This is a genomic window from Streptomyces sp. NPDC046261, from assembly GCF_040646235.1.
GTDB lineage: Bacteria > Actinomycetota > Actinomycetes > Streptomycetales > Streptomycetaceae > Streptomyces.
The window spans coordinates 283,687-341,357 of record NZ_JBEYZU010000005.1; the positions used below are offsets into that span (position 1 = coordinate 283,687).

Here is a 57,671-nt window from a genome sequence, read left to right on the forward strand (position 1 = left end):
CCAGCAGGACGCCGGTGAGCAGGGGCGGGAACAGCGACCCCGCCGCGAGGCGGGCGGTGGCGCGGCGCGGGGGCCGGCCGGGGCCGGCCCGGAGCTTGTGGGCGAGGCCGACCAGGAAGAGCACCAGGCCGGCCTGGGCGGTCAGTTTGAGCAGGTCGAAGACGGGGCCCGGCAGTACGGCGTCGAAGGCCCGCCTGCCGAGCAGGGCGATGGCGGCGGGCCCGGCCAGCAGGCCCGCCGCGATCTCCCCGATGACCTCCGGCTGGCGCAGCCACCGGGCGGCTCCCCTTCCCGCACACGCGATCAGCAGGACCGCGGTCAGGGCCGCCGCCCCGTGCACCAGGCGCGGCAGGAGGTGGAGTGCGTCCATGGCGAGGGGTCCTTTCCCGGCCTGCCGGCCCGGTCAGCGCATGCCGGTGAAGTAGTCGTAGGCCCTGGGGAGCACCTCGGTCAGGCGCTGGGTCTTCTCGCGGATCTGCTCGAATTCCCGGTGCGCGGCACCGCTGTCGGCGAGGGCGAGCGCGGGGGAGGGCTTGAGGTCGATTCCGCCCATGCCCAGGAGAATGCACATGTACGAGTACGGCGGCAGGCCGTGGTAGTAGGGGAAGACCGTCTCGGAGTCCGGGAGTTGCGTCTTCCATTTCTCGATGCGGGCGGCGAGCGCATCGGGGATCTTCCGGGTCTTGGTGTCGCGCCAGTACTGGGTGTCCGAGCGCTTCGCCGCGACGTAGTGCAGGACCAGGAATTCCCGGACGCCGTCCATGACATGGGAGATGGCGTCGTTGTAGAGATCGCGGTGGGTGGGATTCCAGTCCGCTCCGGGAAAGTTCTTGACGAGTTGCTCGATGGCGTGGTGGATGAAGAAGATGCCGGTCGACTCCAGGGGCTCCACGAATCCGCTGGAGAGGCCGATGGCCACGCAGTTCTTGACCCAGGAATTCTCGCTGCGGCCGATGCGCATCCGGATGTGATTGGCCTCGGCGTCCGCCGCGGCGGGGCCGACGAATTCCCGCAGGGTGCGCTCGGCGTCCTCGGGGGAGAGGTAGTCCCTGGCGTAGACGTAGCCGGTGCCGACCCGGCCCGTCAGGGGGATCGTCCAGATCCAGCCCGCGTCCTGGGCGGTGGCCGTGGTGCACGGCAGGATGCCGCGGCGCTCCATGTCCATCGGCACCTGGAGGGCGACCGCGCTGTCGTTGGGCAGAGTGTCCTGGTAGGAGAGGAACGGTACGTCCAGGGCCTTGTTCAGCAGCAGCCCGCGGAAGCCGGTGCAGTCGATGAACAGGTCGCCGGTGAGGTCGCCGTGCTCGGCGGTGCGCAGCGAGGCGATCCAGCCGCGCTCGTCAAGCCGCACGTCCCGCACGTCGTCGACGATGTGCTTGACGCCGCGCTCCACCGCGTACGTCGTCAGGTACTTGGCCAGCAGCGCGGCCTCGAACTGGTAGGCGTAGGGGAACTGCGTCTTGCCCTGGTGCTCGGACATCGTCAGGCCCTGCATCTCGTCCGCGCCCTCGTCGAAGGGCTGGTCGATGAGGGTGCCGTCGCGGTGCCGGGGGCTGAGGCCGGCGTCGATGACGGAGGCCATCACGAAGCAGTCCTTGTCGAACCGGTCCGTGGGCCGTTCCTTGAGCCACCAGTCCGTCAGCGGGAAGCCGTTGACCGACCGCATCTGCTCGAAGGGGTGGTAGAAGTAGTGGCCCCGCTCCCGCCAGTTCTCGAAGCGGACGGCCAGTTTGTACGTGGCGTTGCAGGCCGGCATCCAGTCCTTCTCCTTGAGCCCGAGGAACTCGAAGAAGTGCCGGATGTCGCTGAAGGTGGCCTCGCCGACGCCGACCGTGCTGATGTTGCCGGATTCGACGAGGGTGATGTCTATGCGGTCCCCGAACGCGGCCTTGAAATACGAGGCCGTCATCCATCCCGCTGTTCCGCCGCCCACGATCACAACTCTGTTGAGCACTGGTGACTCCTGTTCGGTCGTCCACGAGTTCCGGTACCGGAAAAGGCCGGATCGGCCGGGCACCGGTGGTTGCCACCCGAAGGGAAGGGTCGTTGTGGGGTGGCGCCACCGAACAACGACCCTAGGCCGGGCGGGAAGGGCCTACCAGGTCATTAAGGGACGGGCGAAAAACGCTGGTGGGACAGAACACCGCGGCCGTGGGGGCGTTCGGAGGACGGGTTGTCAGTATCGTGTCAGTGCGTGTCGGCAGCATTACCGCATGACACAGCAAGCACAGGTTCCGCCGTTCGCGGTGATTCCCGGCGCCCAGGTGCATCGCGTTCTGTCCGGCCATGAGAGGCGCACCACCGAACTGGTGGAAGCGACCTACCGCGTCCACGGCGAGGGCGACACGGTCAACCCGCCGTCGTACTTCCTGCGGTTCCCGGACCGCCCGGCCTCGCGCATCATCGCCCTGCCCGCCTCGCTCGGCGGCGCCACCCGGGTCGACGGGCTGAAGTGGATCTCCAGCTTCCCGCAGAACGTGGCCGCGGGCATTCCCCGGGCCTCCGCGGTCCTGATCCTCAACGACCACGACACGGGCTATCCGATCGCCTGCCTGGAGAGCTCCATCATCAGCGCGGCCCGCACCGCGGCCTCGGCCGCGCTGGCGGCCGACTGGCTCTCCCGCGGCCGCACCCGGCCCCGCCGGGTCGGCTTCTTCGGCACCGGGCTCATCGCCCGCCACATCCTCACCTATCTGCTCGGCACCGGCTGGGAGTTCGACGAGGTCGGCGTGCATGACGTGTCGGCCGAGTACGCCGCCGGCTTCCGCGCCTGTGCGACGGCCTCGGCGTCAGGGGCGCCGGTCACGGTGTACGACCGGGCCGAGGACCTCGTCCGCGCCAGCGACCTGGTGGTCTTCGCGACCACGGCGGCGGCTCCCCATGTGAGCGACGCCGGCTGGTTCGCGCACCGGCCGGTGGTCCTGAACGTCTCGCTGCGCGACCTGGCCCCCGAGGTCCTGCTCGCCTCGGCGAACGTCCTCGACGACGTCGAGCACTGCCTGAAGGCCGACACCTCCCCGCACCTGACCGAACGGCTCACCGGCGGACGGGACTTCATCGACGGCACCCTCCACGAGGTGATGACCGGGCAGGTGGAGATCCCGGCGGACCGGCCGGTGGTGTTCTCGCCCTTCGGCCTGGGGGTACTCGACCTGGCCGTCGGCAAGTTCGTCTACGACCAGGTGCGCGCCGCCGGTGAACTCGCCGTGGTGGAGGGCTTCTTCCACGAGGTGGACCGCTACGGGCCGTTGCCAGGCTAGGCCACCACCTGTACTCTTTTTCTTACACGTGATGGACGGGCCTATAAGCGGGCGCCGGACCGGAACCCCCGCCGGTCCGGCGCCGTTCCCCGCGGGCCTCATACCAATCGGCTGTGCCCGCTCGCCCCAGGTGGTATTTCCCCGGACGAGTGGGCTTTGGGCAGAGTTTGCCGGGACAGCTTGCTGGTATGGGGGTACTCGCTGTGGAGATCAACGTTCTCGGTTCACTGTTCCTGTCGCACGAAAACAAGCAGTACATGATGGCGTCGAAGCGGGCGAGCGTCGTCCTGTCGCTTCTCGCGCTGTCTCCCGGGGTGCCGATCGCCTTCGACCAGCTGGTGGACGAACTCTGGGCCGAGCAGCGCATGGTGAATCCCCGGAACGCTCTGCAGGCCAATATCGGCCGGTTGCGCAAGCTGTTGGAATCGGTCGCCGGGGAAAAGGGGAGCGATCTCCTCCGAACCGTCAACAGCGGATATCTCCTCGACGTTCCGGCGAACGCGGTGGACGCGCACCGCTTTCTCGCGCTCGCCGACACCGGCGCCGATCTCGTGCGCCGCGACCCGGCCGGGGCCATCGTCGCCCTGGAGGCGGCCCTCGGGCTGTGGCGCGGGCCGGCGCTGATGGACGCCTGCGACGGCCTGCGGTGCCGCATCCAGGCCGCCCACCTGGAGGAACGCCGGATCACCGCCTATGAGGACCTGACCGCGGCCAAGCTGGCCGTGGACGCCGCGCGCGTCTCGGTCTCCGAGCTCAGACAGCTGGCCGCCGAGCATTCCGAACGGGAGCGGCTGAGCGAGCTGTTGATGCTGGCGCTGTACCGCGACGGCCGGCAGACCGAGGCCCTGGAGGTCTTCCACGGCGCCCGCCGGCGCCTGGCCGGCGACCTCGGGCTGGAGCCCGGCCGCGCCCTGCACCGGGCCTACCAGGCGATACTGCAGCACGACGACACCCTCGGCGAGCCGCGCCGGGCCCTGGTCCCGGCCGGCCGGGCATCCTGATACACCGCCTTCCCAGGAGATTTCCGGATGTATCCGGAAAGCATCCTGAAGTTCGCCAATTCCCTTATGAATTCGCCGCAGCAGGGCTGTGGACGGACCCTGGGCCTCCTGTTAGCGTGTTGGTTCCCTCGGCCTTTTTGCGCCGGGGGAACATGCCAGGAAGCGCTGGTTGCGGGCGGGGGATGTGTGAACGTCGAGTTGCGGCATGCCAGAATCGTTACCGTCATAGATCGAGTAGGCAGTATTTCCAAGGCTGCAGCAGAGCTTCATCTCCCGCAATCGAGTCTCACCGCACAATTACGCAGAATAGAAAAAGCGGTCGGCGGTGATCTCTTCATACGCTCCCATTCGGGGGTCGTGCCCACGGCCCTGGGTGAGCGCCTGCTCCCCATGCTGGCCGAACTCGTCCACCACGCCGACATGGTGATCGCCGAAGCGGCCGCCTACGCGTCGGACGTATTCCGGTTCGGCAACGCCGAGTGGACGCCGCCGTCCCTGCACAGCGCGCTGCAGTCCGCGCTGCCCGTCGCGGAGGTGCAGACCGAGACCCTCAGCCCCTGTGCGGCCGTCGAGGCGGTGCGCCGGGGCGTGCTCAACGCGGCGCTGGTGCCCAGCATGGCGCTCGTCGCCCCCGCCGACGTCCCCGAACTCGCCCTGAGTTCCACGGTGATCGTCCGCGAGCCGATCTGGCTGGCGCTGGCCCCCGGCCACCCCCTGCTGGCACGTGACTGGGTGGACACCACCCACCTCGCGACGCTCAACTGGGTCTGCTACACCCGCGATCACTGGTTCCATCCCATCGAGAAGCACCTCTTCGCCAAGTTCGACCAGACCGACCCCGAGGTGCTGCATTACGTCGACGGTCACCACGAGGCCATGAACTGGGTGCGGGACGCGGCCGCGGCGGCGCTGACGACGCCCACCGGCGCCACCCGCGAGGTGTCCCTGGTGCCGATCTCCGGCACCGAGAGCACCGAGATGCTGCTGGTGTGGCGCAGCGACGCCGTCTCGCGGGAGAACCAGCGCCGGCTCGTGAGGGCGGTGCGCCGGTACTACTGCGAGTACGCCCGCACCATCGCCCGCTACTGGGCATGGATCGTCGCCCACCCCCAGGACTTCGCGGAGTTGCGGCACTTCCTGTCCGTGGCCGTCCCTTAGCGCCGGCCGGGCCGGCCTCAGAAGACGCGGACGGCGTCGGCCGGGCGGGCCCGCAGCGCGTACCGCGTCGGCAGCAGGGTGGCCGCCATGGTCAGGGTGCCCACGAACCCGATTACGGCGAGGTAGATCCACACCGGTCCGTGGGGCAGGTAGGAGCCGTCGAGGGCGAGGGTGAAGGGCGTCAGCGTGGCGAGCGCCACGCCGGTGCCCAGGATGACGCCGATGAGGGCGACCAGGAGCGACTCCACGGCCATCATGCCCATGATCTGGCCCGTGCCGGCGCCGACGAGGCGCTGCAGGGCGAACTCCCGGCGCCGCTCGGCGGCGGCGACGATCAAGGTGTTGACCAGGGAGATCACCGCGTAGCCGATGATGGTCCCGGCGAGCATGTAGTTCACCCAGGCGCCGACCCCGTCCCCGCCCGAGCCCTGCGAGGTCTGCAGATAGATCAGGGCGGTGGCCAGCCCCGTCGCCAGCATCACCGGGGTGACCGCGCCGGCCACCTGGACGCGGCGGGCGCGGGCGTTGTCCATGGCGAGCCGGCCCGCGAGACCGGCGGCGCGCAGCGGCCCGCGCAGGACGGCGGTGAGCACCCGGGTCAGGCCGGGGGCGATCAGGGCGACCCCGCCGGCCCACAGCATGGCCGAGGGGCCGGCGGTGCTGGCGGCGACGTCGGCGGGCATCACGGTCGCGGTGACGACGGCCAGCGCCGTGCCGCCGCCGAGGCACAGCAGGGCGAAGACCAGCCGCGGGGCGCTGAGCCAGCGGCCGGGCAGCAGGGATTCGGCCAGGGCGTCGGCGGGGCGGGTCAGCGCGGCGCGCCGCGAGGCGATGAAGGCGGCGGCCACCGCCGACAGCAGCGAGGTGCCGGCCGCGGCGGCCATGGGGATCCAGCCGGCGCGGTAGGCGGTGCCCGGTGCGATGACGCCGCTGCCGGCGATCTGCCCGAGCATCCAGCGCCCGGCGTAGTGGCCGGGCGGCAGGGCGAGGGCGAGCGCGCCGGCGGAGACCACCAGGGCTTCCCCCACGATCATGCGGCGGATCTGGCCGGGCAGGCACCCGATGGCGCGCAGCAGCGCCATCTCGCGCAGTCGCTGGTGGACGAGCACGGCGAGGGTGGAGCCCACCACGAACACCGCGACCATGACGGCGATCCCGCCGAAGACGGCGGACAGCGAGATCAGCCGGCCGGCGGTCTCCTCGCCCTCGGGGGAGGAGACCGGGGTGCGGATGCCGGTCTCCATCAGGCCACCGCAGGCCGTCAGGATCAGGGCGCCGAAGAACAGGGCGATGAAGGAGGCGAGGAAGCCGCCCATGCGGAACTTCAGGGTTTGCAGCGCGAGGCCGAACATCACAGCGCCCTTCCGGCATAGGGGGCGTCGAGGTCTCCCCAGGCGCCCAGGTGCGTCATGCGCTCGGCGATGGTGTCGGCGCCGGCGCCGCGCAGCTCGTCGACGATCCGGCCGTCGGCGAGGAAGACGACCCGGTCGGCGTGCGCGGCGGCCACGGGGTCGTGGGTGACGATGACGGCGGTCTGTCCGCCGCTGTGTACGCATCCGCGCAGCAGCCGCAGCACCTCCAGGGCCGTACGGGTGTCCAGCGCGCCGGTCGGCTCGTCGCCGAAGATCACCGCGGGCCGGGTGATCAGGGCGCGGGCGATCGCGACGCGCTGCTGCTGGCCGCCGGACAGCTCGCCGGGGCGGTGGCCGCTGCGCGAGCCGAGGCCCACCTGTTCCAGGACCCGCTCGACGCTGCCGCGTGCGGGCTTGCGCCCGGCCAGCCGCAGCGGCAGGGCGACGTTGTCGGCGACGGTGAGCGCGGGCAGCAGGTTGAAGGCCTGGAAGACGAAGCCGACGCGCTCCCGGCGGAGCCGGGTGAGCTTCTTCTCGTCGAGTCCGGTCAGCTCCAGGCCGTCCAGGGTGACCGAGCCCGAGGTGGGCCGGTCCAGCCCCGCGGCGCACTGCAGCAGTGTGGACTTGCCGGAGCCGGAGGGGCCCATCACGGCGGTGAAGGTGCCGCGGCGGAAGCCGATGGAGACGTCGTCGAGGGCGAGCACCCGGTTGTGCTCGTTGCCGTACGCCCGGCGGACGTCGCTCAGCCGGACGACGTCGTCCATGCCGTGCACGGTTGCGGTCATCATGCGTTCAGCTCCCTGAAGGCTGTCGGGGTACCCGGCGGGCACGGGCCGGGGCAGTGGGCCGGGTGCGGCGAGCAGCCGCTTCGCCTCCGCCGGCGGGTCGCGCCGCGCAGGCGGGTGCGAGGACGAGCGTGAGGGTGACCTGTCATGAGAAGCTGACAGGTGATAGGTGGGATGTCAAGTGGCCGGAAACAAGCGGGCCTTGGGCGGCCAGGCCGCACTGACGGGACGTCAGTCACCGGTCAGTTGCACGTCAGTTCCGCGTCAGCGGCGCCACGAATAATTCTGGCAATCCGCCGTACGCATTCACCTGGAGGCGAAATGCCCAGCACGGTCGTCATCACCGCCGAGCAGCGCGCCCAGATCAAGGAAATCGTCTGCGAGATTCTCGAGATCGAGGCCGCCGAGGTGACCGACACCAGCCTCTTCAAGGAGGACCACAACGCCGACTCGCTCGGGGCGATCGAAATCCTCTCCTCCCTGGAGCGCACCTTCGACATCGAGATCGACCAGGCCGAGCTGACCCGCATGGTCAACCTCGACGGCGTGGTCGCCGTCGTCCAGGAAAGCCTGGCCAAGTAACCCGTTGCCGAGCAGAGTTGACCGAGGGGAGGCTGTGGTGAGCAGCGAGAGGGCGGCACCGCGCCGGGTCGTCATCACGGGGCTGGGCGCGGTCACCAGCATCGGCACGGGCCCCGCGGAATTCCTCGCCGGGCTCCGCACCGGCCGCAGCGGCGTCAAGCCGATCACGTCGTTCGACACGACCGGCTACGCGCACGCCAACGGCTGCGAGATCGACGACTTCGACCCGGCCGAGTGGATCGGGCACATCGACCCGCACACCCTCGGCCGGGCCAGTCAGTTCTCCGTCGCCGCGGCCGGCATGGCCGTCTCCGACGCCGGAATGGAGCGGGCCGCACTGCGCCGGCGCCGGGTCCTGGTCGCCGTCGGCACCACCGACGGCGAATCACGCGACCTCGACGAACTGATGGGCAGGCAACTGGGTACCGGCCCCGAGGGGCTCGATCCCGTCGTGGCCCGCCGCACGCCCGCCGGCCAGCTCTCCGGCAGCATCGCGGCGGAACTGGCCCTCACCGACGTGCAGGCCGTCACCATCCCGACCGCCTGCGCCGCCGGCAACTACGCCATCGGCTCCGGCTTCGACGCCATCCGGGCCGGCGAGGTGGACATCGCCCTGGCCGGCGGCGCGGACGCGGTGTGCCGCAAGACCTTCACCGGCTTCTACCGGCTCGGCACCATCGCCCCCGAGGTCAGCCAGCCCTTCGACGTGGACCGCAAGGGCATCCTCACCGGCGAGGGCGCGGGCATCCTCTTCATGGAGAGCCTGGGCTCCGCCCTGGAGCGCGGCGCCCGGATCTACGCCGAGGTGCTCGGCTACGGACTGAACTGCGACGCCCACCACCCGGTGGCCCCCGACCAGGACAGCCTCGCCGCCTGCATGGAACTGGCCCACCGCAACGCCGGCGTGAAGCCCGAGGACATCGACTTCATCTCGGCGCACGGCACCGGCACCAAGGCCAACGACGTGACCGAGGCCGGGGCCATCCGCCAGGTGTTCCCCGAACCGCCGCCGACCGTGTCCATCAAGTCCATGCTCGGCCACACCATGGGCGCCGCCAGCGCCCTGGCCTCGGCCGCCTGCGCCCTGGCCATCACCGAGGGGTTCATCCCGCCCACCATCAACCACCGGCACACCGACCCGGAGTGCGGCCTGGACCCGGTGCCCAACCACGCCCGCCCCGCCGAGGTGCGCATCGTGCAGAACAACGCGCTGGCCTTCGCGGGCAACAACGCCGTGCTGATCCTCGGCGCCTGCCGGCCGCATGACTGAGGTCGTCGCGCGGCTGCGCCGGCCCGCGGACTCGGGCGATCCGGTACGCGTCCTGCTGCTGCACGGCCTGGGCGGCAGGGCCACGGTGTGGGACCCGTTCGCGCGACGGGCCGAGGGGCGCTACGAGCTGTGGGCCGCGGACCTGCCCTGGCGGGCGATGTCCGACAACCGCGGCTGGGCCGCGCACCCCGACCCGGCGCGCTACCTCGTCGACCTGGTGGGCGAGGAGTACGACGCGGTGGTGGCCCACTCCTACGCGGCGAACCTGCTGACCGAGGCCACCGCGGCCGGCCGGATCGCCCCCCGGCCGACCGTGGTGATCAGCCCCTTCCACCGCGCCAGCCCCCGCGACTTCGACTGGTCGGTGATCTCGTACTACCTCAACGACTTCCACCGCGTCTTCCAGGAGGCGCTGGAGGTCGGCGAGACCCGACGGTACGCGAAGGCGCACCGCGACTGGATGGCGCTCAGGCTGCGCGACCAGGTCGGGCCCTACGGCTGGGTGCGGTTCTTCGACACCTATCTGCGCTCGCCCTTCCTCGACCTGGGCGCCGTCCGCTCCCCCCTGCTCGTGCTGTCCGGGGAGAAGGACATCGCGGCCCGGCCCGAGGACGGCCGTGCCCTCGCCGCCGGCGTGCCGCGGGCCCGCTTCGAGACGGTCGCCGGCTGCGGCCACTTCCCGATGGTGGAGCGGCCCGGGCTCGTCACCCGACTGGTGTGCGACTTCCTGAGCGCCGCCCTGCCCCCCGCCGCCGTATCCCCTTCCTCCCGACTGGAGATGTCATGAGCACCAGCACCACCGCGCCGGACGGCACGACCCGGCTGGAGATCCGGCCCCGCTACGAGGGGTCGAACATCTGCACCTGGATCGGCTTCAAGCACGTCAACTACATGGTGGAGGAAGCGGTCTACGACCACCTGCGGCAGCGCGGGTTCCCGGCCGGCCGGCTGTACGAGCGCCATGGCCTGGGCGTCGACATCACCGACATCGACACCAAGATCAAGACCGCGTTCCACATCGACGACCTCGCCACCGCCACCGTGCGCCCGGCCCCCGCCAAGGGCGACGGACTGCGGTTCCTCGTCGAGATGACCGTCGAGCGCGGCGGCGAGACCGTCAAGGCGGTGGTCTCCAAGGTCGCCGTCCAGCTGCGGCTCGACCCGCGCGGCCACTTTGCGCAGGAGCCGCCCACCGAGCTCGCGGAGCACGTCGTCGACCGGCTGGGCGCCGGCGGCGAGCCGGTCCGCGTGGAGCCGGGCGCCGACCCGCTCGACCGGCTGACGGCCGGCCGGAACGCCTTCGGCTGGGCCTGGCGCATGCCGTACTTCTACTGCCACTTCACCGAGCGCGTGCAGATGTCGGGCTACCTGCGGCAGATGGAGGAGATCGTCGACCTCTTCCTCGAGGACCGGGGCGTGTCCATCAAGACCCTGCTGGACGAGCAGGACTGGATCCCCGTCGTCCCGCACTCCAGGATCACCATCCTGGACGAGGCCCGGATGGAGGAGACGCTCTACACCGTCTTCACCGTCGAGAACGTCTTCAAGCGCTTCACCTACACGGCGCGCATGGACTCCTACGTGCTGCGCGACGGCGTGCTCGTACCGACGGCCACCGGGCGCATCACCCACGGCTGGGCCGTGATCGAGAACCGCCGCGACTGGAGCCTGGTCGACTTCGACGACCGCCTGCTCGACGCCCTGAACGGCAAGGAAGGCAAGACCGCCGGCCGGGGGACGGCATGACCGCCGCCACCGTGCGGCAGGAGCGTCCCGCCGCCGGCCCCGGCGCCGCCGGCGAACTCGTCTTCTCCGCCTGGTCGGCCGTCTCCCCCTTCGGGGAGGGCGCGGACGCGTACGCGGCGGGCATACGGGACGCCACCAGCGCCGTCCTCGACCTCGACCTCGAGGCGTATCCCGGGCCCTACGACCGGGCCGCCCTGGTGCCCGGCTTCAGCGCCGCCGGGGCGCTGGGCAAGAAGGGCACCAGGACCATGGACCGCGTCACCGCGCTCGCCGTGTCCGTCTTCGGCCGGCTGCTGGAGAGCTGCGGGACCGGACTGCCGGCACGCACCGAGCGGACGGCCCTGGTGCTGGGCACCGGCTCGGGCAGCGTGCAGAGCATCATGGACTTCACCCGGGACTCGCTGACCGGGGACCGCCCCTATCTGGTCGACCCGGCCCGGTTCCCCAACACGGTCATGAACCGGGCGGCCGGCCAGAGCGCCATCTGGCACGGCATCAAGGGCCCCAACACCACGATCGCCGGCGGCCGGCTGACCGGCCTGCTCGCCCTCGCCTACGCCGCCCGGCTGCACCGGGGCGGCCACTGCGACCGGGTGCTGTGCGGCGCCGCCGAGGAGTACTCCGTCCAGCGGTCCTGGCTGGAGTGGCACGCGGCGGACGGCGGCCCGCGGCCGCCGCTCGGCGAGGGCGGCGCCGCCTGGCTGCTGGAGCCCGCCGAGGAGGCCCGCCGGGCCGGCCGCCCGCCGGCCGCCCGCCTGCTCGGCACCCGCTTCCGCGCCTACCACGAGCCGGACGACGCCGGCCCGGCGCTGACCGGGTGCGTGCGCGCGCTGCTCGAAGAGGCCGCGGTGCGCGGCGAGGACGTCCGCGTCGTGGCCCCCCTCGGCACCCAGGAGGAGGAGGAGGGCGCGGTGCTCGCCGCCCTGCCCGACGACGCGGACCCGAGGTGGATCCGCTGCCGTCCGCTGCTGGGCGACACCTCGGCCGCGGCGACCGCCTTCCAGCTGGCGGCCGTGCTGGCCGCCGCCGGCGACGGGCACCTGCCCGCCGGCACGGCGGCCCTGGTCACCGGCATCGACCCGGACGGCACGGTCGGCTGTGCCCTCCTGGGCGGATAGCGGGAGAGGAACGACCACGATGCTCACCACACCACTGGCCGTCGTCGGCGCCGGGCCCCGGCCCGCGCCCCCGGCGGAGAACGACGGCACACGGCTCGTCCGCGCGGCCGTCACCGTCGACGCGGAAGATCCCTTCCTCGCCGGCCACTACCCGGGCTTCCCGCTCGTACCGGGCTTCGGCCTGGTGCAGTACGTCCACGACCTGGTGACCGGCGCCGACGGCGCACCGCCGCGGGCGGCCGGGCACGTCGTGCTGAAGAAGGCCCGCTTCCTGAGCCCGGTACGGCCCGGCCAGCAGCTGCTCATCGAGGCCCGCGTCGAGCGGACCGGGGACGGCGTGCGCGTCGCCGCGGGCGTCAGCGCCGACGGGCGCCCCGCCGCCGAGCTCTCGCTCCACTACCCGCGGGAGCCCGCGTGAACGGCACGGCCCGCATCAAGGGCGCCATCCCGCACCGGCACCCGGCGCTCCTGGTCGACCGCGTCGCGGAGGCCGAGCCGGGCCGGCGCCTGGTCACCCACAAGGCGGTCACCCTCGCCGAGCCCGGCTACCGCGGCCTCGGCGACGAGGCGGCCGACGAGGCGTACGCCTACCCGCTGGGGCTGCTGCTGGAGTCCTGGGCCCAGTCGGCGGTGCTGCTGGCCTGCTGGGAGAAGCCCAACTCCGACGTCCTGGCCGGGAACGTGGTGCTGCTGGCCGGGGTGCGCGACGCCCGGGCGCTGGCCCCCGTGTACCCGGGCTCGGTCGTCGTGCACGAGGTGCGCGTGGTCCGCGACCTCGGCGACGCCGTCATCACCACCGGCGGCAGCACCGTCGACGGCCGGCCCGTCCTGGAGGTCGGGCAGCTCACCCTCGCCCTGCGCGGCGCGGAGGTGCTGGCGCCGGGGGCGCCCGCCGCCGCACCCGCACCCCCTACCGACGAGAGGTCATGATGTCCGCAGACGAACGGCGCGTCGCCCTGGTGACGGGAGGCTCCCGCGGCATCGGGCGCGGCGTGGTGACCCGGCTCGCCGCCGACGGCTACGACGTGGCTTTCTGCTACCGCTCCCACCAGGAGGCGGCCCGGGAGGTGGCCAAGGAGGCCGAGGCCGCCGGCGCCCGGGTGCTGGCCCGGCAGGTGGACGTGGCGAACCAGGCGGAGGCCGAGGGGTTCGTGCGCGCCGCCGAACGGGAACTGGGCCCCGTCCACGCGGTGGTCTCCTCGGCCGGCATCGTCCGCGACAACCCGCTGATCATGCTCAGCGAGCAGTCCTGGCAGGAGGTGCTGCGCGTCAACCTGGACGGCACGTACCACATCTGCCGCGCGGCCGTGTTCGCCATGATGAAGCGCCGGGCCGGCACGCTGGTGACCATGTCCTCGGTGGCCGGGGTCTACGGCAACGCCACCCAGACCAACTACTCGGCCTCCAAGGCCGGCATCATCGGCTTCGCCAAGGCCCTGGCCAAGGAGGTCGCCCCGCGCGGCATCCGCGTCAACACCGTCGCCCCCGGCTTCATCGAGACCGACATGACCTCGGCCCTGACGGGCGAGGCCGCCGACCGGCTGGCCGCGCGCATCCCGCTGGGCCGGTTCGGCCGCCCCGAGGAGGTCGCGGACCTGGTCTCCTTCCTGGTGTCGGAGCGCGCCTCGTACATCACCGGGCAGGTCTTCGGCGTCGACGGAGGGCTGGTGCTGTGACCGCGCGCGCGAAGACCCCGCGGTTCTACTTCTCCCTGCGCAGCCCGTACTCCTGGCTCGCCTACCGCGAACTCCTCGAACACCACCCGGACGTGGCCGCCGCCGTGGAGTGGCGGCCCTTCTTCGAGCCGGACGAGCGCAGCGAGCGCATGCTGACCGAGCACGGCGGCTCCTTCCCGTACGCGGTCATGTCCCGCGCCAAGCACCTGTACGTGCTCCAGGACGTCAGACGCCTCGCCGCGGAGCGGGGCATCACCATGGCCTGGCCCGTCGACCGCGACCCGGTGTGGGAGGTCCCGCACCTGGCCTACCTGGTGGCGCTGCGCGAGGGGCTCGGCCCGCGGTACATCGCGGCGGCCTACCGCGCCCGGTGGGAGGAGGGGCGCGACATCTGCGACCGCGCGGTCGTCGCGGAGATCGGGGCGGGGCTCGGCCTGGACCCCGCCGTGCTGGCGGGCGCGAGCGAGGACCCGCGGCTGCGCCGCGAGGGCCTGCGGCTGCTCCTGGACATCTGCGAGGACGGGGTGTTCGGCGTCCCCTTCTTCGTGCACGGCTTCAGCCGCTTCTGGGGGCTGGACCGGCTGCCCGGCTTCGTCGCGCACCTGCGGGCGCGGACGGCGCCCGAGGCGGCGCTGCCGCGGCCGGCCGTGTCCGTGGCCGGGCTCGGCCCCCGCGCCACCGACGACGGCCACGCCGGCGGCTGCGGCTGAGCGAGCGGACGGCGGCCGCGGCCCGCACCGGGCCGCGGCCGCCGCGCTCAGACCGCGGCGCGCAGGTCGTGGCGCGGGGAGAAGCGCGCGGGCCCGTACAGGGCGCCGTTGCAGGCGCGGGCCAGCGCGGACAGGCTGGAGACGGCCATCTCCGGGGGCAGCGCGCCGCCCTGATAGGCGATCGGGAGCTCGGTGCAGGCCGCCAGGACGGGCACCTCCCGCCTCAGCCACAGGCTCTGCACGGCCGCGCGGAACGTGCGGGCCGCCTCCTCGATCCGGTTGGCCTTCACCCGCATGGCACTGTCGTGGATCAGCTTCTGGGTCCCGCCGTCCGGGATGTGCAGACGGTAGCCGAGCGCCGCCGCGCGCTCCTGGTACAGGCCGCTGGCCAGGGTGCCGGTGGTCGCCGTGAGCCAGCCGCCCGCCGGGCTCAGCCGCATCGCCTCCGCGAGCGTCGCGTCGACGATGTCGACGAGGGGGACCGGCAGTTCGGCGACGGTGCGGCCGAGGAAGGCATGGGCGGTGTTGCAGGGGATCGCCAGCAGCCCGGCTCCCCAGCCCGCCAGCGTGAACAGGCCCTCCCGCACCCGCCGCGCGGGCTCGTCGTCCCCGCTCAGCAGGGCGTCCGTCCGGTCGGGAATGCCGGGCTCGGACAGCAGGACGATCCGTGGGTGCTGCTGGTCCTCGGTCGCCGGCGCGCCCGCCGCGAGCAGGCGGAGGAACTCCGCCGTCGCCGTGGGCCCCATGCCACCGAGCACACCGAGAGTCTTCTCAGGGGTCCGCGTCACCGCTGCGGCGGACGACGGTTTCGTGGCTGCCATGCGACGAACTGTGGCCGAACGCGCTGACAGTGGGCTGATGTGCGACTGACCGTGAGCGGCAGGGAGTTGACGTACCTGCGCCGACGCGGTGCGCCGGGTGCAGCCCCCAGCGGGACCCGGGGGTTTCCCCCATGGCCGGGCCCCCGGGGGTGCGATAGCTTGGTCGAGCGTTGGACCCCAAAGGGTTCTCAACCACCAACTTCCGGAGATTTAGGGGTAATTCATGCGCCAGCAGTTCCGTTTCCTCGGAGCCATCACGGTGGCTGGGATCGCTGCCGGCGGGCTCAGCGCGTGCGGTCTGGCAGCCTCGGAGAGCTTCTCGGACGACGACGTGCTGAAGGACAAGATCACCTCCGTCCGGCTCGACAGCCGCTCCGGCGGCATCACGCTGCGCGGCCAGGACGGCGCCGGCCAGGTCTCGCTCCAGCGCAAGGTCGACTACAAGGGCGACAAGCCCGGCGGGAAGACCTACCGCGTGGAGGACGGCGTCCTGGTCCTGGGCGGCTGCGGCAAGGACTGCTCGGTGAACTACACGGTCGACCTGCCGGCCGGGCTCCCGGTGACCGGCAAGACATCCAGCGGCCGGATCACCCTCTCCCGCGTCGGCGCGGTGACGGTCGGCACCAGCTCCGGCGCCGTCAACCTGGACGACGTCGCCGGCGCGGTCGACGTGCACACCACCAACGGCCGCATCACCGGCACCGGGCTCAAGGGCGACGGCATCAAGGCCCGGACCTCCAACGGCAAGATCAACCTCACCCCGGCCAAGGCACAGGACGTCCGGGCGAAGACCTCCAACGGCGCCATCACGCTCACCGTGCCCGACGGCCGGTACAAGGTGACGGCGAAGACCAACAACGGCAGCAAGGACATCGGCGTCTCCAACGACCCGAACGGCCAGTACCAGCTCGACCTGACGACGAGCAACGGCGCCATCACCGTCAAGTCCGCCTGACCGGGCGGCGTCCGGGGCCACTGCCCGCCCCGGACGCCCCCCACGGCGCTGCCGCGCCGCCCGTGGCCACCGCGCGTGGCGGGAGATCCCCGCCCCGCACGGTGGCCACGCCGCGTCACGCGGCGATCAGTGAGGTGTCAGCCGACTGTCAGCGGCCTTGGCGAGTCTTGAGTGGGTCCGACCCTGCACTCAAGGAGGCCCGGCGAAATGACCTCGCTAGAAGCGGTGTCGAGTTACCTGCCACCGACCGTACCCGTCGCACGGCTGCGGGAACCGCTGGGACTGACGGACCAGCAGGTGCGCAGGTTCACCCGGCTCTACGGACTGGACCGGATCTGCCAGGCGCCCGACCAGTCCGAGACCGACCTGCTGCTGGCCGCGGCGGGGAAGCTGGAAGCCCTCGCCGGGCAGGAGGACCGGGTGCGCTACGTCGTGCGCGCCAAGGGGCTGCGCACCACCGCCCCGTACCCCCTCAGCCCCCTCCAGCAGGTGCGCGAGGCGCTCGGCCTGCGCCGGGCGAAGGTGTTCTCGGTGGCCGACCACGGCTGTGCGACGGGCCTGCTCGCCATCGACGTGGCCGGCACCCTGCTGGCCGGCGACGACGACCCGCGGGCGCTGGCCCTCGTGCTCGCCGGCGACAAGACCTTCACCCCCTTCTCGCAGTGGGTCGAGGACGTCTCGATCATGGGGGAGGGCGTGACGGCCGTGCTGGTCGGCGCCGACGGCGCCCGCGACCGGGTGCTCGGCTACGACGCCCGCATCCACGGCCGCGAGGACGGCGTCATCGACCTCGGCCCGGAGGGCAAGCGGGAGGCGACGCGCATCTACCAGGACGCCATGGCCGAGGTCGTCGACGGCGCCCTGCGGGCCGCCGGACTCGGCGTCGCCGACCTCGACCTCGTCCTGCCGCACAACGTCAACCGGGTCTCCTGGACGGTGGCCGCCGACCGGCTCGGCATCGACAAGGACCGCATCTTCCTGGAGAACATCGCCCGGACCGGCCACTGCTTCTGCGCCGACCCCTTCATCAACTATCAGTCCGCACGCGAGCTCGGCATGCTCCGGCCCGGCGACCGCTATCTGATGACCTCCGCGGGGCTCGGCCAGTCGTTCGCGGCGATGGTCCTCGAGCACTGAGGGGAAACGGCACATGGGTGGCAACAGCCCCGACCACAATTCCGACCACCGCTCCGATCACAGTCCCGATCACAGCCCCGGCTTCACCGAGCGGCTGACGACCGCGCTGACCGGATCGCCCGCAACGCCCCTGGTCTTCCTCGGCAACTTCGAGGTGGAGCAGCAGTGGGCGCGCGGCGAGCACACGCTGCCGCGTGTCTCGGCGGCGTCCGCCAACGCCGTCGTCAACCGCATGGACGAGTTCACCCTGCTCCTGGCCGGCGGGTCGCACCACGTGGTGCTCAAGGCCCGGCCGGACGAGGAGTACCTCGGCTACCTCACCGCCCTGGGCCTGGACCTGCCCCGGATGCATGTCGTAAGCCACCAGGAGCCGCAGCGCACCGTCACCGAGGACGCGCTGGCCGACCCGGCGCTGCTGCGCACCCTGTCCGGCCTCGCCGCCGGGGGCGCCCAGCTCGCCGTGCACGGGGTCTCCGAGGTGGAGGAGCGCCTCGCGGCCGTGAGCGGGCTGCCGGTCGCGGGCCCGGACGCGGCCACGTGCAAGGCGGTCAACAGCAAGGTCTACAGCCGGCGCCTGGCCGACGAGGCCGGGCTGCGACAGCCCCGGGGATGGGCCTGCCAGACGCTCGCCGAGCTCGCCGACGCCTTCGAGGCGGCCGGCGCGAGCGAGGGCGGGCGGTACGTGGTGAAGGAGGCGTTCGGCGTCTCCGGCAAGGGCATCGCGATGCTCGAGAGCCCACGCCGCCGCGAGCGCGTCCACCATCTGATCGCCCGGCAGGCCGAGCGCTCCGGGCGGAGCGCCGTGGCCTTCGTCGTCGAGGAGTGGGTGGACAAGCGCGCCGACCTCAACTACCAGTTCACCGTCGGCCGCGACGGGACGGTGCGCTTCGACTTCGTCAAGGAACTGCTCACCGAGAACGGGGTCCACAAGGGACACAGGATGCCCGCCGACCTGACGCCCGCCCAGTCGACGACGCTCAGGAGCGCCGCGGAGGTCCTGGGCAAGCGCCTGGCCGCCGACGGCTACTTCGGCGTGGTCGGCGTGGACGCCATGGTGGACCCGGCGGGCGAGCTGTACCCGGTCGTGGAGATCAACGCCCGCAACAACATGTCCACCTACCAGGCACGCCTGCAGGAACGGTTCGTCGGGGAGGGGCGGGTCGCCCTGGCCCGCCACTACCCCCTGCGGCTCGACGCGCCCCTGCCCTTCGGCGAGGTGCGCCGGCTGCTCGGCGGCCTGCTCCTGGAACGGGCGGGCGGCACCGGCCTGCTGGTCAACAACTTCGCCACCGTCAACGCGGGCTTCCCCGCCGACGGCACCCCCGGCGCACCCGTGGACGGACGCCTGTACGGGATCGTCGTCGCGGACCGCGCCGAAGACCTGCACGCCACCGACGCGGAGATCGCCGACCGGCTCGCCGCGAGAGGGGAGAACCGCTCATGACCACGAGTGCCGGCATCCAGGGGATCGCGATCTCCGAGATCGCACAGACGTACGGCACGCCGCTGTACCTCTACGACGGGGACGTCCTCGAAGGGCGGATGCGCGAGCTGCGCGCCCTGCTCGACCCCCGGCTGCAGATCTTCTTCTCCCTCAAGGCCAACCCCAACGTCGCCATCTGCGCCCTCCTGCACGCGCACGGCGCCCGGGCCGAGGTCTCCTCGGTCACCGAGCTGCTCACCGCGCGGCAGGCCGGCGTCGAGGGCCGGGACATCATCTTCCTCGGCCCCGGCAAGAGCCGCGAGGAGCTGGCCGCCTGCCTGGACGAGGGCGTCGCCGCGATCGTCTGCGAGTCCTTCCAGGAACTGGCGCTGATCGACGAACTCGCCCGCGAGCGCGGCGTACGGGCCGCGGTCGCCCTGCGGGTCAACCCCGCCTTCTCCGTGAAGGGCTCCGGCCTGACCATGGGCGGCAAGCCCCGCCAGTTCGGCATCGACGAGGCGCAACTGCTCGCCGACACCGGCCTCGTACGCCGCTTCCCCCACGTGCGGCTGATGGGCGTCCAGGTCTACATGGGCACCCGCATCCTCGCCGAGGACACCATCGTCGAGAACACCGCGCGCATCTTCGAGCTGGCGGAGCGGCTCTCCGCCGCCCTCGGCTTCGAGCTGGAGATGGTGGACGTCGGCGGCGGCCTCGGCGTCGCCTACTTCGACGGCGAGCGCGACCTCGACCTGCCCGTCCTCGCCGCCGGGATCAACCCCGTCCTCGCGGAGTTCGCCGACCGGCACCCCGGCACCCGGCTCGTGATGGAGCTCGGCCGCTACCTCACCGCCACGGCCGGCACGTACGTCGTGCGGGTGCGGTACGTGAAGACCTCGCTGGGCGAGCGGTTCGCCGTCACCGACGGCGGCACCCACCACCACATGGCGGCGGTCGGCATCGGCTCCTTCGTCAAGCGCAACTTCCCGATGCGCCTGCTCAATCGCGCCGACGACACGGCGACCGAGCACTGGAACGTCACCGGACCCCTGTGCACGCCCAACGACACGCTCGCCAAGAAGGCCGAGCTGCCCCCGCTGCGCCAGGGCGACCTGCTCGGTGTCCTGCGCTCGGGCGCCTACGGGCCCACCGCCTCGCCCGTGCACTTCCTCAGCCACGGCTATCCGGCCGAGGTGCTGGTGCTCGGCGGGCAGCCGCACCTCGTGCGCGAGCGGGACCTGCCCGCGGACCTGCTGCGCGGCCAGCGGCTGCCGGCCGCCGCCGCGCTCACGCGGCCGACCACCGCCCCCTGACCCCGGACCACCACCGAAAAGGACCGCACACCATGGCCGAACCGACCGTCACCGCCGCCGACCGCGAGCAGATCGTCAGCGGGATCTCCACCGCGCTGGGCGAGGTGCTCGACTACGAACTGCCCACGATCACCGAGGACTCCCGGCTCTTCGACGAGCTCGGCCTCGACTCCACCGGCGTCTTCGAACTGCTGATGCGGCTCGAGGAGACCTTCGGCATCGAATTCGACACCGACACCCTCGAGATGGCCCACTTCGCGAGCGTGCGCTCACTGGCCGACTTCGTCGCCACGGAACTGGGCGGCTGAGCATGGGCGCGCACACCGTACCGGCGCCCGCGCCCCCGGGCGACCGCTCCCGCCTCCCCCTGGGACTCACCCGCATCGTGCACCGGCGGTTCCCCGCCGGCACCTCCCGCATCGACGACGCCTTCTCCCGGCGGCACTTCGCCGACCTCACCGGCATCCACGGCGTCACCCACCGGCCCGACATCGCCGAGCGGGCGCGGGGCAACACCTTCACCACCATGACCCGCCGCCTGCTGACCATGCTGGCGCCGCAGGACCTGCCCGTCGACCTGGCCGTCGTCGCCCACGTCACCCCCGACCTGGACTGCCGGCTCGCCGCCGTCACCTGCCTGTCCGAGGTGCTCCCCGGCCGGCCCCAGGTGTTCACGGTCTCCGACTGCGGCTCGGCCGCCGCCTTCACCGCCCTGCACATCGCAGGCCGCTACGCGGCCCGCCACGACCACCACCGCGTCGCGGTGTTCGTCCTCGACCAGGCCACGCTGCCGTACGAGACCGGGGAGCACCTGGCCGGGGACGCCGGGGTCGCGCTGGTCCTCGGCGGCGACGGCCCCGCCGACGGCATACGGCTGCGCCAGCTCGCCGGCATCGCGCCACGGGAGGTCCGCGACGCCGTGCGCGGCATCCTCGACGAGCTGGGCTGCGACGCGTCGCTGCCGGTGGTCACCGGCCCCGGCACCGACCCGATCCGCGACCTGCCCCGGCACGCCGGCCGCATCGTCCGCTCCGCCGCGGGCTACCCGGCCACCGCCGCGCTCGCCGCCCTCGCCACGGACCAGCGCCGGCGCGAGGGGCGCGAGGAGCGGATCGCGGTGGCCGACTACGAGCCGCGCACCGGCGACCTCGCCGTCTGCCTCCTCGAACGAGGCACCGGATGACCACGGCGGCACCACGGGCGACGGACCCGCTGATGGAGTGTCATGACATCGCCCGGCGCGCGGGACTGGCCCCGGCGCTCACCGCCCTCGGCTCCCACGTCCTGCCCGGGCTGCTGCCGTGCGGGCCCGGCGGCCACACCATCGCCCCCCAGGACATCTACGCCCGCGCCGGCACGGTCTGGATCGCCGGGGTGACCCGCGCCCGCCGGCCCGGCCGCGACACCGTCGTGAGCACCGCCGACCTGCCGGGCGGCGGCGTGGTCATGGCCGCCGTGGCGGCCGACGGACCGCCGGCCGAGGACACGGCGGCCGGCGACGACGGACGCGCCCCCTACGCCCTGGGCCTGGTGTGGCTGCGCCTGGGCCTCTCGGAGGCCCTGCGCGACAGCTGCCTGAGCCACCTCGGCCGCCGGCGCACCGGCGACACCTACGTCCTGCAGCAGCAGATGGTCAAGGGCACCCTCGCCGACGTCCTGGTCGAACACCTCGAGGTCCGCGCGGTGCTGGAGGGGACGGAGCCCGAAGCCGCGCCGCCGGCACTGCTGCACCATCTGCACGGCCGGCTCACCCGGGCCGACCGGGAGCAGGTCAGGCTGCTGGGCGCCGCCGGCTACCTCACCGACAGCCCCGGCATGACCGCCTACGTCTCGGAACTGCTGGCCGAGGTCCACAGCACCGCGGACGACATCGGGGACTCGGGGGCATGGGGGACATGAAGGAGGAGACATGAGCGCGCCGGACGACCGGCTGGCCGCACTGCGCGGCCAGGTCCGCGAGTGGGGAAGGGACCTGCGCCCCCTCGCCCTGGAGATCGACCGCGACCCCGAGGCCATCCGGCGCCACTTCGACCTGCCCGCCGTCCGGTACCTGGCGACGATGGGCATCCCCGCCGCGTACGGCCACGAACCGGAGAAGATCGACGGACACCGCTTCCACGGGGACTCGGCCACCGAACGCGCCGTCGTCATGGAGGAGCTCGCCTGCGCCGACGTCGGCACGCTCGTCGCCGCTCCCGGCCCGCTGCTGGCCGGCGTCGCCGTCGGACTGCTGGCCGACGAGCGGCAGAAGGAGTGGTTCTACGGCCGGATGCTTCGCGAGCCGCTGTGGACCTGCTTCGCCCTGACCGAACCGGACCGCGGCTCGGACGCCGGCGCGCTGACCACCGCCCTGACCCCCACCCCGGACGGCGCCCTGCTCAGCGGGGAGAAGCGCTACGTCGGCAACGCCTCGCGCGCCCGGCTCGCCGTGGTGTTCGCCCGCAGCCGGCCCGGACCGCTGGGCATCACCGCCGTGCTCGTCGACACCGCGACCCCGGGCTTCCGCGCCGAACCCCTCGACATGATCGGCCTGCGGGGCGCGCGGATCAGCTCGATCGTCATGGACGAGGTGCCCGTCCCGCACGAGCACGTCCTGGGCCGGCACCTGCCGCCCACCCGGCGCGGCGTATGGGGCTTCGTCCAGACCTTCAACCTGCTGCGCCCGGGCGTCGCCGCCATCGCCGTCGGCATCGCCCGCGCCGCCCACGAGTACGTCGGGGCCCACCGCCGCACGCTGACGGCCACCGAAAGGCACCGCCTCGACGCGCTCGGGCGCCGCATCGACGCCGCGCGCCACCTGGTGCGCCACGCCGCCGCGGCCGTCGACGCACGCGGCGGCGACGGCCACCTGGCCTCCGCCGCGAAGCTGCGCGCCGCCCGGCTCGCCGAGGACGCGACCATGGCGACCTGCGCGTTCTTCGGCCCCGGGGCCCGGCTGGCGCACCCGCTGCTCGACAAGCTGGCGCGCGACGCCCGGGCCATGGAATTCCTCGAAGGCACCGCCAACATGCAGAGACTGAACCTTTTCCAGGGCCTGCTCGGCGGAAGGATCGACCGCGCCGCGCCGTCGCCCGCGGCGGCGATCTGACCCCAGGCCCCCCGTCATTGCCCATCAGTCCGGCGTCAGGGACTTCGGAAAACATGAAGTCCTCGCCGTCGGCACGTACGCCCCTGAAGCGGCCGCCGCAGCCGACCGACCGGGTGGGAGTGGACGCATGCCAGTTATCACCACGCCGCAGGAATTCGACGTGGACGACCTGTTCGTCGACCTTCGACGGCTCTTCGGCCGTCCCCTGTACCTCAAGTGCGAGGGTTTCAATTTCGCCGGCTCCATCAAATTGCGAGCCGCGGGCGAGATGGTGGCCTCCGCCGAGCGCGCCGGAACGCTGCGGCCGGGGATGACGATCGTCGAGAGCTCCTCGGGAAACCTCGGGGTGGCGATCAGCCTGGTCGCGGCCAGCAGGGGATACCGCTTCGTCTGCGTCACCGACTCCCGTTGCACGTTCGCCTCCCGGCGGCTGATGCAGCGCCTGGGCGCCGAGGTCCAAGTGGTCACCGAGCCCCACCCGGAGCGCGGCCTGCTCGGCGCGCGTCTGGAGCGCGTCGGCCGGCTGTGCGCCGAGCACCGGGACTTCTACTGGCTCAACCAGTACGCCAACCCCGGCAACTGGACGGCGCACTACCAGACGACCGGACCCCAGATCGCGAAGGCGTTCCCGGAACTGGACGTCCTCTTCGTCGGCGCGGGCACCACGGGCACCCTGATGGGCTGCGCCCGGTTCTTCCGCGAGACGAATCCCTCGGTGACGATCGTCGGCGTCGACGCCGTGGGCTCGGTCAACTTCGGCGGCGAGCCGGGCACGCGCATGATCCCGGGACTGGGCACCAGCGTACGGCCGGAGATCCTCGACGACTCCTACGTGGACGACACGGTGCTCGTCCCGGAGATCGACACGGTGCGCGCCTGCCGGGCCCTGCTGCGCGAGGGATTCCTGCTCGGCGGCTCCACGGGCACCGTCCTCAGCGGCGCGGCCCGCTGGCTCGCGGCGAACCGGCCCGGCGGGCAGCTGACCGCGGTCGCGATCGCCCCCGACCTCGGCGAGCGCTATCTGGACACCGTCTACCACGACGCATGGGTGCGGGACGTCTACGGTCCCGGCGCCCTCGACGACAGCACGATCACGGCCACCGAAGCCGCCGGTCCGGTTCCGGTCGGCCCGACCTCCCCTTGGAGCCTGTGATGACCTCATTGCTGGGTACCGCACTGCCGCTGTCCGCGGGCCAGGTGGAGATCTGGCTCGACGCGAAGGACGCCGCCGGCAGCAACGCCTACAACTCCGCCGGCTACCTGGACATCCGCGGACCCCTGGACCACCGGCGCTTCGCCGCCGCGCTCGCCCGGCTCACCGACGAGGCCGAGTGCCTGCGCGCCCGCTTCACCGACGTCGACGGCGAACCGCGCCAGCTGCTGGAGCCGCTGCCCGACCTGCCGCTGACCGAGCTCGACGTCAGCGCCGAGCCGGACCCCGAGGACGCCGCCCTCGCCTGGATCCACGCGGACCTCGCCAGGCCCTACGACCTCGGCGACTTCCCGCTGTTCCGGCTCGCGCTCATCACGGTGGGCCCGCACCGGGCGTTGCTCTACCTGTGCGTGCACCACCTGCTGTGCGACGGGTTCAGCCAGACGATCCTGTGGCGCCGGCTGGCGCAGCTCTACGCCGTGGACGCCGGCGACGCGGCGGACGGCGCCCTGCCGCCGCTGCGTGAGCTCCTGGCCTCCGAGAGCGCCTACGCCGCCTCCGACCGGGCCCGGCGGGACGCGGAGTTCTGGCGGCGCCGCTTCCCCGAGCCGCCCGAGCCCGTCAGCCTCTCCCACCGGGACCCCTCGCCGGCCCCGCCGCAGGGCTTCCTGCGCAGGACCGCGACGCTGCCGGCCGCGACCGCGGAACTGCTGCGGGCGAGCGCGAGCCGGTCGGAGGTCACCTGGCCCACGGTGGTCATGGCGGCCGTCGCGGCCTACACCCAGCGCATGACCGGCGTCGAGGACATCCTGCTCACCCTGCCGGCCACCGCCCGCGGGGACGCGCTCCAGCGGTCCGTCCCCGGCATGATGGCCAACTACCCGCCGCTGAGGGTGCCCGTGCGGCCCGCGCTGACCAAGGCCGCCCTGCTCCGGCAGACCTCGCGCGAGCTCCTCCAGGTGCTGCGCCACCAGCGCCACCGCGTCAGCGCCATCCGCCGCGACAGCGGCCTGCGCGGCGACGACCGCAGGCCGTTCGGCCCGTTCGTCAACCTCCTGCCGCAGCAGGCCGAACTGACCCTCGGCCCCTGCGCCGCACGGGTCCACAACCTCTCGACGGGCCTGATCGACGACCTGATGGTCACCGTCGTCGAGAGCGCCGACGGCGGCATGGAGCTCCACCTCAACGGCAACCCCGACCGCTACACCGGGCAGGAGATCGCCGCGCACCTCGGCCGGCTCGCCGGCTTCGTCACCACGTTCGCCGCGGCCGACGCCGAACAGCCCGTCGGCGCCCTGGACATCGCCGCCTGGGACCGCGCCGCGTGGCTGCGCGCCGCCACCGGCCCCGAGCGGCCCGCGGAGTTCGACTGCCTGGCGGCCCGCGTCCGCGAGCTGGCCGCGCGGCAGCCGGACGCGCCGGCCGTCACCGAGGACGGCACCACCACCACCTACGCCCAGCTCGCCGGCCGGGCGAGCGCGCTCTCCCGCACCCTGCCCGGAGCCGGCCTGACCGGTGTGCTCGCCGCGCCCGGCGCCGCCTTCATCGCCTCGGCGCTCGGCGTCATCGGCGCGGGCGGGGCGTACGTGCCGCTGGACCCCCACGCGCCCGTCGCCCGGACCGCCGCCCTGCTCGCCGACCACGGCATCACGTGCCTGATCACCGACGCGCAGCACCGGGACCTCGCCCACGAGGCGGTCGCCGCCGCCGGCCGGCCGGTCCGTGTGCTCGTGCCCGACGGCACCGAGGACCGGCCCGACGACCTCGCCCCACTCGCCGGCTCCCCGCAGGACCTCGCCTACGTGATCTTCACGTCGGGGTCCACCGGCACACCCAAGGGCGCGATGGTGCACCGGGCCGGAATGATCAACCACCTGCTCGCCAAGGTCGACGACCTGGAGCTGACCGGCCGGGACCTCCTCGTCCACAACGCCCCCGTCACCTTCGACATCTCCGTCTGGCAGATGTTCGCCCCCCTCGCGGTCGGCGGCCGGGTACGCGTCGTCGGCCGGGACACCGCCGCCGACCCCGGCCTGCTGTTCCCGCTGGCCGCCGCCGAACGCGTCACCGTGCTCGAGGTCGTACCGTCCCTGCTGCGCGCCGCACTCGATGCCTGGGACGTCGCCGGCGGGGCGCCGGACCTGCCGGACCTGCGCCACCTCGTGGTGACGGGCGAGGCCCTGCCGGCCGCCCTGTGCCGGCGCTGGCACGCCCGCTACCCGCACATCCCCCTCGTCAACGCCTACGGCCCCACCGAGTGCTCGGACGACGTCACGCACGCCCGCATCCTCCCGGGCCGACCGGCACCCGGCGCGCCCGTCCCCATCGGCGCCCCGGTGCGCAACACCCGCCTGTACGTCCTCGGCGACGACCTGCGCCCCGTGCCGGCGGGCGCCGCCGGGGAGCTGTACGTCGGGGGCGCCGGCGTCGGCCGCGGCTACCTCGCCGACCCCGCGCGCACCGCGGGCGCCTTCGTCGCCGACCCCTTCGGGCCCGCCGGAACCCGCATGTACCGCACCGGCGACCGCGTGGTGTGGGGTGACGACCGCCAACTGGTGTTCCTGGACCGCCGGGACCACCAGGTGAAGATCCGCGGCCACCGCATCGAACTCAGCGAGATCGAGACGGCGCTGCGCGCGCTCGACGGCGTCGCGGACGCCGTCGTGCGCGTGGTCGGCGACGTGGGCGGGCACCGGCAGCTCGCCGGCTACTGCGTCCCGCGCGCCGGCACCACGCTGCACACCGGCGAGGTCCGCGAGCGACTGGCCCTGGTGCTCCCGGAGTACATGGTGCCGCAGACCCTGCTCGCCCTGGACGCCCTGCCGCTGACCGCCCACGGCAAGGTCGACCGCAAGGCGCTGCCCGATCCGCTGCCCCCGGCGCCGGCCGCCGCCCCGGTACGGCCCGGCGCGCCCCGCACCCGCGGGGAGGAGATCCTGTGCGAGGTGTTCGCCCAAGTCCTCGCCGTGCCGGACGTCGGCGCCGACGACGACTTCTTCGCCCTGGGCGGCGACAGCATCGGCTCCATCCAGGCCGTCAGCCACGCCCGCAAGGCCGGCCTGCTGATCACCCCCAAGCAGATCCGCAGACACCGCACGCCGGCGGCGCTCGCCGCCGTGGCCGCCGCCGGCGAAGGGGCCCCGCCCGTGGCGGACCAGGACGACACCGGGGAGATCGAACTCGCCCCTGTCGCCCATCAGTTGCGCGAGGACCTGGTGTCGCTCGACGCGCGCTCCCGGCAGTACAGCCAGTACGTCGTGCTCACCACCCCCGCCGGGCTGGACGCCGGCCGGCTCACCGAGGCCGCCGCCACCGTCCTGGACCACCACGCGTCCCTGCGCACCCGGCTCACCGTGCCGGCCGAGGGCCTGTGGTCGCTGGAGGCCCTGCCCCAGGGCTCCGTCGACGTCGCCGCGGTGGTGCGGCGCGTCGACGTCTCGGCCCTCGCCGGCGACCCGGACGCCCTGTCGGCCGCCGTCCGTGAACAGCTCTCCGCCGCCCGCGGCCGCCTCGACCCCGAAGCCGGGCTGGTGACCCAGCTGGTCCTGCTCGACGCCGGGCCCACCCGCCCCGGCCGGCTGGTCTGGCTCACCCACCACCTGTGCGTGGACGGCGTCTCCTGGCGCGTCCTGGTCTCCGACCTCGCCGCCGCCTGCCGGGGCAGCGCCCCCGACCCCGTCGGCACCTCCTACCGCACCTGGACCCGGCTGCTGGGCGAACAGGCCCGCACCGCCGGACGCGTCCGCGAATTCCCGTTGTGGACCGAGCAGCTGACCGGCGACGACCCACCGCTCGGCGACCGCCCCCTGGACCCGGCGCGCGACGTCTACGGCCGCGCCCACCGGCTCCGCGCCGAGCTGCCCGCCGACACCACCGCGGCCCTGCTCGCCTGCGCGCACCGCGCCTACGACGGCGAGATCAACGACCTGCTGCTGACCGGCCTGGCCCTCGCCGTCGACGACTGGCGCCGACGCCGCGGCCAGGACGCCGGCAGCGTGCTCGTCGAGCTGGAGGGGCACGGCCGCGAGCAGTTCACCGACGACGTCGACCTCTCCCGCACGGTCGGCTGGTTCACCAGCGTGCTGCCGGTGCGCCTGGAGACCGGCGGGACGCAAGGGGCGGCAGCGGTGGACCGGGTGCGGCAACAGGTGCGCCGGCTGCCCGACCACGGCCTCGGCTTCGGACTGCTGCGCCACCTCAACCCCCAGACCGTCGCCTCGCTCGCCCGCCACGGCGTGCCGGAGATCGGCTTCAACTACCTCGGCCGGTTCCCCGCCGGCACCGCCGCCGGGGACTGGTCCTACGACACCGCCCACGCCGTCGTCGGCACGGGCGCGCACCCCGACATGCCGCTGCGGCACGTCCTCGCGGCCACCCCGGTGACCGAGGACCGGCCGGACGGGCCGCACCTGGTCGCGGACTGGATCTGGGCGCCGGACCTGCTGGCCGACGAGGACGCCGAGGACATCGCCCAGTCCTTCTTCCGCGCCCTGGAGAGCCTGGTGGCGGCCGCCTCCGCCGGGCCGCCGGAAGAGCTCCTGCCGCTGTCGCCGCTGCAGGAGGGCCTGCTCTTCCAGGCCGAACTCGACAAGCAGGGCACGGACGCCTACCTCCTCCAGGTCATCATCGACATCGACGGCCCCTTCGACGCCGCCGCGCTGCGTGCCGCGGCCGACGCGCTGCTGGCCCGCCACGCCGGGCTGCGGGTGTCCTTCCCGGACCGCCCGGGCCAGGCACCAACGCAGGTCGTGGCGCCCGAGGCCACGGTGGGCTGGACCGAGACCGACCTGTCCGGCCTGCCCACAGAGGCCGAACGGGAGGCGGAGACGGCACGCCTGACCGACGCCGACTGGGCGCGCGGCTTCGACGTGACGGCGCCCCCGCTGGTGCGCTTCACCGTGATCCGCCTGGCCCCCGGCCGGGTACGGCTGCTGTGGACCCTGCACCACCTGCTGGTCGACGGCTGGTCGATGGGCATCCTCGCCCACGAACTGTTCGCCCTCTACGCCGGCGGGGCCGACCCCCGCGCCCTGCCCGCCGCACCGGCCTACCGGGACTACTTCACCTGGCTCGCCGCCCAGGACACCGAAGCGGCACGCGCGGCGTGGCGCACCGCCCTGGACGGCGTCACCGAACCCACCCGCCTCGCGCCCGCCGCACAGCCGCACCACCCCAGGCCGCCCGAGACCGCCGGCGTCGAACTGTCCGAGGACCTCACCGCGGAGCTCCTCGCCTTCGCCCGCCGCCACCGCCTGACCCTCAACACCGTCCTCCAGGGCTGCTGGGCGGTGCTCCTGGGCCGGCTGACCGGCCGCACCGACGTCGTCTTCGGAGCGGTCAGTTCCGCACGACCGCCCGAACTCCCCGGCATCGACTCCATGGTCGGCCTGTTCCTGAACATGCTGCCGGTCAGGGCCCGGCTCGACGCGGCCGTGCCGTTCGCCGACCTCCTGGCCACGCTCGACGAGCAGCAGACGGACCTCCTGGAACACCAGCACATCGGCCTGGCCGAAATACAGCGCCTCGCCGGCGTCGGCGAGCTCTTCGACACCGTCTTCAGCTTCCAGAACCAGCCCAGGGCCGACATCGCCGGCCTCGACGCCCTGGTCCCGGACCTGCGGCTGAGCAACGGCGAGACCCGGCTCGCCGCCGAGCGCGGCCTCGGCCTGCTGGTCCACCCCGGCCGCCGGCTGACCCTCAACGCCCAGTACCGGCCCGACGTGTACGCACGCGAAGCGATCACCGACCTGCTGGACCGGCTCGTCCACGTGGTGCGCACCCTCCTGGCGCAGCCGCGGATCCCGCTGGGCGACGTGGGACTGCTCGCCCCCGAGGAGCGCGGACGGATCCTGGGCGACTGGGCCGGCCACGCCGCCCCCGCACCCCGCACCGTCGTCCCCGACCTGTTCGCCGCCCGCGCCGCGGCCACGCCGGACGCCGTGGCCGTGGTCTCCGGGAACCACGAACTGACCTACCGCGAGCTCGACCGCGCCGCCAACCGCCTGGCACGACTGCTGATCTCCCGCGGCGCCGGACCGGAACGGATCGTCGCCCTCGCCGCGGCCGACCCGGTCACCATGACGACCGCCATCCTGGCCGTCCTGAAGGCCGGCGCCGCGTACCTGCCCATCGACCCCAAGTACCCCGCCGACCGCATCGCCTTCATGCTGTCCGACAGCCGGCCCGCGCTGCTGCTCACCACCGGCGACCTGGCGCCACGGCTGACGGGCGGCGCCCACGACGTGCTGCTGCTCGACGCCCCGGAGACCGCCGCGCTCCTCGACGGCCTGCCCGACACCACGCCCCTGGACGCCGACCGGACCGCTCCGCTGCACCCCCGGCACCCGGCGTACGTCATCTACACCTCCGGCTCCACCGGCCGGCCCAAGGGCGTCATCGTCGACCACTCGGGCTTCGCCGCGATGGTGGCCAGCCTCATCGAGCGGTTCGGCGTGGACGGCGACACCAGGGTGCTGAAGTTCGCCTCGTTCAGCTTCGACGCCTCGGTATGGGAGCTCAGCCTCTCCCTGCTCGGCGGCGGCACGCTCGTCGTGGCCGACGAGGAGTGCCGCGTCCCGGGCCGGCCGCTGGTCGACCTGCTGCACCGGCACCGGGTGAACCTCGCCGGCCTGCCGCCGGTGGTCGCCGCCGCGCTGCCGGAGGGCGCACAGCTGCCCGCCGACATGACCATGGTGGTCGCCGGCGAGGCCTGCCCGCCGCACGTGGTGGCCCGCTGGGCGGACCGGCTGCGGATGTTCAACGGCTACGGGCCCACGGAGGCCGTGCTCGCCTCCACGGTCAGCGACCGGCTGCACGGCTCCGGCCGCCCGCCGATCGGCCGCCCGACCGCCGCCCACCGCGTCTACGTGCTGGACGACGCCCTGCGGCCCGTCCCGGCCGGCGTGGTCGGCGAGCTCTACGTCGCCGGCAACCTGGCCCGCGGCTATCTGCACCGGCCCGCCCTGACCGCCGAACGGTTCGTGGCCGACCCCTACGGCCCCGCAGGCGAACGCATGTACCGCACCGGCGACCTGGCCCGCTGGGACCAGGACGGCCGGCTCGACTACGCCGGCCGCGCCGACGACCAGGTGCAGCTGCGCGGCTTCCGGATCGAGCTCGGCGAGATCGAGGCCGCGCTCACCGCGCACCCCGACGTCGCCCAGGCCGCCGCCGTCGTGCGGAGCGAGGACGGCGACGAGGACCGCCTGGTCGCCTACGTGGTCACCGCGACGGGCGGCGCCACCGACCCGATGGCGCTGCGCGAGGGCCTCGCCGCGGCCCTGCCCGAGTACATGGTGCCCGCGGCGGTCGTCGTCCTCGACGAACTGCCGCTGACCCCGCAGGGGAAGCTGGACCGCAAGGCGCTGCCCGCGCCCGGGAGCGTCACGGCCCCCCGGGGCCGGGGCCCGCGCACCCCGGTCGAGGAGATCCTCTGCGCGATCTTCGCGGACGTGCTCGGCACGACGGCCGGCGTCGGCATCGACGACGACTTCTTCGAGCTGGGCGGGCACTCCCTGCTGGCCACCCGGGTGGTCAGCAGGGCCCGGTCGGCGCTGGCCGCCGAGCTGCCCATCCGTACCCTCTTCGAGGAGCGGACCGTGGCGGGCATCGCCCGGCAACTCGCCGCCGGCGGCGAGGTCCGCCCGCCCCTGCGGCCCGCGGACCGGGACGCCTCCCACGCGGACGCGCACCTTCCGCTGTCCTTCACCCAGCTGCGGCTGTGGTTCCTCAACCGGCTCGAAGGCCCGGACTCGGCGGCGTACAACGCCTCGGTCGCCGTGCGGTTGTCGGGCGAGGTGGACGTGGCGGCGCTGGACGCGGCGCTGGGGGATGTGGTGGGGCGGCACGAGAGCCTGCGGACGGTGTTCCCCGAGGTCGACGGCGAGCCGCGCCAGCGGGTGCTGGACGCCTGGGGCGGGCTGACCGTGCGCGAGGTGACGCGCGAGACGCTGGACGAGGCGTCGGCGGCCGAGGCCGCCCGGGGCTTCGACCTGTCGGCGGACCTACCGGTACGCGCCGTGCTGCTGCGCGTCGACGCCACGGAGCACCTGCTCCTGCTGATCGTCCACCACATCGCCTGGGACGGCTGGTCCATGGCACCCCTGGCGCGTGACGTATCGGTGGCCTACGCGGCGCGGTGTGCGGGCCAGGCGCCGCGGTGGGAGCCGCTGCCGGTGCAGTACGCGGACTACACGCTGTGGCAGCGTGAGCTGCTCGGCGACGAGGCCGATCCGCAGAGCCTGGCGGCACGCCAGTTGGCGTACTGGCGGGAGAACCTGGCCGGTGCGCCGGAGGAACTGGCGTTGCCCTTCGACCGTCCCCGGCCGCCGGTGACCTCCCACCGGGGCGGGACCGTACCCTTCCGCGTCGGCGCCCAGGCACACCGGGGCCTTGCGGCACTGGCCCGCGAAACCGGCGCGTCGGTGTTCATGGTGCTTCAGGCGGGGCTGGCGGCGCTGTTGTCGCGGCTGGGCGCGGGGGAGGACGTGCCGATCGGTTCGCCCATCGCCGGCCGTACCGATGACGCGCTGGACGAACTGGTGGGCTGCTTCATGAACACCCTCGTCCTGCGCACCGACGTCTCCGGCGACCCCACCTTCCGCACCCTGCTCGACCGCGCACGGGAGACCTGCCTGGCCGCCTACGCCCACCAGGACGTACCGTTCGAGCGGCTCGTCGAGGCGCTGGACCCGACCCGCTCCATGGGACGCAACCCGCTGTTCCAGGTCATGCTGGTGCTGCAGAACAACGCCGAGGCCACCCTGGACCTCCCCGGCGTACGGGCGGCCTTCGAGCCGCCGGCGGCCGAGGCGGTCAAGTTCGACCTGTCCTTCTTCCTGGTGGAGCGCCACGGCACGGACGGCGCGCCCACCGGCTTCGACGGATTCCTCGAGTACAGCGCCGACGTGTTCGACGCGTCGACCGCCCGGACGCTCACCGACAGGCTCGTGCGACTCCTGGAACAGGTCGCGCACGACCCCGACCGGCGGCTGGGACAGCTGGAGGTGCTTTCCGCACCGGAGCGCCGGCAGGTGCTGTCCACATGGAACGACACCGCCGGCGGCCACCCGGACGTGCCGCTCCCGGCGGTGTTCGCGGCCCAGACCGCCCGCACCCCCGACGCCGTCGCGGTCGTGGCGGGCAGGGCAGGAGGGGCAGGAGAGGCGGCGCTGACGTACGCCGAACTCGACGCCCGCGCCAACCGGCTGGCCCGGCACCTGATCCGGCTCGGCATCGGCCCCGAGCGGACCGTGGCACTGGCCCTGCCGCGCTCGCCCGAGCTGATGGTGGCGCTGCTGGCCGTGCTCAAGGCCGGCGGGGCGTTCCTGCCGCTCGACCTGGCCTACCCGGCGGAGCGGCTCCGGCTGATGCTCGACGACGCCGACCCGGCCCTGCTGATCACCGACACACCGACCGCCGCCCGGCTCCCGCGCACCACCGTGGCCCGGCTGCTGACGGACGACCCCGCCACCGGGCGGGCGGCCGCCGCACTCTCCGCGGACGCCGTCACCGACGCCGAGCGGACCGCCCCGCTGCTGCCCGGACACCCCGCCTACATCATCTACACCTCGGGCTCGACGGGACGGCCCAAGGGCGTGCTCGGACTGCACCGCGCCCTGGTCAACCGGCTGACGTGGTTCGCGGAGGAGTTCCCCGCCCAGCGCACCGCCGCGATCTGCGCCAAGTCGCCCGTCAGCGTCATCGACGGGATCACCGAACTCCTGGCCCCGCTGCTGTCCGGCGGCCGGGTCGTCCTGGTCGACGCCGACACCGCGCGCAGCGTGCCCGACCTGGCGGCGGCCGTCGTCCGGCACGGCGTCGCACGGCTGACCGTCGTGCCCAGCCTGCTGAACGCCTTCCTCGACAGCGGCGAGCTCTCCCGCATGGCCGGCTGCACGGTGTGGATCTGCAGCGGCGAGCAGCTCCCCGCCGCCACCGTCGCCCGGTTCCACGCCTGCCTGCCCTCGGCCCGGCTCGTCAACTTCTACGGCGCCTCCGAAGTCGGCGCCGTCGCCACCCGCGACGACGTCCGCAGCGCCACGGCCCCCGGCTCCGACACCCTCATCGGCCGCCCGATCTGGAACACCCGGGCGTACGTGCTGGACGCGGGGCTGCGGCCGGTCGCCCCGGGCGTGGTGGGCGAGCTGTACCTGGCGGGCGCGGGCCTGGCGCGCGGATACGCGGGGCGCGCAGGCCTCACCGCGGCACGGTTCGTGGCCTGCCCGTTCGGGCCGGGCGAGCGGATGTACCGCACCGGGGACCTGGTGCGGTGGACCGCCGACGGACAGCTGGTGTTCCTCGGCCGCGCCGACGAGCAGATCAAGGTGCGCGGCTTCCGCGTCGAGCCCGGCGAAGTCGAGGCCGCCCTGACCGCGCACCCCTCCGTCGGCCAGGCCGTCGTCGTGACCCGGCCGGACGGCCCCGGCGGCGACGTGCTCGTCGGCTACGTCGTGCCCCCGGCCGCGGGGGAGCCGGTCGATCCCGCAGGCGTCCGCGAGTTCGTGGCGAGGCGGCTGCCGGAGTACATGGTGCCGGCGGTGATGGTGCTCGACGCCCTGCCGTTCACCCCGAGCGGCAAGGTCGACCGCAAGGCCCTGCCCGCACCGGACTTCGCCGCGGACGCCGCCTCCCGCAAGCCGCGGGACCCGGTCGAGGAGATCCTGTGCCAACTGTTCGCCCAGGTGCTGGGGCTGAACCGGGTCGGCATCGACGACAGCTTCTTCGACCTCGGCGGCCACTCCCTCCTCGCCACCAAGCTCGTCAGCCGCACCCGCACCGCCCTGGGCACGGCACTGTCGGTCCGCGACGTCTTCGAGGCACCGACCGTCGCCGGGCTCGCCGGCCGGCTCCACAAGGACCGCGCCCTGCGCCCCGCACTGCGCCCGGCGGCCCGCCCCGGGGCGCTGCCGCTGTCCTCGGCGCAACGCCGGCTGTGGTTCCTCAACCGGCTGGAGGGCCCCGCCTCGGCGGCGTACAACATGCGCTTCGCGGTGCGGTTGTCCGGTGAGCTGGACGTGGCAGCGCTGGACGCGGCCCTGGGGGATGTGGTGGGGCGGCACGAGAGCCTGCGGACGGTGTTCCCCGAGGTCGACGGCGAGCCACGGCAGCGGGTGCTGGACGCCTGGGGCGGGCTGACCGTGCGCGAGGTGACGCGCGAGACGCTGGACGAGGCGTCGGCCGCCGAGGCCGCCCGGGGCTTCGACCTGACGGTGGAGACACCCGTACGCGCCGTGCTGCTGCGCGTCGACGCGGCCGACCACCTGCTGCTCCTGGTGGTCCACCACATCGCCGCCGACGGCTGGTCGCTCGCCCCCTTGGCACGTGATGTGTCGGTGGCGTACACGGCGCGATGCGCGGGCCAGGCACCGCGGTGGGAGCCGCTGCCGGTGCAGTACGCGGACTACACGCTGTGGCAGCGTGAGCTGCTCGGCGACGAGGCCGATCCGCAGAGCCTGGCGGCGCGGCAGTTGGCGTACTGGCGGGAGAACCTGGCCGGTGCGCCGGAGGACCTGGCGTTGCCGTTCGACCGTCCGCGTCCGGTGGTGACCTCGCACCGGGGCGGGACCGTACCGTTCCGGGTGGATGCCGGGACGCACCGCGCGCTGGCCGGATTCGCCCGCTCGGCAGGGGCTTCCCTGTTCATGGTGTTGCAGGCGGGGCTGGCGGCGTTGCTGTCGCGGCTGGGGGCGGGGGAGGACGTGCCGATCGGTTCGCCCATCGCCGGGCGCACGGATGACGCGCTGGACGAGCTGGTGGGCTGCTTCATGAACACCCTCGTCCTGCGCACCGACGTCTCCGGCGACCCCACCTTCCGCACCCTGCTCTCACGGACCCGCGAAACGGCCCTCGCGGCCTTCGAGAACCAGGACGTACCCTTCGAGCGGCTGGTCGAGGTGCTCGACCCCGAGCGCTCCATGGGACGCAACCCGCTGTTCCAGGTCATGCTGGTGCTGCAGAACAACGCCGAGGCCGCCCTGGACCTCCCCGGCCTACGGGCGGCGGCGCACCCGGTCGCCACCGACACCGCCAAGTTCGACCTGTCCCTCACCGTCGGCGAACACCTCTCCGAGGACGGGGACCCGGCCGGAATCGGCGGCGTGCTCGAGTACAGCGCCGACGTCTTCGACGCCTCGACCGCCCGGTCGCTCGCCGCCCGGCTCGCGCGGCTGCTGGAACAGGCCGCCCAGGACCCGGACGTACCGCTGGGACAGCTGGACGTCCTCCACCCGTCGGAGCGCCGGCGGATCCTGCGGGAATGGAACGACACCGCACGGCCGGCGCCCGACGTCGCGACGGTGCCGCAGGCGCTGCGCCGGCGCGTCGCCCGCACCCCCGACGCGGTCGCGGTCGTGGCGGGCGGGGCAGGAGGGGCAGGAGAGGCGGCGCTGACGTACGCCGAACTCGACGCCCGCGCCAACCGGCTGGCCCGCCACCTGATCGCGCTCGGCGCCGGCCCCGAGCGGCTGGTGGCCCTGGCCCTGCCCCGGTCGGCGGACATGGTGGTGGCCATGCTGGCCGTCCTTGCCAGCGGCGCCGCCTACCTGCCGGTCGACCCGGCCCACCCGGCCGGCCGGATCCGGCTGGTGCTCGACGACGCCGGCCCCGCCCTGCTGGTGACCGACTCCGCCGTCGCCGCGACGCTGCCGGAGACCGCGGTACCCCGGCTGGTCCTCGACGACCCCGAGGTGGCCCGGGCCGTGGCCGGCCGGAGCGCGGACGCCCTGACCGACGCCGACCGGGCGGCACCGCTGCTCGAACGGCACCCGGCCTACGTGCTCTACACCTCCGGCTCCACCGGGCGCCCCAAGGGCGTGATGATCGAGCACCGCTCGCTGACCAACTTCCTGCTGGACATGTGCGAGCGGTTCCCGATGCGGCCGGACGACCGGCTGCTGGCCGTCACCACCTGGTCCTTCGACATCGCGGCACTGGAGGTTTACGTTCCGCTGCTCTCGGGCGCCGGCGTGGTGATCGGACCGGACGGCATCGCCCTGGACCCGGCCGCCCTGGCCGACGTCGTCGAGCGGGACCGGGTCACGGTCATGCAGGCCACCCCCGCGCTGTGGCAGGAACTCCTCGACCGCGACCCGGACGTCGTACGGGGGCTGCGCTTGCTCGTCGGCGGCGAGGCGGTCCCCGCCGCGCTGGCCGCCGCCCTCACGGCCCGCGCCGAGCAGGTCACCAACCTGTACGGGCCGACCGAGACCACGATCTGGTCGACGGCGGCCGGCCTCACCGGGCAGGCGCCGGTGACCCTGGGCCGCCCGATCCGCAACACGCGGGCGTACGTGCTGGACGCGGGGTTGCGGCCGGTCGCCCCGGGGGTGGTGGGCGAGTTGTACCTGGCGGGCGCGGGCCTGGCGCGTGGATACGTGGGGCGCGCCGGCCTGACGGCGGCACGGTTCGTGGCCTGCCCGTTCGGGCCGGGCGAGCGGATGTACCGCACCGGGGACCTGGTGCGGTGGACCGCCGACGGACAGCTGGTGTTCGCCGGCCGCGCCGACGAGCAGGTCAAGGTGCGCGGCTTCCGGGTCGAGCCCGGCGAGGTCGAGGCCGCCCTGCTGACGCACCCCCGCGTGGGCCGGGCCGTGGTCGTCGCCCGCCCGGACGGCCCCGGCGGCACGGCCCTGGTGGGTTACGTCGTACCCGCCGCCGGCGGGACAGTGGACACCGCGGCGGTGCGCGAGCACGTGGCCGGGCGGCTGCCGGAGTACATGGTGCCGTCCCTGACGGTGCTGGAGGCGCTCCCGCTGAGCCCGAGCGGCAAGGTGGACCGCAAGGCCCTGCCCGCACCGGACTTCACGGCCGGGACGGCCTCGCGGGAGCCGCGGGGCCCGGTCGAGGAGACGCTGTGCGCCCTGTTCGCCCAGGTACTGGGGCTGAACCGGGTCGGCGTCGACGACAGCTTCTTCGACCTCGGCGGCCACTCCCTGCTGGCCGTCAGGCTGGTCAGCCGGGCCCGGGCCGCCGGCCTGCGGCTGTCCGTCGCGGACGTGGTCCTGCACCGTACGGTCGCCGAACTGGCCCCCCGGGCCCGGCAGGAGGCACCTGCCGCGCGGGAGGACCTCGACCCGTTCGCCACCGTGCTGCCGATCCGGCCGCACGGCACCGGCACCCCGCTGTTCTTCCTGCACAGCGGCCTCGGCTTCAGCCTCGCCTACACGGGGCTGGCCCGGTACCTCGACGCCCGCCACCCGCTGTACGGCCTGCAGTCGCCGGCCGCCGGCGGCACCGCGCCCCCGCCCACCGACATCCGCGAGGTCGCCGCCGACTGCGTCCGCACCATCCGGCGGCTGTGGCCGCACGGCCCGTACCGGCTGCTCGGCTGGTCCTACGGCGGCGTGCTGGCCCACGAGATCGCCGTCCAGCTGCAGGAGGCCGGCCGGCACGTCGACTTCCTCGCCGACCTCGACGGCTACCCCGGGCGCACGGGCCGCGACGACAGCGGCCAGGACGACCGGGAGCTGCTGCTGCGGGCGCTGGAGGCGCTCGGCCACGGCCGGGACGGCTTCACCGGCCGGGACGTGACGCCGGCCGGACTCCTCGACGTCCTCAGGCACACCGGCAATCCGCTGGCCGAACTCGGCGAGCAGGGCGTGCTGAACGTGCTGCGGGTGGTCCGGGCCCACGGCACGCTGCTCGAAGGCTTCACCCCCGGCCGCTTCGCCGGCGACATGCACCTGTTCACGGCGACCGAGGAGTGGAGCCAGGACGAACTCGCCGGCCACATCGCACGCTGGGAACGGCACGTCGCCGGCGACCTGCGCGTCCACCCGGTGGCCTGCCGTCACGAGTACCTGATGCACCCCGAACCACAGGCCCTCGTCGGGCGGGCGGTCGAGGCCGCGCTCCGCCGCCTCGACGCCAACCCGAACGGCGGTCGGTCATGGTGACCCTCACCGACACACGGCGGCCCACGGCGCTGCCGGACCTGCTCGTGGAGTCCCTCGCGGTGGCCGGCAGAAGGCTGCGGCGCCTGCGCCGGGGCCCCGGCCGGCTCATCGGCCTGGTGATGAACCCCCTCGTCTCGATGATCGTCCTGGGCTATCTGTTCCAGGGCTCGCTGTCGATCTCCGGGCAGGGCAGCTACCAGGAGTACATCTTCGCGGGCGTCGCCGCGCAGGCCGGCCTCGCCGGCATCGGCCCGACGGCGGTGGCCGTCGCCGCGGACCGGCGCGGCGGCCTCGTCGACCGGTTCCGCAGCCTGCCCATCACCAGATCCGCGGTCCTGGTCGGCCATACCCTCGGCGATCTGGTCGTCGGCCTGATCGGGCTGGCCGTCGTCACGGCGTTCGGGCTCGGGTTCGGCTGGCGGCCGCACGGCGGAGCGCTCGCCGTGCTCGCCGGATTCGCCGTCCTCGCCGCCTTCATGTACGCCATGCTGTGGGTCGGCGTGATGCTGGGGATGTTCTCGCGCAACCTCGAGACGATCAACGTCTTCGCCGGGCTGGTCACGGTCCTCTTCACGTTCCTGTCGAACGCCTTCCAGTCCGTCGACCGGCTGCCGGGCTGGCTCCGGCCGGTCGCGGAGTGGAACCCCGTCAGCGCCGTGGTCACGGCCGTCAGAGAACTGTGGGGGAACCCCGTCGCCGGCGCGGGCGGCTTCCCCGCGCAGCACGCCTGGCTGGCCATCGCCCTCTCCCTCGGCGTCGTCTTCCTGCTCACCGTCCCCTTGAGCCTGCGCCGTTACCGATCCGCCGACCACTGACCCACCGACCACTGATCCGCCGACAGAAAGGCTGGCCATGACCGAGCACGGCGTGCCGGTGGCCGATGACCTGGACGGCATCGACCTCACCGATCCGCAGACGTTCACCCGCACCGACCTCCGGGCGATGTGGGCCCGCTTCCGCGCCGAGCGGCCCGTGCACCTCCACCCGGCGACCCGGGGCGCACCCCCGTTCTGGGTGGTCTCCCGGCACGCCGACGTGATGGCCGTCTACCGCGACAACACGCGCTTCACCTCCGAACGCGGCAATGTCCTGGACACGTTGCTGAAGGGGGAGGACTCGGCGTCCCGGAAGATGCTCGCGGTCACCGACGGGCCCCGCCACCGCGACATCCGCAACCTGATGCTCAAGTCCTTCTCGCCCCGTGTCCTGGCGCCCGTGGTGGCCGGCGTGCACCGCAGGACCGGCGCCCTGCTCGACGAGGCGGTCGAGCGGGGCACCCTGGACTTCGTCACCGAACTGGCCGACCACATCCCCATCCACACCATCGGCGACCTGATGGGCGTTCCCGTGGAGGACCGGGAGAAGCTCGTCCACTGGAACACCCAGACCCTCTCCCGCACCAGCGCCGAACACAGCAAGACCGAGGAATGGCTGGCCCGCAACGAAATCCTGCTCTATTTCTCCGCCCTCGCCGCACAGCGCCGGCGCGACCCCGGCGACGACGTGATCAGCGCGCTCGCCACCGGCACCGTCGAAGGCGAACCCCTGACCGAGGAGGAAATCGTCTTCAACTGCTACAGCCTGATCATCGGCGGCGACGAATCCAGCCGCATGTCCTCCATCGGCGCGGTCATCGCGCTCGCCGGCCACCCGGACCAGTGGAAGGCCCTCAAGGAAGGCGAGGCGGACCCCAAGACCGCGGTGGAGGAGGTCCTGCGCTGGACCACCCCGGCCATGCACTTCGGCCGGCACGCCCACGTCGACGTCGAGCTCGGCGACCGGACGATCCGGGCGGGCGACGTGGTGACCCTGTGGAACAGCTCCGCAAATTTCGACGAGGACGTCTTCGCCGACCCCTACCGCTTCGACCTTTCGCGCACCCCCAACAAACACGTCGCCTTCGGATACGGGCCGCATTTCTGCCTCGGGGCCTTTCTGGGGCGCACCCACGTGGACGCGATGCTCACCGCCCTGCGGGAGAAGGTCAGCGTCATCGAGCTCCTCGGCAGCCCCCGGCTGCTGCACTCGAATTTCGTGTACGGATACAGCGGCCTTCCCGTGCGCCTGGCCGCCTGAGCGCCCCACCATCGCCTGTCAGCACCGCGTCAGCGGCCGCCGCCACCCTGGACCGGGCTGCAGCGGCCGGCGACCACAGATCGGGAGTGACGATATGACCGCAGCGCCCACGGCGGACACGGCGATCCACGCGGAAGGGCTGTGCAAGCGCTACCGGCGCGTCGACGCGCTCACCGACATCAACCTCAGCGTCCGCGCCGGCACCGTCCTCGGCCTGCTCGGCCCGAACGGCGCCGGCAAGACGACGACCGTGCAGATCCTCACCACCCTCGTCACGCCGGACGGCGGGCACGCCCGGGTGGCCGGCTTCGACATCGTCCGCCGGCCGCGCGAGGTGCGCCGGCGCATCGGGCTCGCCGGCCAGTACGCGGCCGTCGACGAGGTCCTGACCGGCCGGGAGAACCTCGTCCTCCTCGGCTCGCTGCTGCACCTGGGCCGGCGCGCCGCACGCCAGCGCGCCGACGAACTGCTGGACCGCTTCGAGCTGTCAGCCGTCGCCCACCGGGCCGTCGGCACCTACTCCGGCGGCCTGCGCCGCCGCCTGGACCTGGCCAGCTGCCTGATCACCTCGCCGCCCGTACTGTTCCTCGACGAGCCGACCACGGGCCTGGACCCGGTGAGCCGGATGGCGCTGTGGAAGCTGGTGCGCGAGCTCGTCGACGACGGCGTGACCCTCCTGCTGACGACGCAGTACCTGGAGGAGGCCGACTTCCTCGCCGACCAGATCGTCGTCGTCGACTCCGGCCGCGTCATCGCCGACGGAACGCCCGACGAACTCAAGCGCAAGGTCGGCCGCGAACGGCTCGAGCTGACCGTTGAGTCCCCCGCCGACCTCGGCGCCGCGCTGACCACGCTCCGCCCGGTCCTGACGGCCGAACCCACCGTGGACGCCGACAAGGGCCGCCTGGCGATCCAGGTGGCCGACGGCCTCGGTGACATCGCCGACGTGGCGGCCGCCCTGCGGGAAGCCGGCATCCCGGTCACCGACTTCGCCCTGCGCCGCCCGACCCTCGACGACGTCTTCGCCCACCTCACCGGAAAACCCGCGAGCTGACCCGCCGCAAACCGGCGCCGGGACCCGTGCCGTGAGCACCCCACCTGAGATAGAACGGGTGCATGGTGAAGATCCTGATCTCCGCGGACATGGAAGGTGCCACCGGCGTCACCTGGCCCGGTGACGTGCTGCCCGGCGCCCCGCAGTGGGAGCGCTGCCGGCACCTGTTCACCTCGGACGTGAACGCGGCGATCGCCGGGTTCTTCGACGGCGGCGCCGACGCCGTCCTCGTCAATGAGGCGCACTGGAGCATGCGCAATCTGCTGCTGGAGAAGCTGGACGAGCGAGCGGAAATGCTCACCGGAAAACACAAGAGCCTCAGCATGGTCGAGGGGGTCCAGCACGGCGACGTCGACGGCATCGCGTTCGTCGGCTACCACACGGGGGCGGGCACCGAGGGCGTGCTGGCCCACACCTACCTGGCCAACTCCCTCACCGGCGTATGGGTGAGCGGCGCGCGGGCCAGCGAAGGGTTGCTGAACTCCCTGGTCGTCGCCGAATACGGTGTTCCGGTGGTGCTGGTGACCGGTGACGACCGTACGTGCGAGGACGCCAAGGGCTATGCGCCCGAGGCCCGTTCGGTCGCCGTGAAGGACTACGTCTCGCGGTACGCGGCCGTGTGCCGTCCCCCGGCCCGTACGGCCCGGGACATCAGGGCCGCGGCGAAGGCCGCCACCGCGCTCGCGGTGCGGCACGAGCCGGCGCGCCGCGGGCCGTACACGATGGAGCTGGAGTTCGACGCCGAACACCTCGCCGGGGCGGCCACGGCCGTGCCGGGCGTCGAGCACAGCGGTGAGCGGCGGGTCGCCTACACCATGCCGACCATGTACGAGGCTATCCGCTGCTTCAAGGCGGTCACCACCGTCGTGTCCGCGGCGGTGGAGGACCAATATGGCTGATGCGATCAACGGGGGTCACGGGGGTCACGGGGGCGGCGGGGACGGGGGCGTCGACGAACAGGCGCTGGAGGAGGTGGTGCGGTTCACCTCGGACCTGATCCGGATCGACACCACCAACCGGGGCGGCGGCGACTGCCGGGAGCGGCCCGCCGCCGAGTACGTCGCCGAACGCCTCGCCGGGGCCGGCGTCGAACCGCTCCTGCTGGAGAAGGAGCCCGGGCGCACGAACGTCGTCGCCAGGGTCCCCGGCACCGACCCGCACGCGGACGCCCTGCTCGTCCACGGCCACCTCGACGTGGTCCCGGCCGAGCCCGCCGACTGGAGCGTGCACCCCTTCTCGGGCGAGGTCCGGGGCGGCCAGGTCTGGGGCCGGGGCGCGATCGACATGAAGAACATGGACGCGATGGTCCTGGCGACCGTACGGGCCTGGGCCCGGGCCGGGGTGCGCCCGCCCCGCGACATCGTGCTCGCCTTCACCGCGGACGAGGAGGACAGCGGCGACCCGGGGGCGGGCTTCCTCGCCGACGAGCACGCCGCGCTGTTCGAGGGCTGCACGGTGGGCATCGGCGAGTCCGGCGCGTACACCTTCCACGCCGACGGGGGGCTGCGGCTGTACCCGGTGGGCGCGGGGGAACGCGGCTCGGCGTGGGTCAGGCTGACCGCGCACGGCACCGCCGGGCACGGCTCGAAGGTCAACCGCCGCAACGCGGTGGTCGCCCTCGCCTCCGCCGTCGCCCGGATCGGCTCGCACCCGTGGCCGGTGCGGCTGACCCCGACCGTACGGGCCGCGCTGCGCTCGATCGCCGCCGCGCAGGGCATCGAGGCCGACCTGGACGCACCCGGTCTCGACATGGACGAACTCCTGGGCAAACTGGGCAAGGCGGCCGCGCTGGTGGCGGCCACCGTCCGCAACAGCGCCAACCCCACCATGCTGGACGCCGGGTACAAGATCAATGTCATTCCGGGGGCCGCCGTCGGCTTCGTGGACGGGCGGACCGTGCCGGGCGGGGAGGAGGAGTTCCGTACCACGATGGACATGCTGACCGGCCCCGATGTGGAGTGGGAGGTGTACCACGGGCAGCCCGCGCTGCAAGCCCCGGTCGACTCCCCGGTGTTCGCGCGGATGCGCGCGGCGCTGGAGCGTTTCGACCCGGAGGGACGGGTGGTGCCGTTCTGCATGTCCGGCGGTACGGACGCCAAGGCGTTCTCCCGGTTGGGCATCGCCGGCTACGGCTTCTCACCGCTCAGACTGCCCGTGGGCTTCGATTACCAGTCGCTCTTCCACGGTGTCGACGAGAGGGTGCCCGTCGAGGCGCTGCACTTCGGTGTCCGCGTGCTCGATCATTTCCTGATGGACCGTTTTGAGGAGGCGTAGCAATCATGGTGTCCACGGCGCCCTACGGAGCCTGGCAGTCCCCCATCGACGCGGAGCTCGCCGCGACGCACGACGGCAGGCCGGAGTACGTGGGCACGGTCGGCGACGAGGTGTGGTGGGTCGCGCCGCGCCCGGCGGAGAGCGGCCGCTCCACGCTGGTCCGGCTGCTGCCCGACGGACGGGAGGAACAGGCGCTGCCCGCGCCGTGGAACGTCCGCAGCCGGGTGCTGGAGTACGGGGGCGTCCCGTGGGCGGCCGTCCCCCGGGCCGCCGGCGGTCCGCTGGTGGTCTTCGTGCACTTCGCGGACCAGCGGCTGTACGCCTGGGAGCCGGACGACCCGGCGGGCGGTGCGCCCAGGCCGCTGACCCCGGTGTCGGCGGTGGGCGGCGGGCTGCGCTGGGCCGAGCCGGTGCTGCGGCACGGAGACGGTGAAGTGTGGTGTGTGCTGGAGGAGTTCACCGGTGACGGCCCGTGCGACGTGCGGCGCGTGATCGCGGCCGTGCCGCTGGACGGCTCCGCCGCCGGTGACCGCGCGGCCGTGCGCGAGCTGAGCGACGACCGCCACCGCTTCGTCACCGGGCCGCGGCTCTCCCCGGACGGCCGGCGCGCGGCGTGGCTCGCCTGGGACCACCCGCGCATGCCCTGGGACGGCTCGGAGCTCAAGCTGGCCGACGTCACCGCCACCGGGGACGGACCGCGCTTCACGGGCGCCCGGACCGTCATGGGCGGCGCCGCGGAGGCGGTCGCGCAGGTGGAGTGGGCACCCGACGGCAGGCTGCTGGCCGTCACCGACCGCACCGGGTGGTGGAACCTGCACCGCCTCGACCCGGAGACCGGCGAGAGCGTCAACCTGTGCCGCCGCGAGGAGGAGTTCGCGGGCCCGCTGTGGAAGGTCGGCCAGCGCTGGTTCGTGCCGCTGGCCTCCGGGACGGTCGCCGTCGTGCACGGCCGCGGCGCCCAGACGCTGGGCATACTCGACCCCGAGACGGGGGAGTTGGTGGACGCCGCCGGGCCGTGGACCGAGTGGGCCGCGACGCTGGCGTGCGGCGGCAGCCGCGTCATCGGCGTCGCCGCGAGCCCGCGCACCGCCTACGAGGTGGTCGAGCTCGACACCCGCACCGGCAGGGCCCGGGCGATCGGCGCCCGGCACACGGACGTGGTCGACCCCGCCTACTATCCCGAGCCGCTCATCCGGACCTTCACCGGGCCGGACGGGCGGGAGGTCCACGCCCACATCTATCCGCCGCACAGCCCCGACCACTCGGCACCCGCCGACGAGCTCCCGCCGTTCGTGGTGTGGGCACACGGCGGCCCCACCAGCCGCTCGCCGCTGGTGCTGGACCTGGAGATCGCCTACTTCACCTCGCGCGGCATAGGCGTGGCCCAGGTCAACTACGGCGGCTCCACCGGCTACGGGCGCGCGTACCGCGACCGGCTGGCGGGGCGGTGGGGGATCGTGGACGTGGAGGACTGCGCGGCCGTCGCCGAGGCGCTCGCCGACGAGGGCAGCGCCGACCGGCACCGGCTGGCGATCCGGGGCGGCAGCGCGGGCGGCTGGACCACGGCCGCCTCCCTGGTCTCCACGGGCCTGTACGCCTGCGGGGTCATCAGCTTCCCGGTGATAGACCTCATGTCCTGGGCGGACGGGGGCACGCACGACTTCGAGTCGCGCTATCTGGAGACGCTGATCGGGTCGTTCGCCGAGTTCCCCGACCGCTACCGCGACCGGTCCCCGCTCAGCCGCGTGGACCGCGTCTCGTCCGCCTTCCTGCTGCTGCAGGGCCTTGAGGACCCGGTGTGCCCGGCCGCGCAGAGCGAGCGGTTCGTGGCGGCGATGGCCGGGCGGGGGGTGCCGCACGCCTACCTCGCCTTCGAGGGCGAGGGCCACGGCTTCCGGCGGGCGGCGACCGTGGTGCGCGCGCTGGAGGCGGAGCTGTCCCTCTACGCGCAGACCTTCGGCATGGCGGTGCCCGGCATCCCGGTCCTGGAGCTCGTCAAATGACCGTCAGCTGACGGCGGCCGTCGCCGGCACGGCCGCCCCGGCGGCGCCCGTGCGGGCGGCGGGGACGACGACGGGGGAGCCGTCGCCGGGGGCGGCCAGCACATCGGCCTCGATGCCGTACAGCTCGCGGACGAGGGCGGCGTCGACGACCTCGCGGGAGGGGCCGTGCGCGACGATCCGGCCGTCGCGCATGGCGACGATGGTGTCGGCGTAGCGGGCCGCGCTCGCCAGGTCGTGCAGGACCATCACCACGGTGCGGCCGGCGGCCGCGACCTCGCGGACGAGCTCGAGGACGTCCACGGCGTGCCCCAGGTCCAGGGCGCTGGTGGGCTCGTCCAGCAGCACGATCGGCGTCTCCTGGGCCAGGACCATGGCCAGCCAGCAGCGTTGGCGCTGGCCGCCGGAGAGCTGGTCGAGGCGGCGCGAGGCCAGCGCGGCGGTGCCGGTGGCCTCCAGCGCCTCCCGCACGGCCCGTTCGTCCTCGCGCGACCACTGGCGGAAGAGGCCCTGGTGCGGGTGGCGGCCGTAGCGCACGAGCCCGGCGACGGTCACGGCCTCGGGCGCCTGCGGTGACTGGGGGAGCAGGGCGATGCGGTGCGCGGCCTTGCGGGGGGTGAGGGCCCAGACGTCGGCGTCGCCGATCCGGACGGTGCCGGAGTCGGGCTGGTGCAGCCGCGCGACGGAGCGCAACAGGGTGGACTTGCCGCAGCCGTTGGGCCCCACGACGGCGACGACCTGTCCCTCGGGGACGGTGAGGTCGACGCCGTGTACGACCGGGTGGCCGGGGTATCCGGCGGTGAGCTGTTCGACGACGAGTCGCATGAGGTTAGCCTAACCTAATGGCTGCCTTCTGTTTCTCCGGTGGTTCGCGGCTTTTCCCGGTATCCGCTCGCACATCAATTCCCTTCAGGCGGATCTGTCATGTAAGGTAAGCCTTACCTTAATTCGAATGGAATGGGGGAAACCGCCGTGGAGCAGTCCGAACTCGCCGGCCGTATCGCGCTCGTCACCGGCGCGGGCCAGGGCATAGGCGAGGCCGTGACCCGCGCCCTGGTCGCAAAAGGGGCCCGGGTCGCGGCCCTCGATTCGACGCCGGACGGCATCAAGGAGCTCGAAGCGGAATACGGCGCCGGCTCGGTGACTCCGTACACCGCCGACGTCTCCGACAGCAGCGCCGTCGAAGCCGTCGTCGACGACGTGGAGCGCACGCTCGGGCCGCTCGGCATCCTCGTCAACGTCGCCGGAGTGCTGCGTACTTCGCCCGTCGTCGAGATCACCGACGAGGACTGGCAGCGGACCTTCGCCGTCAACTCCACGGGCGTCTTCAACACCTCCCGCGCGGCGGCCCGCCGCATGAGCGAGCGCCGCGGCGGATGCATCGTCACCGTCGGCTCCAACGCGGCCGGAGTGCCGCGCACGAGCATGGCCGCGTACGCCGCCTCCAAGGCGGCCGCCACCATGTTCACCAAGTGCCTCGGGCTCGAGCTGGCCCGCAGCGGCGTCCGCTGCAACGTCGTCTCGCCCGGCTCCACCGACACCGCGATGCAGCGCTCGCTGTGGACCGGCGACCAGGTCCCGGACCGCGTCCTCGACGGCGACCCCGCCACGTACCGCGTCGGCATCCCCCTCGGCCGCATCGCCGACCCCTCCGACGTGGCCGAAGCGGTCCTCTTCCTGGTCTCCGACCGCGCCCGCCACATCACCATGCACGACCTTTACGTCGACGGCGGCGCCACCCTACGCGCCTGACGCCCCCCCCACGGACCGGCCACCGGCCGGCCCACCGCCACGACCACCGGGCCGGGTCCCTTCGGACCCGGCGCCCGGCTGCCGGGTGCCAGTCCCACCGGGCGGCCGTCCCCTCGCGGGACAGCTGCCCGACCCGCCGTCAGGCAACCGGTTGACCGGGCCCCTTCGGGTTCGGCAGCCGGACCGCCTGATGGTGGTGCCAGTGCCATCAGGGTGCCGGTCCCTCGCGGGGCCGGTCGTCCGACCCGCCGTCAGGTGGTCGGGTAGTCGGGCCTTCGGGCCTGGCGGCCCGAGCTGTCGGTCGGTGGTTTCAGTGCCATCAGGGTGGCCGGTCCCTTGCGGGACCAGCTGCCCGACCTGCCGTCAGATGGCCGGTTGCCGGGCCCCTTCGGGTTTGGTAGCCGGGTCTCCGGTCGGCGGTTTAGTGCCACCAGGGTGGCCGTCCCCTCGCGGGGCCGGTCGTCCGACCCGCCGTCAGGTGGTCGGGTAGTCGGGCCTTCGGGCCTGGCGGCCCGGGCCGTCGGTCGGTGGTTTCAGTGCCATCAGGGTGGCCGGTCCCTCGCGGGGTCGGTCGTCCGACCCGCCGTCAGGCGGCTGGCCAGCCGGGTCCCTTCGGGCCCGGCGGCCGGCCTCCGGGCGGTGGGGCCGAGCTTCAAACAGGGCGGCCGGCTCCTCGACAGGGGCCGGGTGTTCTGGCCCGCCGTCACGGCGGGGTTCGCCCAGGGCGGCAGTGCCTCACCGGGCCGGTTCGTCCCTACCGCCGTCGTGGCGGGAAGGCGGGGTGCCCGACCGGGGTGGTCCGTCACATACTTCACAGCCTTGCCCGGTGCGATCCACCGGGGGAACGGAGCAGCAGGTGACCACGGTTCACCACGTCGCCGGCCGGCCGAGCGAGCCCGCCGCCCGCCCGGACGGGCGGTCCGGCACCCGGCCCGGGGGGCGGGCCGCCACCGTCGGCGCGGCGACCTCGCTGCTCGACGCCTACGAACCCGGCCGCGCCCGCTTCTTCGCCTCGCCCACCCGCACCCTCCTCGCCCACGGCATACGGGCCGAAGTGCCGCACGGCGACACCCCGCTGGCCCGGCGCGTGGCCGACACCCTCGACGCCCAGCTGCTCGCCGGCAACCCCGCACCGCTCGTCATGGGCGTCGTGCCCTTCGACCACACCGCCCCCGCCACGCTCGCCGTGCCGGAGGCCGTCCGCTGGGCGCCGCCGCTGGCCGAGGACCCGCTCGTCGCCCTGCCCGCCGCCGAGCCCGCCGCGGCCGACTGGGACATCCGGCCCGTCCCCGAGCCCGCCGGCTACGGCAGCGCCGTCGCCGAGGCCGTACGCCGCATGAAGCGCGGCGACTTCAGCAAGGTCGTCCTCGCCCGCACCCTGGAGCTGCGCTCCTCCCGCGACCTCGACCTGCCGGGGCTGCTGCAGCGCCTGGCCCGCCGCGACCCGGCCGGCTACACCTTCGCCCTGCCCTCCGGCCCCGGCCGCACCCTGCTCGGCGCCAGCCCCGAGCTGTTGGTCTCCAGACGCGGCGGGCGTCTCGTCGCCAACCCGCTCGCCGGCTCCACGCCCCGCAGCGCCGACCTCGCCGAGGACGTCCGCCGCGCGGCCGCGCTCCTGGAGTCCGAGAAGGACCTGCACGAGCACGCCGTCGTCGTGGACGCCGTCCGCGAGGCCCTCGCCCCCTACTGCCGCACCCTCGACGTGCCCGCGCGCCCCACGCTCGTACGGACCGCCGCCATGTGGCACCTGTCCACGACCGTCACCGGCGAACCGGCCGACCCCGCCGTCTCCGCACTCGAGCTGGCCTGCGCCCTGCACCCCACCCCGGCCGTGTGCGGCACCCCCACCGCCACCGCCCGCGAGGTCATCGGCGAGCTCGAGCCCTTCGACCGGGGCGCCTACACCGGCATGGTGGGATGGGGCGACGCCAGCGGCGACGGCGAATGGGTCGTCACCATCCGCTGCGCCGAGGCCGAGGAGCGCACGCTGCGCCTCTTCGCCGGCGCCGGCGTCGTCGAGCAGTCCTCGCCGGAGGCCGAGACGGCCGAGACCGGCGCCAAGTTCCAGACGTTCCTGCAGGCAGTGGGGGTAGACCAGTGACCGAGCCGACCACCGACGCGCCGGGCTACCCGGACGCGTTCGCCGAGCGCTACCGCGCCCTGGGCTATTGGCGTGGCGAAACGTTCGGGCAGATGCTGCGCGACCGCGCCGAGAAGCACCCGGACCGGGTCGCGATCGTGGATCCCGCCGGTGCCGGCCGCCGCTGGACCTACGGCGAGCTCGACGTCCGCGCCGACCGGCTGGCCGCCGGCCTGCTCGCCCGGGGCATCGGCAAGGGCGACCGCGTCGTCGTCCAGCTCCCGAACGTCGCCGAGTTCTTCGAGGTGATCTTCGCCCTCTTCCGCATCGGCGCCCTCCCCGTCTTCGCCCTGCCTGCGCACCGCGAGACCGAGATACGCCACTTCTGCTCCTTCACCGAAGCCGCCGCCTACGTCATCGCCGACGTCGCCGAGGGCTACGACTACCGGAAGCTGGCCGCCACGGTCCGCGCCGACGTACCCACCCTCCGGCACGTCTTCGTCGTCGGCGAGCCCGGCGAGCACACCGCCCTGGCCGACGTCCCCGCCGAGCCGGTCGCCATCGAGGACGCCCCCCAGCCGCACGAGCTGGCCTTCCTCCAGCTCTCCGGCGGCTCCACCGGCGTGCCCAAGCTCATCCCGCGCACCCACGACGACTACATCTACTCGCTGTGGGGCTCCAACGAGATCTGCGCGGTCGACGAGAACAGCGTCTACCTGTGCTCGCTGCCCGCGGCCCACAACTTCCCCCTGAGCTCGCCCGGCACGCTGGGCGCCCTCTACGCCGGCGCCCGCGTCGTCCTGGCCCCGCGCCCGAGCCCGGACGTCGCCTTCCCGCTCATCGAGCGCGAGCGCGTCACCCTCACCGGCCTCGTACCGCCGCTGGCCCTGGTGTGGACCGAGGCCGCGACGGCCGGCGAGTACGACCTCTCCAGCCTCGAGGTCCTCCTCGTGGGCGGCGCGAAGTTCAGCGAGGAGGCCGCCCGCCGCGTCCGGCCGGCGCTCGGCTGCACCCTCCAGCAGGTCTTCGGCATGGCGGAGGGCCTGGTGAACTACACCCGGCTCGACGACCCCGAGGAGACCATCGTCACCACCCAGGGCCGCCCCATCTCGCCCGACGACGAGGTCCGCGTCGTGGACGACGAGGACAACGACCTGCCCGTGGGCGCGACCGGACACCTCCTCACCCGCGGCCCGTACACCATCCGCGGCTACTGGCGGGCGCCCGAGCACAACGCCGCCTCCTTCACCGCCGACGGCTTCTACCGCACCGGCGACGTCGTACGGCTCACCGACAGCGGCCACATCGTCGTCGAGGGCCGGGCGAAGGACCAGATCAACCGCGGCGGCGAGAAGGTCGCGGCCGAGGAGATAGAGAACCACATCCTCGCCCACCCCGCCGTCCACGACGTCGCCGTCGTCTCGATGCCCGACGACTACCTCGGCGAGCGCACCTGCGCGTACGTGGTGCTGCGCGAGGGCGCCGAGCCGGTGAAGTCCATCACGGTCAAGAAGTTCGTCCGCGAGCGCGGGCTCGCCGCCTTCAAGGTCCCCGACCGCGTCGAGTTCGTCGACGCCTTCCCGCAGACCGGCATCGGCAAGGTCTCCAAGAAGGACCTCCGCGCGGCCATCGCCGCCCGCCTGCGCGACACCGCCGCCGCACAGCACTGAGAAAGGCCCCACACCACCATGGCGCTCCCTGCCATCGCCCCCTATCCCATGCCCACCGAGGCCGACCTGCCGGCCAACAAGGTGGACTGGACCGTCGACCCGGACCGCGCGGTCCTGCTCGTGCACGACCTGCAGAACTACTTCATGGACGCCTTCACCGCCGGCGCCTCGCCCGTCACCGAACTGCTGGCGAACATCGGACGGCTGAAGAAGGACTGCGCACGCCTGGGCGTCCCGGTCGTCTACTCCGCCCAGCCCGGCGGCCAGAGCGCCGCCGAGCGCGGCCTCCAGCAGGACTTCTGGGGCCCCGGCCTGCCCGACGACGCCCGCGCCAAGGCCATCGCGGAGGCCGTCGCCCCGGAGGAGGGCGACACCGTCCTCACCAAGTGGAAGTACAGCGCGTTCGTCCGCACCGACCTCGCCGAGCGCATGGCGGCACAGGGCCGCGACCAGCTGATCATTGTCGGTGTGTACGCCCACATCGGTGTCATGATGAGCGCCTGCGACGCGTGGATGCGCGACATCCGGCCCTTCCTCGTCGCCGACGCCGTCGCCGACTTCTCCGCGGAGGACCACGCGATGGCACTGCGCTGGGCGGCCGCCAAGTGCGCGGTCGTCACCACCACCGACCGCGTCTTCGAAGGAAAGTGACTCCCGTGGCACTCACGCTCGAACAGATCCGCGCCGACGTCGCCGACGTACTGGGCGAGGACCCCGCCGACATCCCCGACGACGAGAACCTCGTGGACTACGGCCTCGACTCCGTCCGCATCATGACCCTCGTCGAGCGCTGGCGCCGCGACCACGGCACCGAGGTCACCTTCGTCGACCTCGCCGAGAAGCCGGCCATCGAGCAGTGGGCACCGTTGCTGGGGGCCCGGGCATGACCGTCCCCGCACTGGAGCGGCCCCTCGGCACCGCCGCCCCCTCCCGGCGCCCGGCGCCGCGGGGCGGCTGGCCGCTGACGGCCGCTCAGGCGGGCATGTGGCACGCCCAGGCCCTCGACCCGGACAGCCCCGCCCTCAACACCGCCGAGTACCTCGACATCCACGGCGCCATCGACCCGCGGCTGTTCGCCGAGGCCCTGCACCGCACCGTCGGCGAGGCCGACGCCCTGCGCGTCCGGATCACCGACACCCCCGCCGGGCCCCGCCAGCTGCCCCTCGACATCCCCGCCCCCGGCCACGGCTTCCCGCTGCACACCGCCGACCTGCGCGAGCGCGCGGACGCCCAGGCCGCGGCCCTGGCCTGGATGCGCGCCGACTGCGCCACCCCCTTCGCCCCGGCCGCCGGACCGCTGTTCGCGCACGCCCTGTTCCGCGTCGGCGACCACCGCTGGCTGTGGTACCACCGCGCCCACCACGCCGTCCTCGACGGCTACGGCCACTCCCTGATCGCCCGCCGCGTCGCCGAGACCTACACCGCCCTCGCCGCCGGCGCCGACCCCGGCCCGAGCCCCTTCGGCCGGCTCGCCGCCCTCGTCGAGGAGGACACCGCCTACCGGGCCTCGGCCGGCTACGAACGCGACCGCGACCACTGGCTCGGCCACCTGGCGGACAGGCCCCGCGTCCCCACCCTCGCCGGCCGCACCGCCCCGCCCTCCCGCACGTCCCTGCGGCACTCCGCGCACCTGGACCCCACGGCGAGCGCCCGGCTGCGGGAACTGGCCGCCTCGGTCCGCGCCACCTGGCCCGATGTGCTCCTGGCCGCACAGGCCCTCTACCTCGCCCGCGCCACCCGCGGCGAGGACGTCGTCCTGGGCCTGCCCATGATGGGCCGCATGGGCTCCGTCGCCCTGCGCGTGCCCGGCATGGTCATGAACGTCCTGCCGCTGCGCTTCACCGTGGCCCCGGACGCCACCTTCGCCGAGCTCACCCGCCAGGCCGACCTCGGCATCCGCGCCGCCCGCCGCCACCAGCGCTACCGCGACGCCGACCTGCGCCGCGACGCCGCCGCCGGGAACCGCGCGCCCACCGGCCCGCTCGTCGGCCCCCTGGTGAACGTCATGCCCTTCGACTACGGACTGACGTTCGCCGGCGCCCCCTCCGAGGCGCACAACGTCTGCGCCGGGCCCGTCGAGGACCTCAACATCAACATCTACGACCGGGCCGACGGCTCCGGGCTGCGCATCGACTACGACGCCAACCCCGCCCTCTACGACGACGCCGAAATCGCCGCCCACCAGCGGCGCTTCCTCGACCTGCTCACCCGCATCGCCGGCAGCGACCCCCACCGGCCGCTCTCCACCATGGGACTGGCCACCGGCGAGGAGCGCGAGCGCGTCCTGGGCGAGTTCAACGACACCGCCGTCGCCCTGCCCCCGACGACCCTGATCGGCCCCGTCGAGGCCCGGGCCGCCCGCACCCCCGGCGCCCTCGCGCTGATCGCGGACGGTCGGCGCCTGACCTACGCGGAGCTCAACTCCCGCGCCAACCGCCTCGCGCGCCACCTCATCGGCCTGGGCCTGCGCCCCGGCGCCCGGGCGGCCGTGGCCCTGCCACGCTCCACCGAGCTGGTCGTCGCCCTGCTGGCCGTCCTCAAGACGGGCGCGGCGTATGTGCCCCTCGACCCCCGCGACCCGCACGCCCGCCTCGCGCCCCTGCCCGGGGCACCCGCGCCCGTGTGCGTCCTGACGGACACCGCCGGCCGGGCGGCACTGCCGGGCGACGCGCCCACGGCCGTGGCACTGGACGACCCGGCGCTCACGGCGGAGCTCGCCGGGCAGCTGCCCACCGACCCCGGCCGCGCGCTCACCCCCGCCCACCCCGCGTACGTCCTGCACACCACCGGACCCACGGGCGGCCCCCAGGACGTCGTCGTCCCCCACCGCGCCGCCGACAACCGGCTGCGCTGGATGCAGGACCAGTACCGGCTCAGCCCCGGGGACCGGGTACTGCAGCGGACCGGCACCGGCGCCGACGCGCCCGTGTGGGAGTTCCTGTGGCCGCTGAGGGCGGGCGCCACCCTCGTCCTCGCCGGGCCGGACGCCCACCACGACCCGGCCGCCCTGGCCCGTACGATCCGCGAACACGACGTCACCACCGCCCACTTCGCGCCGTCCGCGCTGGCCCGCTTCCTGGCCCGGGCGGAGGCGGCGCACTGCACCGGGCTGCGCCGCGTCCTGTGCGGCGGCGAGGCCCTGCCGCGCGAGACGGTGAACCTCCTGCACCGGGTCCTGCCCGGCGCCCGGTTGCACCACCTCTACGGTCCGGCGGAAGCCGCCGCCGGCATCGCCCACCACCGGTGCGAACCGGCGGAGTCCACCGCGCCCGTACCGCTGGGACGGCCCGTGTGGAACACCCGGCTGTACATCCTCGACACCGCCGGACAGCCCTGCCCGCCCGGCGTCACCGGCGAGCTGTACGTCGCCGGCGACCGGCTGGCGGACGGCCACGCCGAGGGCTTCGTCACGGACCCGTTCGGCCCGGCCGGCGCGCTCATGTACCGCACCGGCGACCTGGCCCGCTGGCGGGAGGACGGCGACGCCGAGTACGCCGGCCGCGCCCCGGCCGGCGAGGGCCGGCCCGGCGACCGCACGGCGGTCGCCCCTGTGACCCCGGCCTCGGCGGATGCCGCCGCCGAGGCCGGTCCTACGGCACCCGGGCACCCGGGGGAGCGGGACCGATGCGCCTGAGGGTGCTCGGCCGCGATCCGCTGCCCGGGCCGTGGCCGGCGGGCGGCGGATCGCCGCACGCCTGGCTGCTGCACATCGCGGCGGACGGCGCCCGCTACCGCGACGACGTGCTGGACGCGCGGGAGCTCGCCCGCGCCGCCGCCTTCGTACGGCCGCTGCACCGGGAGCGCTTCGTGGCCGCGCACGCGGGGCTGCGCCACCTGCTGGGCGCCTACCTGGGCCTGGACCCGGCGGCCGTCGGGCTGACCCGGCAGCCCTGCCCCGGCTGCGGCGGGCCGCACGGCCGCCCGGCCGTCGCCGTCGCGGGGGAGGTGCCGCCGCTGCACTTCAACCTCTCGCACGCGGGGGACCTGGCGCTGTTCGCGTTCGCCGACGCCCCGGTGGGCGCGGACGTCGAGGAGGTCCAGCCCCCGTCCGTGGCGGCCGAGGTGGCGCGGGTCCTGCACCCGGCCGAGATCGCCGAACTCGACGCGCTGCCCGGCGCGGAGCGCCCGGTGGCCTTCGCCCGCTGCTGGACCCGCAAGGAGGCCTACCTCAAGGGCACGGGCCGGGGGCTGTCCGAGAACCCGTCGGTGACCTACGTCGGCACGGGGCCGCGTCCGGCGTCGCCACCCGGCTGGACGCTGTGCGACACCGACGCCGGGCCGGGATACGCGGCGGCGGTGGCCCTCTCCACGGGGTGACCGTCCGCCACCGCCCTTTTACCGTTTCTCGTACTCGTACGATGGAACGGGAGCGGTACGGAAAAGGGGCCTCGACATGACCGCAGGCTTTGATCCGGAAAGGACGGCAGCCACGCCGTTCCGGCGTGTAGGAATAGCGGCAGAGCATGAATCCCCGGAGAATCCGCGCGGCTGCGAAGTGCGGGTCGCACTGACCCCGGACGCTGTGAACGCGCTGGTCAGACGCGGTTGCGAGGTCGCCGTCGAGCGCGGCGCCGGGGTCGCGACGGGATATTCCGACGCCGCCTACGCGGCGGCCGGCGCGACCGTCGAATCACGGGACACCCTCTACCGGTCGAAAGACCTGGTCATCAAACTCAAAGGGCCCGCCCACGACGACCTGGCGCGCATGGAATCCGGCTCGAGCCTGCTCTGCATGGCGCATGTACGGTCCATTCCGCAACGCGCGGCCGTCGCCGAGAAAAACGCGGTGAACATCATCGCGATGGAATTGATACGCGAAAGCCCCGGATTTCTCCCGGACACCTACCTCCGCGGCCGGCTGGCCATGGAACAGATGATGGCCGGGGCCTCGGCGCGCTCCGGTCCGTGGGCGCCCGCCGCCCGCTCCCTCGCCCTCGTCGGCTTCTCCGAGGACGCCTTCGGTGCCCTGCAGTACGCCGCCCGGCTCCGGCCGCGCTCCCTCCAGGTGCTCCCGGCACATCCCCCGCCCGACCTGGACCCCGCCGTCCTCGCCATCGGGGCCGAGCAGCTCGGGGAGATCGCCGCGGCGCTTCCGTCGTACCGCGTGGAGGAGTACCGGGCCGGCCTGGCCCTGCGGGGGGACGGCAGGAGAAGGATCCAGTGCCTGCACGAGACCGGACGGGCCGGCGCCCGCTTCGGCATCGACCTCGTCCTGCGGCGCAACCGGCACATCCCGGGACCCGCCGGCATCAGGACCACCATCCTCGGCTACGGCAACGTCGCCTTCGGCGCCCTCGACGAATGCGTCCGCAGCGGCGTGAGC

The 57,671-nt window shown here is 73.7% G+C and carries 42 protein-coding genes (2 of these 42 only partly in view); 36 read left to right on the plus strand and 6 right to left on the minus strand.

Features of this window, described 5'->3' with window-relative positions; all coding sequences use genetic code 11:
* Nucleotides 1-370 carry the 5' end (the start) of a cation:proton antiporter gene (locus ABZ956_RS12675; protein WP_361891141.1) on the minus strand. Its footprint begins 950 nt before the window's first position, so the window shows 370 of its 1,320 coding nt (coding positions 1-370); it begins with the start codon at nt 368-370; its stop codon lies off the left edge, out of view.
* Nucleotides 371-403: 33 nt separating this feature from the next.
* Nucleotides 404-1,954, minus strand: coding sequence for a tryptophan halogenase family protein (locus tag ABZ956_RS12680; protein ID WP_361891143.1), 1,551 nt, complete (start codon nt 1,952-1,954; stop codon nt 404-406).
* A gap of 259 nt (nt 1,955-2,213) precedes the next feature.
* On the opposite strand from ABZ956_RS12680, the gene sbnB reads away from it, so the two are divergent.
* The 3 genes from sbnB to ABZ956_RS12695 all read left to right on the plus strand — a co-directional run bounded on the left by sbnB (nt 2,214) and on the right by ABZ956_RS12695 (nt 5,419).
* The gene (gene sbnB, locus ABZ956_RS12685) at nt 2,214-3,260 is read left to right on the plus strand and encodes a 2,3-diaminopropionate biosynthesis protein SbnB (protein ID WP_361891146.1); all 1,047 of its coding nucleotides are present in this window, start codon (nt 2,214-2,216) and stop codon (nt 3,258-3,260) included.
* 188 nt (nt 3,261-3,448) lie between these two features.
* Nucleotides 3,449-4,261 carry an AfsR/SARP family transcriptional regulator gene (locus tag ABZ956_RS12690; protein WP_361891149.1) on the plus strand — a complete coding sequence of 271 codons (813 nt, stop codon included), beginning with the start codon at nt 3,449-3,451 and terminating at the stop codon, nt 4,259-4,261.
* Nucleotides 4,262-4,447: 186 nt separating this feature from the next.
* Nucleotides 4,448-5,419: a LysR family transcriptional regulator gene (locus tag ABZ956_RS12695; protein WP_361891152.1), complete on the plus strand. Its 972-nt coding sequence runs from the start codon at nt 4,448-4,450 to the stop codon at nt 5,417-5,419.
* A gap of 17 nt (nt 5,420-5,436) precedes the next feature.
* Here ABZ956_RS12695 and ABZ956_RS12700 read toward each other — a convergent pair whose 3' ends face one another.
* Nucleotides 5,437-6,771 (minus strand): FtsX-like permease family protein, encoded by a 1,335-nt coding sequence (locus ABZ956_RS12700; RefSeq protein ID WP_361891156.1) that lies wholly within the window; start codon nt 6,769-6,771, stop codon nt 5,437-5,439.
* The gene (locus ABZ956_RS12705; protein WP_361891159.1) at nt 6,771-7,559 is read right to left on the minus strand and encodes an ABC transporter ATP-binding protein; all 789 of its coding nucleotides are present in this window, start codon (nt 7,557-7,559) and stop codon (nt 6,771-6,773) included. Before ABZ956_RS12705 ends, ABZ956_RS12700 begins: the two co-directional genes overlap by 1 nt.
* Nucleotides 7,560-7,877: 318 nt before the next feature.
* Here ABZ956_RS12705 and ABZ956_RS12710 point away from each other — a divergent pair, with 318 nt between their 5' ends.
* Genes ABZ956_RS12710 through ABZ956_RS12750 form a run of 9 tightly spaced genes read left to right on the plus strand, consistent with a single transcriptional unit; the run spans nt 7,878 to nt 14,658 of the window.
* Nucleotides 7,878-8,138, plus strand: a complete 261-nt coding sequence (locus ABZ956_RS12710; protein WP_361891162.1) for an acyl carrier protein — start codon at nt 7,878-7,880, stop codon at nt 8,136-8,138.
* A 37-nt stretch (nt 8,139-8,175) separates the two neighbouring features.
* A complete protein-coding gene (locus tag ABZ956_RS12715) occupies nt 8,176-9,408 on the plus strand; it encodes a beta-ketoacyl-[acyl-carrier-protein] synthase family protein (RefSeq protein ID WP_361891165.1) in 1,233 nt (410 codons plus the stop codon).
* Nucleotides 9,401-10,195 (plus strand): alpha/beta hydrolase, encoded by a 795-nt coding sequence (locus ABZ956_RS12720; protein ID WP_361891168.1) that lies wholly within the window; start codon nt 9,401-9,403, stop codon nt 10,193-10,195. Before ABZ956_RS12715 ends, ABZ956_RS12720 begins: the two co-directional genes overlap by 8 nt.
* Nucleotides 10,192-11,154: a hypothetical protein gene (locus tag ABZ956_RS12725; RefSeq protein ID WP_361891171.1), complete on the plus strand. Its 963-nt coding sequence runs from the start codon at nt 10,192-10,194 to the stop codon at nt 11,152-11,154. The genes ABZ956_RS12720 and ABZ956_RS12725 overlap by 4 nt, the downstream gene beginning before the upstream one ends.
* Nucleotides 11,151-12,272, plus strand: coding sequence for a beta-ketoacyl synthase N-terminal-like domain-containing protein (locus tag ABZ956_RS12730; RefSeq protein ID WP_361891174.1), 1,122 nt, complete (start codon nt 11,151-11,153; stop codon nt 12,270-12,272). Before ABZ956_RS12725 ends, ABZ956_RS12730 begins: the two co-directional genes overlap by 4 nt.
* A gap of 19 nt (nt 12,273-12,291) precedes the next feature.
* A complete protein-coding gene (locus ABZ956_RS12735) occupies nt 12,292-12,690 on the plus strand; it encodes a hypothetical protein (protein ID WP_361891176.1) in 399 nt (132 codons plus the stop codon).
* Nucleotides 12,687-13,202: a beta-hydroxyacyl-ACP dehydratase gene (locus ABZ956_RS12740; protein ID WP_361891179.1), complete on the plus strand. Its 516-nt coding sequence runs from the start codon at nt 12,687-12,689 to the stop codon at nt 13,200-13,202. Before ABZ956_RS12735 ends, ABZ956_RS12740 begins: the two co-directional genes overlap by 4 nt.
* Nucleotides 13,199-13,948: a 3-oxoacyl-[acyl-carrier-protein] reductase gene (gene fabG, locus ABZ956_RS12745; RefSeq protein ID WP_361891182.1), complete on the plus strand. Its 750-nt coding sequence runs from the start codon at nt 13,199-13,201 to the stop codon at nt 13,946-13,948. The genes ABZ956_RS12740 and fabG overlap by 4 nt, the downstream gene beginning before the upstream one ends.
* Entirely contained in the window at nt 13,945-14,658 is a 714-nt protein-coding gene (locus ABZ956_RS12750; RefSeq protein ID WP_361891185.1) for a DsbA family protein, read from the plus strand. Before fabG ends, ABZ956_RS12750 begins: the two co-directional genes overlap by 4 nt.
* Before the next feature lie 47 nt (nt 14,659-14,705).
* Here ABZ956_RS12750 and ABZ956_RS12755 read toward each other — a convergent pair whose 3' ends face one another.
* A complete protein-coding gene (locus ABZ956_RS12755) occupies nt 14,706-15,479 on the minus strand; it encodes an amino acid racemase (protein WP_361891189.1) in 774 nt (257 codons plus the stop codon).
* 259 nt (nt 15,480-15,738) lie between these two features.
* Between ABZ956_RS12755 and ABZ956_RS12760 the strand changes: the two genes are divergently transcribed.
* From ABZ956_RS12760 to ABZ956_RS12835, 16 genes are all read left to right on the plus strand, one after another.
* The gene (locus ABZ956_RS12760) at nt 15,739-16,434 is read left to right on the plus strand and encodes a DUF4097 family beta strand repeat-containing protein (RefSeq protein ID WP_361891192.1); all 696 of its coding nucleotides are present in this window, start codon (nt 15,739-15,741) and stop codon (nt 16,432-16,434) included.
* Between the two features lie 207 nt (nt 16,435-16,641).
* A complete protein-coding gene (locus tag ABZ956_RS12765) occupies nt 16,642-17,571 on the plus strand; it encodes a 3-oxoacyl-[acyl-carrier-protein] synthase III C-terminal domain-containing protein (protein ID WP_361891195.1) in 930 nt (309 codons plus the stop codon).
* 13 nt (nt 17,572-17,584) lie between these two features.
* Nucleotides 17,585-19,015, plus strand: a complete 1,431-nt coding sequence (locus tag ABZ956_RS12770; protein ID WP_361891198.1) for an ATP-grasp domain-containing protein — start codon at nt 17,585-17,587, stop codon at nt 19,013-19,015.
* Nucleotides 19,012-20,307, plus strand: a complete 1,296-nt coding sequence (locus ABZ956_RS12775) for a type III PLP-dependent enzyme (RefSeq protein WP_361891201.1) — start codon at nt 19,012-19,014, stop codon at nt 20,305-20,307. Before ABZ956_RS12770 ends, ABZ956_RS12775 begins: the two co-directional genes overlap by 4 nt.
* Before the next feature lie 32 nt (nt 20,308-20,339).
* Complete coding sequence (locus ABZ956_RS12780; RefSeq protein WP_361891204.1) at nt 20,340-20,615, plus strand: acyl carrier protein; 276 nt, start codon at nt 20,340-20,342, stop codon at nt 20,613-20,615.
* A 2-nt stretch (nt 20,616-20,617) separates the two neighbouring features.
* On the plus strand, nt 20,618-21,490 hold the full coding sequence (locus ABZ956_RS12785) for a hypothetical protein (protein WP_361891206.1): 873 nt from the start codon (nt 20,618-20,620) through the stop codon (nt 21,488-21,490).
* On the plus strand, nt 21,487-22,206 hold the full coding sequence (locus ABZ956_RS12790; RefSeq protein ID WP_361891208.1) for a hypothetical protein: 720 nt from the start codon (nt 21,487-21,489) through the stop codon (nt 22,204-22,206). Before ABZ956_RS12785 ends, ABZ956_RS12790 begins: the two co-directional genes overlap by 4 nt.
* A gap of 10 nt (nt 22,207-22,216) precedes the next feature.
* Nucleotides 22,217-23,395, plus strand: a complete 1,179-nt coding sequence (locus tag ABZ956_RS12795) for an acyl-CoA dehydrogenase family protein (RefSeq protein WP_361891210.1) — start codon at nt 22,217-22,219, stop codon at nt 23,393-23,395.
* 127 nt (nt 23,396-23,522) lie between these two features.
* Nucleotides 23,523-24,548 carry a 2,3-diaminopropionate biosynthesis protein SbnA gene (gene sbnA, locus ABZ956_RS12800; protein WP_361891213.1) on the plus strand — a complete coding sequence of 342 codons (1,026 nt, stop codon included), beginning with the start codon at nt 23,523-23,525 and terminating at the stop codon, nt 24,546-24,548.
* The gene (locus ABZ956_RS12805; RefSeq protein ID WP_361891216.1) at nt 24,548-39,442 is read left to right on the plus strand and encodes an amino acid adenylation domain-containing protein; all 14,895 of its coding nucleotides are present in this window, start codon (nt 24,548-24,550) and stop codon (nt 39,440-39,442) included. The genes sbnA and ABZ956_RS12805 overlap by 1 nt, the downstream gene beginning before the upstream one ends.
* Entirely contained in the window at nt 39,436-40,257 is an 822-nt protein-coding gene (locus ABZ956_RS12810) for an ABC transporter permease (protein WP_361891219.1), read from the plus strand. Before ABZ956_RS12805 ends, ABZ956_RS12810 begins: the two co-directional genes overlap by 7 nt.
* Before the next feature lie 37 nt (nt 40,258-40,294).
* Nucleotides 40,295-41,518, plus strand: a complete 1,224-nt coding sequence (locus ABZ956_RS12815; protein ID WP_361891222.1) for a cytochrome P450 — start codon at nt 40,295-40,297, stop codon at nt 41,516-41,518.
* A gap of 94 nt (nt 41,519-41,612) precedes the next feature.
* Nucleotides 41,613-42,572 (plus strand): ATP-binding cassette domain-containing protein, encoded by a 960-nt coding sequence (locus ABZ956_RS12820; protein ID WP_361891225.1) that lies wholly within the window; start codon nt 41,613-41,615, stop codon nt 42,570-42,572.
* 65 nt (nt 42,573-42,637) lie between these two features.
* Nucleotides 42,638-43,471: a M55 family metallopeptidase gene (locus tag ABZ956_RS12825; RefSeq protein ID WP_361891483.1), complete on the plus strand. Its 834-nt coding sequence runs from the start codon at nt 42,638-42,640 to the stop codon at nt 43,469-43,471.
* A complete protein-coding gene (locus tag ABZ956_RS12830; protein ID WP_361891228.1) occupies nt 43,464-44,846 on the plus strand; it encodes a M20/M25/M40 family metallo-hydrolase in 1,383 nt (460 codons plus the stop codon). Before ABZ956_RS12825 ends, ABZ956_RS12830 begins: the two co-directional genes overlap by 8 nt.
* A 5-nt stretch (nt 44,847-44,851) precedes the next feature.
* On the plus strand, nt 44,852-46,849 hold the full coding sequence (locus ABZ956_RS12835; protein WP_361891231.1) for a prolyl oligopeptidase family serine peptidase: 1,998 nt from the start codon (nt 44,852-44,854) through the stop codon (nt 46,847-46,849).
* 3 nt (nt 46,850-46,852) lie between these two features.
* Here the strand turns inward: ABZ956_RS12835 and ABZ956_RS12840 are convergent, their stop codons facing one another.
* Nucleotides 46,853-47,671, minus strand: coding sequence for an ABC transporter ATP-binding protein (locus tag ABZ956_RS12840; protein WP_361891233.1), 819 nt, complete (start codon nt 47,669-47,671; stop codon nt 46,853-46,855).
* Between the two features lie 132 nt (nt 47,672-47,803).
* Between ABZ956_RS12840 and ABZ956_RS12845 the strand changes: the two genes are divergently transcribed.
* The 8 genes from ABZ956_RS12845 to ABZ956_RS12880 form a co-directional block, all read left to right on the plus strand.
* Nucleotides 47,804-48,598 (plus strand): 2,3-dihydro-2,3-dihydroxybenzoate dehydrogenase, encoded by a 795-nt coding sequence (locus ABZ956_RS12845; protein WP_361891236.1) that lies wholly within the window; start codon nt 47,804-47,806, stop codon nt 48,596-48,598.
* A 970-nt stretch (nt 48,599-49,568) separates the two neighbouring features.
* On the plus strand, nt 49,569-50,699 hold the full coding sequence (gene dhbC, locus ABZ956_RS12850; protein WP_361891485.1) for an isochorismate synthase DhbC: 1,131 nt from the start codon (nt 49,569-49,571) through the stop codon (nt 50,697-50,699).
* A complete protein-coding gene (locus tag ABZ956_RS12855; protein WP_361891239.1) occupies nt 50,696-52,348 on the plus strand; it encodes a (2,3-dihydroxybenzoyl)adenylate synthase in 1,653 nt (550 codons plus the stop codon). The genes dhbC and ABZ956_RS12855 overlap by 4 nt, the downstream gene beginning before the upstream one ends.
* An 18-nt stretch (nt 52,349-52,366) precedes the next feature.
* A complete protein-coding gene (locus ABZ956_RS12860; protein ID WP_361891242.1) occupies nt 52,367-52,999 on the plus strand; it encodes an isochorismatase family protein in 633 nt (210 codons plus the stop codon).
* 5 nt (nt 53,000-53,004) lie between these two features.
* Entirely contained in the window at nt 53,005-53,235 is a 231-nt protein-coding gene (locus ABZ956_RS12865) for a phosphopantetheine-binding protein (RefSeq protein ID WP_361891245.1), read from the plus strand.
* Complete coding sequence (locus ABZ956_RS12870; protein ID WP_361891247.1) at nt 53,232-55,982, plus strand: AMP-binding protein; 2,751 nt, start codon at nt 53,232-53,234, stop codon at nt 55,980-55,982. Before ABZ956_RS12865 ends, ABZ956_RS12870 begins: the two co-directional genes overlap by 4 nt.
* Nucleotides 55,973-56,665: a 4'-phosphopantetheinyl transferase superfamily protein gene (locus tag ABZ956_RS12875; protein ID WP_361891250.1), complete on the plus strand. Its 693-nt coding sequence runs from the start codon at nt 55,973-55,975 to the stop codon at nt 56,663-56,665. Before ABZ956_RS12870 ends, ABZ956_RS12875 begins: the two co-directional genes overlap by 10 nt.
* 76 nt (nt 56,666-56,741) lie before the next feature.
* A protein-coding gene (locus tag ABZ956_RS12880) for a hypothetical protein (protein ID WP_361891253.1) crosses the window boundary here: on the plus strand, nt 56,742-57,671 show its 5' portion. 474 nt of this gene lie beyond the right edge of the window; only the first 930 of its 1,404 coding nucleotides appear in the window; its start codon is at nt 56,742-56,744; its stop codon lies off the right edge, out of view.

Bases quoted from the DNA above. Each gene is read 5' to 3' on its own strand.
- ABZ956_RS12795 (WP_361891210.1), top strand. From the start codon at position 22,217: ATGAGCGCGCCGGACGACCGGCTGGCCGCACTGCGCGGCCAGGTCCGC.
- ABZ956_RS12690 (WP_361891149.1), top strand. From the start codon at position 3,449: ATGGGGGTACTCGCTGTGGAGATCAACGTTCTCGGTTCACTGTTCCTG.
- ABZ956_RS12835 (WP_361891231.1), top strand. From the start codon at position 44,852: ATGGTGTCCACGGCGCCCTACGGAGCCTGGCAGTCCCCCATCGACGCG.
- ABZ956_RS12840 (WP_361891233.1), bottom strand. From the start codon at position 47,671: ATGCGACTCGTCGTCGAACAGCTCACCGCCGGATACCCCGGCCACCCG.
- ABZ956_RS12725 (WP_361891171.1), top strand. From the start codon at position 10,192: ATGAGCACCAGCACCACCGCGCCGGACGGCACGACCCGGCTGGAGATC.
- ABZ956_RS12700 (WP_361891156.1), bottom strand. From the start codon at position 6,771: ATGTTCGGCCTCGCGCTGCAAACCCTGAAGTTCCGCATGGGCGGCTTC.
- ABZ956_RS12710 (WP_361891162.1), top strand. From the start codon at position 7,878: ATGCCCAGCACGGTCGTCATCACCGCCGAGCAGCGCGCCCAGATCAAG.
- ABZ956_RS12755 (WP_361891189.1), bottom strand. From the start codon at position 15,479: ATGGCAGCCACGAAACCGTCGTCCGCCGCAGCGGTGACGCGGACCCCT.
- ABZ956_RS12875 (WP_361891250.1), top strand. From the start codon at position 55,973: ATGCGCCTGAGGGTGCTCGGCCGCGATCCGCTGCCCGGGCCGTGGCCG.
- ABZ956_RS12770 (WP_361891198.1), top strand. From the start codon at position 17,585: ATGGGTGGCAACAGCCCCGACCACAATTCCGACCACCGCTCCGATCAC.
- ABZ956_RS12780 (WP_361891204.1), top strand. From the start codon at position 20,340: ATGGCCGAACCGACCGTCACCGCCGCCGACCGCGAGCAGATCGTCAGC.
- ABZ956_RS12790 (WP_361891208.1), top strand. From the start codon at position 21,487: ATGACCACGGCGGCACCACGGGCGACGGACCCGCTGATGGAGTGTCAT.
- sbnA (WP_361891213.1), top strand. From the start codon at position 23,523: ATGCCAGTTATCACCACGCCGCAGGAATTCGACGTGGACGACCTGTTC.
- sbnB (WP_361891146.1), top strand. From the start codon at position 2,214: ATGACACAGCAAGCACAGGTTCCGCCGTTCGCGGTGATTCCCGGCGCC.
- ABZ956_RS12815 (WP_361891222.1), top strand. From the start codon at position 40,295: ATGACCGAGCACGGCGTGCCGGTGGCCGATGACCTGGACGGCATCGAC.
- ABZ956_RS12820 (WP_361891225.1), top strand. From the start codon at position 41,613: ATGACCGCAGCGCCCACGGCGGACACGGCGATCCACGCGGAAGGGCTG.
- ABZ956_RS12735 (WP_361891176.1), top strand. From the start codon at position 12,292: ATGCTCACCACACCACTGGCCGTCGTCGGCGCCGGGCCCCGGCCCGCG.
- ABZ956_RS12720 (WP_361891168.1), top strand. From the start codon at position 9,401: ATGACTGAGGTCGTCGCGCGGCTGCGCCGGCCCGCGGACTCGGGCGAT.
- ABZ956_RS12810 (WP_361891219.1), top strand. From the start codon at position 39,436: ATGGTGACCCTCACCGACACACGGCGGCCCACGGCGCTGCCGGACCTG.
- ABZ956_RS12705 (WP_361891159.1), bottom strand. From the start codon at position 7,559: ATGATGACCGCAACCGTGCACGGCATGGACGACGTCGTCCGGCTGAGC.
- ABZ956_RS12730 (WP_361891174.1), top strand. From the start codon at position 11,151: ATGACCGCCGCCACCGTGCGGCAGGAGCGTCCCGCCGCCGGCCCCGGC.
- ABZ956_RS12870 (WP_361891247.1), top strand. From the start codon at position 53,232: ATGACCGTCCCCGCACTGGAGCGGCCCCTCGGCACCGCCGCCCCCTCC.
- ABZ956_RS12765 (WP_361891195.1), top strand. From the start codon at position 16,642: ATGACCTCGCTAGAAGCGGTGTCGAGTTACCTGCCACCGACCGTACCC.
- ABZ956_RS12845 (WP_361891236.1), top strand. From the start codon at position 47,804: ATGGGGGAAACCGCCGTGGAGCAGTCCGAACTCGCCGGCCGTATCGCG.
- ABZ956_RS12830 (WP_361891228.1), top strand. From the start codon at position 43,464: ATGGCTGATGCGATCAACGGGGGTCACGGGGGTCACGGGGGCGGCGGG.
- ABZ956_RS12805 (WP_361891216.1), top strand. From the start codon at position 24,548: ATGACCTCATTGCTGGGTACCGCACTGCCGCTGTCCGCGGGCCAGGTG.
- ABZ956_RS12860 (WP_361891242.1), top strand. From the start codon at position 52,367: ATGGCGCTCCCTGCCATCGCCCCCTATCCCATGCCCACCGAGGCCGAC.
- fabG (WP_361891182.1), top strand. From the start codon at position 13,199: ATGATGTCCGCAGACGAACGGCGCGTCGCCCTGGTGACGGGAGGCTCC.
- ABZ956_RS12785 (WP_361891206.1), top strand. From the start codon at position 20,618: ATGGGCGCGCACACCGTACCGGCGCCCGCGCCCCCGGGCGACCGCTCC.
- ABZ956_RS12775 (WP_361891201.1), top strand. From the start codon at position 19,012: ATGACCACGAGTGCCGGCATCCAGGGGATCGCGATCTCCGAGATCGCA.